This is a genomic window from Clostridium sp. HGF2 (assembly GCF_964240115.1).
Classification (GTDB): domain Bacteria; phylum Bacillota_I; class Bacilli_A; order Erysipelotrichales; family Erysipelotrichaceae; genus Clostridium_AQ; species Clostridium_AQ innocuum.
In genome coordinates, this window is sequence record NZ_CAXSSO010000017.1 from 1 (window position 1) to 57370 (window position 57370).

The window sequence follows — 57370 nt, forward strand, 5'->3', positions numbered from 1 at the left end:
AGCGTCCGACATGGATATTACGCTCTTTTGCATAATCCAGATCGATATTATCCGTTCCGACACCGAACTTGCAGACCGCCTTCAGATTCGGGCAGCCCTCCATCATTTCTCTGTCCATTTTATCCACACCGACGATAATGGCATCGGCATCCTTCGCCAGTGCTTTAAACTCCTCATGTGTATATGCCTTACCCGTGGCATTGTAATGTACCTCCAGACCCTTGGACTTCATTCGCTCCACCTGATCCAGACCGTAATTCGCAAACCCTCTCGGGGTTATCAGTACCTTCATATAAGCTCCTTCCTTTTCTTATCCTCCATATGTCTGTAAAGAAAACAAATCCATGTTCTTCCATGGATTTGTTCACATCTTATATAATATGGAAGAAGGTCAATACGATTGCAATAATCATTGTATAAATCATCAGACGGATATACTTCGGTCCGCGTTTCGTGATATACAGATACATTCCCATAACAACGATGAACGGCAGCATATTCGGCAGGATTCCGTCAATGATTTCCTGCAGCTTCACCGTTGATGTATCACTGGCGAATTCCACAATGGTCTGCACCTTTATATAAGAGGCTGACAGACATCCGATCATGAACAGACCAACGATGCTTGCGATGTCAATAACCTTTTTGATTGCTCCGGAGTGCAGGATTTCCAATACGGAATTTTTACCCAGAGAATATCCCTTGTTGAATAGGAACCAGGACCAGCCAAAGCTCCATGCGATATAGATTAAGCCAGGAATAAAGGCGGCGATTACAGAGCCCTCTAGTGCCATCGGAACAAAGATTGCCAATGGAATTGTCGCAACAATTCCCTGATCCACACTGTCACCGATACCGGCAAGTGGTCCCATCAGACCGAGCTTTAAGGATTGAATAACCTCCGGAGAAATATCATCATGACCTAGCGCACGCTGTTCCTCCAGTGAAATCGTAATACCGTGAATGATACTTCCCCAGTCACAGTTTGTATTGAACATGGATGTATGACGGCGCATTGCTGCCTGCAGCTCTTCCGGGTCATCCTTGTACAGCTTACGCAATACCTTGTTCATGGAATATCCGAAGGCAAGTGCCTGCATACGGTCAAAGCTTACCGGAACCTCGACTGCAAGTGTCCATTTCCACCATGCCTTTAACAGGTCTTTTTTTGTTACGATTGTTTTCTTTTCTTCAGCGGCTACACTGTTTACTGCTTCACTCATGCAACTTCCTCCTCATCGTTCTGTTTGAATAGGGATACGATCAGTGCAAGACATAATGCAATGACTGCTCCTGTCAGCATGGAGAAGCCCATGACAGAATACAGGAAGAATCCCAGTACGAAGAATGGCAGATATTTCTTTTTTCCCATGACAACCAGTGTCAGTGCGAAACCTAACCCCGGAAGCATATTGCCTGCGTTGGTGAGTCCGTTCATCGCCCATTCCGGAATTACATTGATGAATGCCTGTACAACGCTGGAGCCGAATAATGTCGCAATGAATACCGGTGTGAAATATAGCACACCATTGGTAAGCCATGGAAGTACAAAGGAGAAGATGGACAGCTTGTCATACTGCTTGTCCTCTACGAATTTATCAGCCTTCGTGTTATAGAAAGAGTTGATGGTACGACGCACATTATTGATTAAAACGCCAAGTACCCCGAATGGAACAGCCAGAGCCACGGCAGCAGCCGGATCCAGATTATTTGCGATAGCGGCAGGGATTGCGATACATGTTGCCAGTCCCTGATCACTTGGAATATTTCCGCCGGCTTCGATACCTCCCATATACATCAGCTGAATGGTTGCGCCATACAGCAGACCGGTCTGTACATCCCCATATACAAGACCGATAAATACGCCAAGTACGACCGGCTTACGGAATGCAAACGAGATAAAATAGCTCGCGCGTCCCATGGATAGCCAGTACAGTATACCGACTAAGATTGCTTGAATTACCATATACATGTCCTCCTGTTATAATTTAGCGACAGCTTTTTGAAGTGTTTCGGAAGGATAATCCGGAGTTGTCTGGAAATAAATTTCGATCCCCATCTTTTCCAGTTCAAGCAGAGTATCCGCATCTGATCTGTCCAGTGTGATTGCGTTGTTGACAGCCTTACGACCCGGCCCTCCGCCAAGACCGCCGATCTGTACCTTTTCCAGCTTCAAGCCTGCCTGTACTGCGGCATTCAGTTCTGCCACACCCTTGAACAGAACCATAACGCGGTTCTTATCGAAGGCACCCTCCTGCTGGCGCTTTACCGCATCCTCTACATTTACAATTGTGATTTTTACACCCTTTGGAGCTGCCATTTTAAATACTTCCTGCATGAAAGCATCCTTGCTCAGGGCAGTGTCGATTGTTACGATTTCATTGATCTGGCACTGTGTCAGCCATCTGGTGATAACCTGACCGTGAATCAGTCTGAAATCTACTCTAGTCAATTCAATACTCATCTTGAATTCCTCCTTACACCTACATTATATTGAAATCGCTTTCAAGTCGCTATGTTCAAACAAACTAAAAAGCCTGTGCCGTTTTTGGTCAAACGCACAAAGTTGAAAAAAAGCATCCGAAAGCCGGAGCATACATGTTTTCTATATATTATATGTGTGTTAGCTGACCTTCAAAAAATCCTTTATTCATAGGCTTTTTAAGCATAAGCCAACCGGATGTCCAATATTTTTTCAGCTGCTATCTCATTTGTTTAAGCGCACATATTTAACCTCTAATTTTGTTCATTCATCCAATTGTAAGCGTTTCTAAAACAACGTAAGATATAGGCAAGGAGGATGTCATTATGAATATGAAAAAAATGAACGTCACAAACCGTATGTATGAGGCAGGTGCACTTGCAATCGTTCGTGCGGAAACACTGGATCGCGCATGTGAAATAGCCGAGGGCTGCATGAAGGGCGGCGTACCTGTCATGGAAATGAGCTATACGTTAAATAACGCCGGAGATATCATACAGGGTCTTTCTGAAAAATATGGAGATGCACTCTGCGTAGGTGCCGGAACAGTTCTGGACGCAGAAACAGCACGACACGCAATCCTGCATGGTGCTGCTTTTATCATTGCCCCGAACTATAATGAAGAGGTCGCAAAAATGTGCAATCGCTATCAGATTCCCTATGCACCGGGATGTACCACCATTACCGAATGTGTTGATGCGCTAAGCAGCGGAGCGGCATTCGTCAAGGCATTTCCTATTTCCGATTTCTATGGTCCAAAGCTTGTAAAGGTTTTTAAAACACCGATTCCGGATATGCCGATTCTGGCAAGCGGGGGAATCAATCTTGACAATCTGACAACATGGCTGGAAAACGGTGTGGATGTCTGCGGGTTCGGAGGACTTCTGACAAAAGGAAGCAGTGAAGATATTGCAGCCAATGCCGCTAAAATTCATGAAATCATTACCAGCTTTCGTTGCGGCAAATAAAGGCTGTTAAATAGTTTATCTGATGTTTCTGTATTCTTACAAAAAAGCATGGCGTATAAGTACACCATGCTTTTTCGTTCTTTACTCAAACGCTTCTACATTTGATAAATAATTCAAATATCCATTACTACCTAGTTTCTTTTCCCAAAAATCCATACTTTCGTGTATTCTGATGAGCAGTTGAAATGCCATTGTTACAGATCTTTCACATATCTTATTTTTATCCAAAGCTGCGATATCTTCAGCTTTAAGAGTATCATACAGCTTTGGATTTATGATTGGATTACTATACCATTCTAAACTTTTTGCTATTTCAATCAAATCCAGGTCAGCAACTGCGCAGAAGTCATAGGTCTTCTGATGCAGAGAGCCGTAAAGCAGAAGCATCCATATCTCAACAATCGTCCGAAGCTGCCTGGAATTCAGTTGATAGCGCTCCACCATAACCTGAAGATTATTCTCATAAGCTGCCAATCCTTCCAAATAAGGCTCTTCATCACCATGTTTTATACTTCCGAATTCTTTTTTTAATTTTGCGGTTATTTTCTTCATATCATAAGCAGTGACCTTACCCGCTTCTTCAAGATTATAAATTCGAATCCCGTTTAGCATATGATTCCATTTTTGCTCATCATAATCTTCTTCATGCTTCAGCATGTCCACAACCATGTTTTCCATATAGAATGCCAATACATCAACAGCAGAATCTTCCTCATATTCATTTTCCAATAGCTTATGATATATGGAAACCGTACCTTCCGGGTTCTGCATTTTAAGTTGATTTCTGATTATCTCTGCATAGTGTTCCTTTAAATTTTCGCGACTCATATAATCCCATCCTTTACCGCTTTCGTATATATCCTATTATACCTGAAATGGGAAATCATGAACAGCATAATTCTGATTATCCATATTTATCAATCTATCCACGTTATACACTTTACAAATTCTGCCCGTTTGTTTTTATCACCTCAGCATACCAGTGAAAAGAGTCCTTTGGATACCTGTTCAAGGCTGCACTGGCATCATCCTCTTCACGCTCCACATAAATAAATCCGTAGCGCTTCTGATATCCGTTCAGCCAGCTTAACAAATCTGTGCAGGACCATGTACAGTATGCCAGTACCTCGCAGCCATCAGCAACCGCCTTTTTCAATTCCTCGATATGTGCACGAAGATATTCTATACGATAAGGATCGTGTATCGTTTTATCTTCTTCCAGCTTATCAAACGCTCCAAGACCGTTCTCAGATATAATGATAGGTAAATCATAACGTGAGGTTATTGTCCTGCAGCACATACGGATACCCATTGGATCGATTGTCCAATCCCAATCCGTTGTCTTCAAATACGGATTGGCTGGATTTTTATACAATCCGGGTACTCCGCTGATTTTTGCTGTTCCCTTTTCTCCTGTTGTATTCACCTCGTGATTAGCGCCAACACCATGAATATCATTATACTCGGCAACCGCTGTCTGATAGTAATTGACACCCATAAAATCAATCAAAGACGCAGCCTGACGGATATCCCGCATTTCATCCTCTGTAATATCCGGTGCGCAGTCAATAGACCTCAGATATTTCATAGCACTCTTTGGATATCGGCCATAACCATAGATATCCAACCACCAGTAATTTCGTAAATCATCAAAGTCTTCTTTTGCCATCGCATTTTCCGGACGGCAATCAATCGCATAGCATGGAGAAAACGCAAAGCTTGCGCCCACCATCGCATGAGGAAAACGTTTCTTCAATTCCAAAACACTCCGTGCATGTGCAACATTCGCATGATGATTTACCTGATAGAACAGCTTCAGCTGATCTGTTTTTCCCGGTGGATGAAGTCCTTCCATCCAGCCCATAGAGGTGAAAATATTCTGTTCGTTCATGGTTATCCAGTATTTTACACGATCTCCATACCGTTCAAACAAAGTAACGGCATACGTTACAAAGTCCTCTATAATCTGTGGATTCTCCCAACCATGATATGCATCTTCCAGCGCCTGCGGCATGTCCCAGTGATAGATGGTAACCATAGGCTCGATTCCATATTTTAAGCATTCATTGATAACATTATCGTAAAAAGCTAAACCTGTTTCATTTACTTTTCCATTTCCCTGTGGATATATTCTTGTCCAAGCAATAGAAAACCGATAGGTCTTTAATCCCATTTCAGCCATTCGTGCAATATCTTCTTTATAATGATGATAAAAATCGACAGCGACTGCACCGGTAGTGCCTTTAAAGGTTTTCCCAGGTATCTTTACAAACTCATCCCAGTTTGAAATGCCCTTGCCATCTTCGCGATCCGCACCTTCAATCTGGTAGGCAGCGGATGCACTGCCCCATAGGAAATCATCTGGAAATCCTGCTGTTTTTTCAAAATACATTGTATCCTCCATTCTCCCGCTGTATGCGGGTATTCAACATTGGTTCAGTTATCATATAGTTCCTTTATTACATTGGTTTCAAAGTGAAAATACTGTGGAAGATGCCGTGCTATGGAATACTCAAATATCTCAGATGTATCCAGATATGCGAGCTCTTCCACCTGACATACAAAATCATTGTCATTCATGTGAAAATATTTCTTTTCCAGTGCCTGCGGACGAACAGCCTGAAATGACAGATGTGCACCCTGTATATGCCTGTGAAGCTGTTTTTCAATATACGCATAAATAGAGGTTTCCACATCCCTTCGCTGAAGTCCCGGTATGATCTGCAGCGGCATCCATGTATATTCTACAACTCTTGGCTCCTGCTTATACAAGCGAATACGCTCTATTTCATACACAAACTCTCCGGCTTGTATATTCATTTTATCCGCCAGCTCTGCAGTGCATGTCACTACCTCAAACCTCTCAACAACAGAGGTAACCTCCTCACGAATCAGATCCCGTCCGATAACAGGTACCCCCTGCATTCTATCCAGATCTGTTCTGCATCTCTTTACGAAGCTTCCCAGACCTCTTTTTCTTACAATCACGCCCTCACTGACAAGACGGTCCAGCGCCTTTTTAACCGTTAACACACTGCATGCATACTGCTTTGCGAATTCCTCTCCGCTTGGCAGCATTTCGTTTGCGCTATAGCTTCCCTTCTGAATCGTATCCTTTATCTCTGTATATACCTGCATATATTTCGGTATCATAGCACACCTCCGATGCTTATATTATAACTCAAAATTCTCAATGCGCAACATAAATATATATTTTTATATAAAAACATATATACTTTTAAAACACCTCAAAAAAACCTCTGTGACAGGACAGAGGCTTTGCGGCAATGACGATGGATAACATATGGATGAGTAGGAAATTGTCATTACCCTTCTTTCAGACAAAACTGTCTGTATGTACAGCATACACCCTGCGTGTGAACAGCAGGTGAAGTATGTTTGAATATTTATACAATATCTGTATAATGATGTTATAGAATGGCAAAGAAGGTCCCTGTGTATATCCTTTATAATCCGGATTCCATTCACAGTATGCTGTCAAAAAAGATAAGCATATATTTTATAGAAAAGGACAGGTGAGACAATGATGAATATACGCTACAAAAGAATGGAGAGTCAACATTTAGATGCAGTGGTAAAGCTGTACATAGACTATTATAATACCTATGAAGGAGGCTGCTGGACTTATGATAAAGCATATAAAAGACTCCATCAGCTCATGACGATAGAGGATGCGCTGTGTTTTATACAGATGGCTGATCATGCTATCAGCGGATTCGTCATGGGATATTTCAAAGAATTTGATGATTTGACCGGCTATTATCTGGAAGAAATCGTGATTGCCAGACAATTTCAAGGAGCACATCTTGGCACGCATTTTCTAAATGAAATGGAGAAAACCGTAAAAGAGAACGGTGCTTCCTTCATCGAGCTGCTCAGCGTAAATGATGAGATGCACTCGCATTTTTATACGAAAAACGGATACAGAAATGCAGAGAATATGATTTTCAAATGCAAACACTTCACACAGTAGCTGCACATCGTATTATCGCATGTAATTTAAGTGAGTCATTAACAGCAGCTCCCGCGTTAGCTGTTGTTTTATTGCCGGTAAAGCTTAAGAAAAAGCTTTCATGTAAATCAAACGAATAAAAGAACCTCTGCGAGGGACAGAGGTTCAGCATGAAGGCAGGTAATGGAAATGAAAAAATATTGTAAACATGATAGCTGTTTGTTTTTTTATAGGGATGGGGAAACATTCCATTACCTTTATTAAGATTTCACAAGCATTGCTTTGCTTGTGTCTATATCATACATCCCCTTTGTGAACACTACGTGAACGTTATATGAAAAGGAAAAGAAATAAGCAATACATCCATTCGTAAAGCGGGAAGCTTCATAAACTAGGGAAAAGAATTGTCTGAACAATTCCTATCGTGGTAAAATAGACTGGAATGTGAAAGGAGTGCAGATTATGAATAAGCTGTGGGGACATTTTAAAACAATAACTGCACACAAGCTTGCGGTCACAAAGCTGTGTTTTCGCTGTGGTTTATATAAACAGGGACTTCTGCATGATCTATCCAAATACACTCCTGTTGAATTTTGTGCAGGTGTCAAGTATTTCCAGGGAAATCGCAGTCCCATTGATTATGAAAAGGAAGTAAAAGGCTATTCCCTAGGCTGGCTGCATCATAAAGGCCGCAACAAGCATCACTGGGAATACTGGCTGGATAATGCCGTAGGCGGTATCCGTCCGGTGAAAATGCCACTTCATTATCTTGTGGAAATGTACTGCGACCGTACTGCCGCTTCCCGCATCTATATGAAGGAAAATTATCATGACGGAAGTGCGTACGAATACTTCATGAACGGCTATGACAATGTTATCATGCATGAAGAGACAAAGGCAATGCTGAAGATGATTCTGGAATATCAGCGTGATCATGGAACGGACGCTACTGTTGATTTTATACGAAAAGAGATACTGAAGAACTGAAATAAGTTTCAAATAGTCTCTTCCTATAGAGAAAACAAAGGCCAGAATGCAGCCTTTGTTTATTTTATATCCGGTATGCTTTCCTCCTCCAGCTCATAAGGCAGAAATTCCGCAAGCAGATGCTTCTGACGGAGATGCTCTTCAATTTCATCCAGTATTTCCTGTGAATCCGCTGTTACATGATGAAAGTGATAACCTGCGGTCACATTCATCAGTGGAGTTGATTTACCTGTCTTTAGATTTTCCAGTAAAACTGCCACATCCCGGCGGTTTCGGATGCGCAGAGGCGCCGACATTTTTCCATAGGCTCTGTGATTCACCATCACATCCTCCACACTTCCTCCAAGATCAACAATCGTTTCCAGCTCTTCACTGATCTGCTCTGTTGTGTGACAGACCTTAAACAGGCGAACTGCTTTTTTTGTTTCATTCAATATATAGCCCCGTGCAGTGGCGATGATCGGATATCCCTCCGTACGCAGCAGAGCAATATCCTGTACCACAACCTGACGGCTGACACCGGTATCTCTTCCCAGTGCACCGCCGGAGAGTGGACGGGAAGACTGCCTCATCATGGTCAGAATACGTTTTCTGCGCTGAGAGCCTGTCAAAGCTGTAGCCATAGGGCTGTCTGCTACTTTCTTATCCATATGATTTTCTCTTTACTCACCAAGGACGCTCAAATGCTTCAGGCTGATATCCAGAATCGGAGCGGAATGTGTCAATGCTCCACTGGATACATAATTCACACCGAGATCCTTCATCAGCTCAATGTTTTCTTTTGTGATATTACCGGAGCATTCCGTTTCTGCACGTCCGTCAATCAGCTGTACAGCCTCCTTCATCTTGGCAGGGGTCATATTGTCCAGCATGATAATATCTGCACCGGCCTCCACTGCTTCCTTCACCATGTCAAGATTCTCTGTTTCGACTTCGATTTTACGGACAAACGGCGCATGCCTTCTTGCGGCCTCAATTGCCTGCTTTACACCGCCTGCCGCATCGATATGATTATCCTTCAACAGCACCCCGTCGGATAAATTATAGCGATGATTTTTTCCGCCTCCGACAAGAACAGCATATTTCTCAAACACCCGCATGCACGGCGTTGTTTTTCTAGTGTCTACCAGACAGGTTTTAGAGCCTTCCAGCATATCCGCCACGTTCCTGGTATATGTGGCAATCCCACTCATTCTCTGTAAGTAATTCAACGCAGTCCGCTCACCGGATAACAGAACACGAATATCCCCGTGTACCTTCCCCATCAGCTGACCGTTTGTGACCTTGTCTCCATCCTTAACAAGGAAATCAACCTGTGTTTGCGGATCCAGCAGCGTAAATACACGCTCGAAAATCTGAAGACCGGCAATGATGCCGTCTTCCTTGCAAATAAGCTGAACCTCTCCTTCCTTATAATCAGGCATAACGGAGCAGGTTGTTACATCCTCACCGTTAATGTCCTCCTCTAAAGCGAGACGGATATATTTATCAGCAACAAGCTGCATCGTAATTGGATTCATATGCTTTTTTTCCTTTCCGGCAGACTGTTATGTTATCAGCTGCTCTTTTCGCAAAAACAAGACTCTCCAGCAAGCTGTTGCTGGCAAGGCGATTCTTCCCGTGCACACCGTTACAGCTGGTTTCTCCAACAGCATACAGATGCTGCATTGTTGTCTGTGAATGACTTTCCACATGGATTCCTCCCATAAAATAATGCTGCGCAGGAACTACCGGGATACTTTCCTTTGTAATATCATAGCCTTCCTTACGGCAGGCCTCCTGAATATTTGGAAAATGACTTTGTATGGTCTCTTTGGGGACATTTTGAAAGGACAGCCAGACATGCTCGGTGCCATCCTTCTTCATTTCCTCAAAAATAGCCTGAGATACAACATCTCTTGGCAGCAGCTCATTTACGAAGCGTTCCCCTTTTTTATTCAGTAAAATCGCCCCATCTCCTCTGGCAGACTCGGAAATCAAAAAGCTTCTTCCCTTTTTACGGCTGTACAGACTGGTCGGATGAATCTGCACGTAATCCAGATGATCCAGTTGAATCCCATGCTTTTTACAAATGCGCAAGGCATCTCCTGTAAGGCTTGGATAATTGGTGGAATGCTCATACAAACCACCGATACCTCCTGTCGCAAGCACCGTATCCTCTGCATGGACATGGACAACCTGCTGATCTTTGGTTTCCAGTGCGATTCCCTTGCAGACACCATGCTCGACAAGCAGATCACACATCCGGGCATGCTCCATAACAGTAATATTCGAACAGCTTCGAACATGCATCTGCAGGGCAGTCGTAATTTCTTTTCCTGTTATATCCTTATGGAAGCATATCCTTGCACGGGAATGTCCTCCCTCACGGGTATATCGCAGACTTCCATCCTCATTTTGTTCAAAGCGGACACCCAGCCGAAGCAGTTCTTCTATAATTGGTCTGCTCTGCCGAATCATGATGTCAACACTCTCTCTGTTATTTTCATAATGGCCTGCACGCATGGTATCTTCAAAATAGGCAGTATAATCTTCTTCATCAGGAAGCACACAGATCCCCCCCTGTGCCAGCATGGAATCACATTCCGCCATATCCCCCTTACAGATCATCAGTATTCGCATGGTTTCCGGCAGATTTAAAGCCGTATAAAGACCTGCAACTCCACACCCTGCAATGACGGCATCATAATACATATCTGATTGCATAATTCGCCTCCTTAAGGCGGTTTACGCCGCAAGCTCCAGCATTCTGTTCAGGGTTGCCTTTGATGGCTCGGCGATATTCGAAGCTACAGCTGCACCGTTTTCTCCAGTGCGCAGAACGTGCAGAATACCATCCAGTGTAATCTTCTTCATATCCATGCATACCGGCTCTGTTTTCGGAAAGTAAAATGTCTTCTTAGGATTCTGCTTTTCAAGCTCATAGCGGACACCAATCTCCGTAGCAATGATAAACTCCTTTGCATTGCTTGCAGCAGCCTGCTTCAGAATCCCGGTTGTTGAACCGATATAATCTGCAATCGAAAGCACAGAGGCATTACACTCCGGATGAGCAAGCACTTCCGCAAGCGGATGCAGCTGCTTCAGCTCCTGGATTTCCTTTACCTTCATTTCCTCATGAACCGGACAGTATCCCTTTACCAGCATGACATTCTTTTCCGGAACCTGCTCTGCCACATAACGTCCCAGATTTTTATCCGGGATAAATAAAATATTCTGATTGGGCAGCTTCTTCACAATCTGCACTGCATTCGCTGAGGTGACGCATACATCCGACCATGATTTGATCTCAGCAGTCGAGTTGATATAGCATACAACTGCAAGGTCCTCATAACGTGCCCTTACATCATCAATCTCTTCTTTTGTTACCATATGTGCCATCGGACAGTCAGCGGACGCATCCGGCATCAGCACTGCTTTGTCCGGATTTAATAGCTTTCCACTCTCTCCCATAAAGGAAACTCCGCAAAAAACCAACACCTTATTCGTCAGTTTGGACGCCACCTTACTCAGATAGAAGGAATCTCCTACATAATCTGCAATCTCCTGCACCTGTGCAGGTACGTAGTAATGTGCCAGCAATACGGCATCCTTTTCAAGCTTCAGCTGTTTAATTTCTTCCTGTTTTGTCATATCCTTTGATGATACTGCTGATTTATGCAGTATCTTCATCTCCCTTTCTCTAAACCGTTGTATCTGCCTCAGTATAGCATATATAATGACAGGTGACAAGACACATGTCTGACGATTTGTATAAATAAAGGTTATGACTGTTTATATTACACATAATTCATACTCAAATAAAAAATGCAGAAAAGGACTTCAACTGCATAAGAGGTTTCTCATAAACAAAAAAAGATCAAGTAATCTAAAAGGTTCTTTCTTTAAGGTGTATGCAAAAGGGAGAATACAACTTCTATTGATAAATACAATAGTGTTGTATTCTCCCTGTTTTATTTACCCACAATTGAGAAAGAACCATCTGAAAGAGCCTGATCTTTATACGTTTTTTCGTTTTTAATATCGCCTGAAAATGAAATCGAATCATCTGACTTTTGTTTTTTCTTTATTCTTCCTCAATGCCGCCCAGCATTTCCAGCAGGCGGTTTAAATCTTCATTGCCATCATAGCGTATAGTAATCTGCTTCTCATCAATGCGTACCTTTGTTTGGAAACGGCTCTGCAGGCGATCCTGTACCTTATCCAGATTGATATCCCGCTGCTTCTTCTCCGGTGCACTTTTCGGTTCATTCATATTTTTAACCAGTGTTTCCACAGCACGCACACTCAGATGAAGCTGAATGGCTTTTTTTGCCACATCCTCTATTTGTGATGCATCCTTTAAACCAAGCAGAGCACGCACATGTCCCATACTCAGCTGCTTATCGATAACATACTGCTGTACCGGTTTTGGAAGCTTTAACAGCCGCAGCATATTCGCCACATGCTCTCTTGACTTCCCAATCCGCTTCGCCAGCTCTTCCTGTGTATAGCCAAGCTTCTTGATCAGCTTTTCATAGCCCTGTGCTTCCTCAATGGCATTCAGATCCTCGCGCTGAATATTTTCCAGCAGTGCGATTTCCATCATCTGCTGATCATCAAATTCCATTAGAATAGCAGGGATGGTTTTTAATCCGGCAACCTTACTGGCCCGCAAACGGCGTTCTCCGGCAATCAGTTCATAGCCCTTAACCGCTTTCTTGACCAGTATAGGCGTAAATACACCATGCAGCTTAATAGAATCAGCCAGCTCCTGAATCTTGTCATCATCAAAGTTTTTTCGCGGCTGATACGGATTCGGTTTTACATCCTTTACCTCAACCTCAAATTTGGAGTCCTCATGAACCTCAGTCTTTCCCTGCTGAATATCCTCCAGCACATTACCGACATCTTCACCAAAGATGGCAGACAATCCTTTTCCAAGTCTTGCGCTATTCTCTTTTTTCGGCATTCATCCACCTCCCTATCTGGCTTTTGCTTTCTTATTCATCTTCACAACTTCATTCGACAGCCCTGCATATGCCTTTGCGCCTTCACAGCGGACATCGTATTCAAAAATGGACATTCCTCTGGACGGTGCTTCACTCAGCTTGACATTTCTAGGTATGTAATTCTTATAAACGCGATCCTTAAAGTGCTGACGTACCTCCTGCTGTACCTCAACGCTCAGCTTTGTTCGTGCATCATACATTGTAAGCACAACACCCTCAATCATCAGATTGCGGTTGAAGAGCTGCTGTACCAGACGAATGGTCAAAAGCAGCTGTGTAACTCCCTCCAATGCATAATACTCACACTGTACCGGTATAATTACAGAATCCGCTGCAGTTAAAGCATTTGTATTCAACAATCCCAAAGAAGGCGGACAGTCAATGATGATAAAGTCATATTCATCCTTGATCAGCTCCAGCTTATTCTTTAGCAGCTCTTCTTTTCCTACTTCAAATTTTACCATTTGCAAATCGGCTCCCGCCAGTGCAATACTTGCAGGAACAATATCGATTGGTGGAGATGTCAGCTTCTTCCGGATATCCTCCACCTTGTAATCCTCCATAATCAGATTATAAACAGAAAGCTTATCCTCACCGACCTCTGCACCGACACCCTGAGTGGCATTTCCCTGGGGGTCAAAATCGACCAGAAGCACTTTATTGCCAAGGTATCCCAAGCCTGCAGCAAGGTTAATTGATGTCGTCGTCTTACCTACGCCGCCCTTCTGGTTGGATACCGCTATGATTTTACCCATAAGATCATTTCCTTTCTATTTTGGAATGCGAATGGTAATGATTACTTCATCCTCATGTTCCTCTTCGTTTATTTCTGCCGCTGTACCGGCGCGATTCACCATACTGACCGCCTGATGGATCGTATTGATCGCGATTTTAATATTCTTGCTGATACCCTTCAGCATCACTTTTTTCTTTTCTTTTTTCGGTTGTGCCTGTTCCTTCAACATTTTTTCCGTCTGTGCAACCGTCATGCCCTTTTTCACAATTTTTTCGAGGGCATCGTGCTGTTTTTCTTCATCCAGCCCAATCAGTGCCCGTGCATGCCGTTCGCTGATTTTTTTAGTACTGACAGCCTCCTGCACATCCTCATCCAGATTCAACAGACGGATTTTATTCGCAATAGACGACTGACTCTTGCCGACACGCAATGCCAGCTGACTCTGATTCAGTCCGGAATATTTCATGATCTCCACATAGGATTTCGCTTCTTCAATCGCACTCAAATTCTCTCTCTGGATATTTTCAACCAGTGCCATTTCCGCCATTTGCACTTCATTGGCATCCATGATCAGAACCGGTACATCAACAGCACCGTTCAGCTTCAGTGCACGGAATCTTCGCTCACCTGCAATAATCTGATATCTTCCATCCATCTCGCGAACCGTGATTGGCTGAATCAGCCCGTTTTCACGAATGGATTGTGCCAGATCCATCAGCGCTTCATCATCGAATTCCAGACGCGGCTGATAAGGATTCGGCTCGACCAGATCAATATCCACAATTCTTGTATCTTTCATTCTATTCCTCCTCAAAGGGGATTTTTCTTCATCTGTGCAAACGGTCTCGGATATTTCTTCGGTGTCGGTCTCGTTTTTACAAAAACGAAATTGATCCGCTGTGATCCATCTGACAATGTATGCACATCCCTCTGCTTCATTTCACAACCCAGAAGTCGAATTGCTTTTTCAGCCAATGCGTATTCTTCATCCCCATTGGCACCCTTTAGTGCGAGGAAGCTGCCCTGCTTCTTCACCAGCGGTATGCAAAGCTCACTTAGTAGCGGCAGATTCGCCACGGCTCTTGCACTGACGATATCAAAGCTTTCCCTATGGTCCTTTGCATAGACCTCAGCGCGTTCATGTACACAGGTAACGCCCTTGAGCTGCAGCTTATCGCATAATGCATTTAAAAAAGTAATTCTTTTTCCCAGAGTCTCCACAATTGTCAGCTCCAGCTCGGGATATATGATTTTTAAAGGTATTCCCGGAAAACCTGCCCCCGCCCCGACATCACAGAAGCTGCCCTGTATCGACATATCAAAGGAAGGCAATATGGAATCCAGAAAATGCTTTTCATAAATCTCATCCGGATCGGTTATGGCGGTTAGATTTATCTTCTGATTCCATTCGATCAACATGGATGCGTACTCTTCAAACTGCCGAAGCTGATGCTCCTGCAATATCATACCGTGCTTTGCAAGCACCTTGGAAAAGTCTTCTTTATGAAATATATTGGACATAGTATCCCTCCAGCACCTACTATTATATCAAAGAACACTCTCTAACTAAACATTTTGTTTGTGAATTTTCCACATAGAGCAGCTCGTAATATGTAATCGCTTTATAACAGGGAGAAAAACAGATATATTGAACCTGTAGGCTATTGTCTTACTGCAACATGTAGGTAATAAAAGTTCTTTCTTTGAAATAGCTACGGGTTATCCATAGCATATGATATGAATGAAGTTCATACAGCAGCAGTTCATATCTTGTGAGAACTCCAACAGCACTGTGATTCAAGTGGATAAGTGAAGCGTCAAAAAAACCTCTGACAGCATTTCACATGTGCCAGAGGCTTTATCATTTACTTGTATTTTATCACATCCATTTCTTCTTATCTATGTCTTTGTATAAGATACAAATCTTAGGATTCAAATCAAATTACAATACATCATGACAAGCTTTCAATGAACGCTTCGTATTTGAACTATTAATGGAATCTGCAGTATTTTCTTTCAACCATATCTGTTGCAGGTTGCTGATTTGCTTTATCCCTGCTTCTTACGTAATCTGCATTCCTCCTGATGCTTTCTATATTTTTTCCTGACTTTGCCGGAAGTGATGGTTCTTATGATATCCTTCCAATCTCATCAGTTTAGATAGTTTCAGGTTCCTTATGACATCTTTTTGTTAACCGGATACACATCCTGATCTTTGTAACGGACAACAATTCTCATGTTTCGTTTCTCATCAGTTTCTCCTTAAACGCTTGCTTTCCCATCAAATCATAGTCCAGCCGGTCATAAGATATAGATCTATTTACTTAACCATCGATATTCAACAGCCGTTCGATTTGTCTACTTGTATTAACATTCAAATTACCTTGGAGTTTTCTGTTTTACCAGTTGATACGATCACTCATATCATTTCCTGATACCTTGTCTGCTGTCACCAGTTCTTCTTCAGGCTTAAACTTCCGATGATCCACACCGTATTTCCGTTTTACGTTAGATTATTATGATATTCGAATAACTTTCTTTCCACTGACAAGCTCCTATACAAGAAACCCTTTCACGCATCAGCTTCTAATGACAAGTTCCAGAATAATCTAACTAGCTAACTGTCCCATTTTCTCACCGCTCTCTTTTCTTTGTTATTTCTTTTACACCTTTATTATATTCGCTGAACAGCTGCTGTAAAGGGTTGTGGAATAATTTGCAGAAATTTGGAATAATTGGTAATTTACCTACGTTATACTTCCCATAATCTCATTTCTGCTAGAATCCCCAAGCAAAATTAGAGTCCAAATTTTCAATGATAGGCAGGGGATGTAACGATAATCTTTATTGTTTTATATGCCTGATTCCCATGCCCGTCATACGCAGATATATGAACAGTATGAACGCCAACAGCATCCTGATCAAAGCTACAGGTCTGGTTATTTTCATCACAGGTATATTCATAATAGCGGTATGCTTTATCCCCATCTTTTTCCTGCAAATCAAACTCCACCTTATCATAGGGTCGAACATCATAAACCTTCAGGTAATCACTTAATCTAACGTTGGGATCACTTTCTATTTTCACTGGTCCCGTATATTTTATAATTGGAGGATCCTCGTCGACAATTGTCAAATTGAAAGCCCGGCTTGTCTTATACCCTTTGCAGCTAACTGTTACCGTAAGCAACTGTTCTTTATTGATAATGGAATCATCATAATGAAACAGGACAGTCGCATCCTTGGCAGAAGAATCTAATTCTACAAAATCTTTCTCGGCCAGTGACTCTCCCCAAAGTATTTCTCTTGGGCTATCTTCCTTAATGAAATGAATGGCTTCTTCTATACCTCTCATCCACGTTACATAGCAAACAACACCAAAAGCCATACAAAGTAATAAGATGAAAAGAATAATTGATTTCTTTCTCATAGTACCATTTGAATTGAACCACTACCAGGCCAATAGGTCGATTTTACATCAATAGAAACAAATTGCGCGGAAGATACTCCATTATAGTTAACTGCTAACTTTCCCATCTTTTCACCGCTCTCTTTCTTTTGTAATGCCGTTTACACGTTTATTATATACAACATCGCATATATGTAAATTTTTTTGGAATAATTTACAGGTAAATGGAATTTTGTGATCTTACTCTATTAAGCTATGGAAGGCGCTTAATACCTCTGCTTTCTTCGATCTGGAAATGGGCAGATGCAACGATGGCAGCATGACCATATCATTCTCGATTTTCATAATATACATAATATTTACCAGATAGCTGACATGAATCCAGAGAAAGTTATACGGTTTAAAGATTTCATAGGCATCCTTCATATTCTTACGCTCACGGAATTCCCCGCGCCGTGTATGATATACAAGCAGCTTTCCTTCTTTCTCAATATAATAAATATCGCTGATTTTCAATGGCACCTTTACATTGTTATAAGAGAACAAATACTCATCCTGATTGCGGAGAAGCTTTTGCATATGAGGAAGAATTCTCTCCATCTCTGATTGGAGATGTTTGCGTTCCACATAAAATATACGTGAAAACGGAAGAATCTGCTGTTCAGATGCACTGATTTTCGTCTTTGTATAGATGATGATACGCTGAGGCTTACGTAAAACAAAGGATTGTGTTATTCTGGGAACTTCCATTTTTTCATGAAAAATTACGACATGAAATTCCTTCTCCGCCTCCGCTTTTGCGAACTGGGATATCTTTTTAAAGCAGTAGAAGCAGCAGTCCTCCTCCTGCAGGTACTGTGCAAGAGAAAACATGATGTTTTTCGCAGCCTCTTCATTTTCCAATATCGCTATTCTCAGCATAAGCATCACCCCCGTGTCGTTATGTTTTATACTTCCTTATAGGTACACAATTGTATCTGATATCGCTGAAGCAGAGCAGCCGCTTCTTCACTGCACAGGATTTCCAGCTCCTTCATGCGCTTCCATGAATATGAGGTTGTTTCATACAGAAACTGATCAATATAGGCGGGATGGCACATCAAATCCGTCACCTCGTGATCTGATATGTTAGCGCAAACAGCCTCCAAAGCTGATAGGGATACTCCGGAATCATAGAAATCCATGCAAAGCTGCGCATGCGGAAAGGATACGGGATATGCAAAGCCGCCGCGAAATGGCAATGCATATTCCTTATTCAGTCTTTCCATCACCTTCTGCAGCTTTTGAGTTGTATGAATGTGGTGATGAGAATCCAGATGATCAATCCGAATACCATGCGCAAGAACACAGTCTATCTGTGCCTTTAATTCTTCATACATTTCCGATTCACTATAACCTGCAACATCATCCTGTTTGTGGAAATAGCCGGTTTCCGTAACCAGGGTTTGATGTGTGGATAGCAGCGGACGATAACAGGTAAGATTCAGATGAACACCAACAGCCATATCCGGATGCTCGTGATACAGCTGAACTGCATGGGCAAAGCCGGGCATATTCGCCATAATTGAAGTCGATGTGACAATTCCCTCCTGCATAGCCTTTAATATGCCATGATTTACCGCCTCACTGAAGCCGAAATCATCCGCATTCACAATCATTCTTTTCATTTGTTTCTCCTCCTTTTATACAGCTTTATTATACGCCGTTTATGGGAAAGAGTATATGGTACCTAGCGGTTGTTCAGCATTGCGTATTTATATGCCAGCATAATTATCTGATCTGCATGGCTGCCGATCACCGGTATACCGTGTCCGCCGGCTACCATATCCGGATGCAGCTGAAGCCGCCAGAGCTTTTGAAAGCTTTCCAGCAAACGTAAGCCGTCATATGCCATATCGCCTTTCCATCCGGTATAGGCTGCTTCACCAGTTTCTCCATCCGCAAAAAACATGTCACCGCTGAAAAGCACTGCCTCCTTATCCAGCATTACATGATAAAGCATGGAGCCGCTGGTATGTCCCGGCATGCGCAGTGCATGGATACACAGACCTCCTGCGGAAATATCCCTATCCTCGTGAATACATACATCCGGATGACACGGTGGCATCACATGATTGGTAAATGGGCTTTCCGGGCCGAAATTTCCGGTGATCATATTCTTTTCATCGCCCGCTCCTACATAAATTTGTGCCCCCATGCTTTGAAACCAGGAAGAACTGCCCGCATGATCATCATGACCGTGCGTCAAAAGAACATGCGTGATTTTGTGTTCGGATATATTCCAGTAAGCCATATTCTGCCGTATGATATCCAGTGCATCATATCGTCCGCAGTCAATCAGAATATAACCACTGTCATGCTGAAGGGCATAGACATTTCCCAGCTTGCCATATACACCTCCGGAAAGTAGATACAGATGTTCTCTTAATTTCATATACATTCTCCTATCTGCCATATTTCACAGGAAACAAGACCCTGTATTAAGGACAGTATATCATATTCAAAGGTCTGCCTGCGATTTTTTTCTATGCGCAGTGAAGTCCGGTTGCCTAACCCTTCAACATTTCTCTGTCTCATTTTCGCAGAATAGAATCTTCCATATCCGGCAGAATGAATAAACGGAAGCACCACTGCCTGCGGTAATTCCGGGATCGAAAAAAGAACCGCCGTTGCCAGCCGTTCTTCTCTTTGCTTATTCTACTGTTTCTCTCCATATTTTTGCGCCGAGAGCTGTGAGCTTTTCATCGATATGCTCATATCCGCGTTCAATATGATAGATGTTGTGTATGGTTGTAACACCATCTGCGATCAGTCCTGCAATCACAAGACAGGCACCGCATCTTAAATCTGTCGCATAGACCTCGGCACCGGATAACGGTGTTGGCCCATTGATAAAGGAGCTCGGTATCATTACATTGATGTTTGCCCCCATCTTGTTTAATTCCTGACAATGCTTGAACCGTTCTGTATAAATCGTTTCCGTTACAATCGACTGTCCCTGTGCCTGCGTCAGCAGTGCTGTCAGCGGCTGCTGAATGTCTGTCGCAAAGCCCGGATATGGCAGCGTCTTGATATCCGCAGCCTTTAAGTCCCTGGAAGCGCGAATCACCACATTATCCACACCGATTTCCAAATCTGTACCGATTTCCTTCAGCTTGGAAAGCAGTGCCTCCAGATGATGCGGAATAATATTGTCGATACGTACCTCCTTTGCGGCTGCAGCGGCAAGCACGATATACGTGGCAGCCTCAATTCTGTCCGGGATGATTTCATGAAAGCATCCGGCCAGCTGATCCACACCGTCAATCGTAATAACATTTGTACCGGCACCACGGATATTGGCACCCATTTTATTCAGCAGTGTTGCCACATCAATAATCTCCGGTTCCTTGGCGGCATTCTCAATCGTTGTTCTTCCCTTTGCATGAACGGCAGCCATCATAATATTGATGGTCGCTCCCACACTGGCGATATCCAGAAATATCTTGGTTCCTGTCAGCTGTGGTGCATCCAGAATATAGGAGCCGTGGTCATAGCGTATTTCAGCTCCTAATGCTTCAAAGCCCTTTAAATGCAAATCAATCGGTCTGGGTCCCAGATAGCAGCCTCCCGGCATTTTAATTTCCACATGGCCGTATTTGCCCAGCAGTGCTCCCATGAAATAATAGGAAGCGCGAAGTTTATTTACAGCGTCCTGTACCAGAGGACGATTTTCCATTGAAGTTGGATCTATAACAATGGTATCAGAAGAACGGATGTCCACCAGAACACCCAGATCTCTCAGCAGTACAGACAGGGATTGTACATCAGATATTTCAGGAACTCCACAAATAGTAACTGGTCCATTTGCCAGAATGGCGGCCGGGATCAGTGCAACCGTGGCATTTTTCGAACCACTGATTCTAACTGTCCCCTCTAATGCATGCTTTCCTTCAATCTTTATAACTTCTTCCATGACAATTCTCCTTCCAGTATTACTATTTTATTGTGATTTACTGTTCGCGTGATTCTTTACAGGCGCAAAAGTGCATTATTATTATAAAGCATTTCAGGACAGATATCTATATAAAAAGAAAAATCTTAAGAACTTGTCATTTCCTGCATACGAATCCGCTGTACATCATAAAATATTCCCGATTTTTTCCCATTTAATTAGTAAATGCATGTCTTTTTTGGTATAATACGAAATAGTGGGTTGAAAAGGAGTGGAACGATGAAAGAAATGGCATTTGATAATGACAAGTATTTAAAACTGCAATCCAAGCACATCTTGGAACGGATCAGCAATTTTGACAATAAATTATATCTGGAGTTTGGCGGAAAGCTGTTTGATGATCACCATGCTGCCAGAGTTCTGCCGGGATTTCAGCCGGATAGTAAACTGGAAATGCTCCTTGAGCTGAAAGAGGAAGTGGAAATCGTCATTGCGGTATCCGCAAATGATATAGAGAAAAACAAGATACGAAGCGATATGGGCATCACCTATGATGTTGAGGTGCTGCGTCTGATTGATGCATTCCGTGATACCGGGCTGTACGTCGGCAGTGTTGTCATCACACAATATGCGAATCAGGCTTCTGCAGATACCTTTAAAGCACATCTGGAGCATCTGGGTGTCCATGTTTATCTGCATTATCCAATCGCAGGGTATCCGAACAATATACCTTTGATCGTATCCGATGAAGGCTACGGCAAGAATGAATACATAGAAACAACAAAGCCGTTGATCGTTGTAACGGCACCGGGACCCGGCTCCGGTAAAATGGCAACCTGCCTGTCTCAGCTCTATCATGAGCACAAACGCGGGATCAAGGCGGGATATGCGAAATTTGAAACCTTCCCGATCTGGAACCTTCCGCTGAAGCATCCGGTGAATCTGGCTTATGAGGCTGCAACCGCGGATTTAAACGATATCAATATGATCGACCCGTTCCACCTGGAGGCATATGGGGAAACGACTGTCAACTATAACCGTGATGTAGAAATTTTCCCGGTTCTGAATGCCATGTTTGAGAAAATCCTTGGAACAAGCCCTTATAAATCTCCAACGGATATGGGTGTGAATATGGCAGGCTACTGCATTATGAATGATGAGGCCGCAAAGCGTGCCAGCAGCGATGAGATCATACGCCGCTATTATAAAGCCAGAGTAGATTATAAAAAAGGACATACGAGTGAAGATACCATCGGTAAGATAGAAATCATCATGTCACAGGCGAACATTCAGCCTGAGGAGCGAAATGTTGTGAAACCCGCACTGGATAAATCTGAAGAAACAGAGGCACCGGCTGTGGCAATCGAATTGCCGGACGGGCGGATCGTAACAGGAAAAACAACCTCATTGCTGGGGGCAAGCTCTGCCGCTTTGCTGAATGCATTGAAGGCACTGGGTAATATTAACGATGAAATTCCACTGATTTCACCAAACATCATCGAGCCGATTCAGAAGCTGAAGGTGAACTCTCTGGGAAATCATAACCCGAGACTGCATACGGATGAAATTCTGATTGCGCTATCTATCAGTGCAACCACCAATCCGGTATCACATCTAGCCTTGCAGCAGCTGGATAAGCTGAAGGACTGCGAAGCACACAGCACAGTAATTCTGTCCCAGGTGGATGCGAATACCTTCCGCAAGCTGAATGTCAATCTGACATGCGAAGACAGATATCAGACGAAAAAGCTATACCACAGATAATATGGACAGTCCCTTCGGACTGTCTTTTTAACTGCAGCAGGATTCACATGGTATTGCCCTTATTTTTGAAAAGCGTTCACAGCTGCTTCAGAAAAACTTCACAGAGCATTGATACAATAGCTGTGGTGATAAAAATGAACAAAAAGAAAAGAAGTGCTATGATTTTAACGATTGTGACGGTATCTCTATGTCTGGTGGCCTGGCTGTCCAAGCCAAATACGACAAATACGATTGGCAGTATTGTTTCCGGAAAAACAGCAGTAAAGGAAATTTATAATGTGGAAAAGCAGAATACCATTCGTAAAACTCTGGATGAACAGATTGCACAGGGGAGCCACAGCGAAAACAATGCTTTGATGGTCTATAATCCGTTTGGTACAAACACACTTTCCATGTATACTTATTTCACAACTGCACAGGGGGCGAAAATCAGCTACACGATCCATGTGGAGGATGATAAGATTGCGGATTTCACACGCACATTGAACAGTGATTATACACGAACACACGAATATCAGCTGATTGGTATGATACCGGATCACGAGAATACGATTACCTTGCATATGGAATATGAAGACGGTACGAATAAGGATGTCACATATACCTATACCTGCGGCTCCCTAAGAGGAAACGAATCCATTCAGCTGGAAGCAAAGGAAGGTAGCAGCAGGGAAGAGCTCAGCGATGGTCTGTACGTTATTCTCGGTAATGACAGTGATGAGGATGACTTCATGTATTATTATGATAACAACGGTATCCTGCGCGGTGAGGTTCCAATTGAAGGCTATCGCTCACACCGTCTGCTGTTTGCGAATGAACGCATGTATTACAGTATCAGTACAAATAAGATGGCTGAGATGGATGCACTGGGACAGATTACCAATGTATTTGATCTGGGAAACTATGATCTGCACCATGATTACGTCTTTGATGATAATGGAGATATGCTGATTCTTGCGACCGATACGACAAAGGATACGGTTGAGGATATGATTATCCGCCTTGATGTTTCCAGCGGTGCCGTGTCTCAGGTCGTAGATATGGGCGATTTGTTTCCTACCTATAAGGCCTCTGTATATGACAAAGACAGCGACGAGCTGGATTGGACGCACCTGAATACCATTCAGTGGATGGGAGATAACGAAATTCTTGTGAGCAGCCGGGAAACTAGCACCATCGTCAAAATTACGGATATCTATGGTACACCGGAAATAGATTATATGATGGGAGAAAAGACCTATTGGGAAGACAGCGACTATGCATACCTGCTGCTGGATAAGGCGAACAGCTTCACCTCACAGACCGGACAGCATTCCATAACCTATGTGGAAGACGATTCTCTGGCTGATGGTCAGTATTATCTGTATATGTTCAATAATAATTTCGGATACTCTTCCACGAATACAGCCTATGACTGGAGTCAGCTGAATATCCCTACCGAGGTGAAGGCAGAGGATGCTGTTAGCAAATATTACAAATATCTGGTAGATGAAAGCAAGGGCACCTATGAGCTTGTGGATACATTTGATGTTCCGTATTCCCCCTATGTATCCAGCGTGCAGAATATCGGTGGCAATACTATTGTGGACAGTGGTATGGCATTTAATTTCCAGGAATATGACAGTGATCATACGCTGATTCGTTCCTTTACCATGGAGGGTGAAAAATATATTTACCGGGTTTATAAATACACCTTCAACGGCTTTTACTTCAATCAGTAACCTTATTGGGTACACCACGGTACCCTTTTTTTGTTACAGGCTTTTAACAGGAACCGGGATATCACCTTATGAATGTTTATACGATGGCTGGAAACGGATGTAGGCATGCTTTACCAAAAACATGCCGCAATTCATGATGTATGAAATCCTTTGCATGTTTATCGAAAGCAGATTGCATTTCTACCTGATATATAAATAGGAATTATTCATTACATTTGCTTATTGTACCCTTCCTACAGGCAATGTATTTGCAATTTCATGTATTCTTGGTTATGATTATAAAAAAGATGGGAGACTGAAATTATGCGTATGCTGTTTATTGAATATCCAACCTGCTCAACATGCAGAAAAGCAAAGAAATATCTGCAGGATGCCGGAATGGAGCTGGAAATTCGCCATATCGTTGAAGAAACACCTACTGTGGAGGAGCTTCGTGCGTGGGTAAAACAGAGTGGACTGGAATTAAAAAAATTTTTTAATACCTCCGGAAATGTTTACAAGGAGCTGAAGCTGAAGGATCGTTTGAAGGAGCTTAGCGAGGAGGAGCAGCTGAATTTACTTGCCGGAAACGGTATGCTGATCAAGCGTCCGCTGCTGATCTGTGAAAAAGGAATTGCGGTCGGATTCAAGGAAGAGAAATATAAAAATTTATGTTCAGAATAACAAATATGTGGTATATTGATGAAAAGGCATTGAGGTGATAAAGGTGATATTAGGTGAATCGTTGGAGGATTATCTGGAAACTCTGCTGATCCTGGATAATGAAAACGGCAAGATCCGTTGTGTGGATGTGGCAAAAAAAATGGATGTTTCCAAGCCAAGTGTGAATAAGGCTATGAATGTATTAAAGGAAAAAGGACTTGTTCAGCAGGAAACCTATGGGGATATTCATTTTACTCCGGAGGGAAGAAAGCTGGCTGTCAAGGTGTATCAGCGTCATACGACTATTCGTTCCTTTCTGGAGGATGTACTTGGTGTTGCACCGGATACAGCAGAGGAAGAAGCCTGTCATATTGAGCATGTGATCAGCGAAGATACCTTCCAGAAAATCAAAAATTTCAAAAGATAGCGCTTTTTTATGAAAATGCGCTTTTTTTTGTTGCATATTTTCATAAAACGGAATAAAATAGTATAGGACATCGGGATGTAGCACAGCTTGGTAGTGCGCTTGCTTCGGGAGCAAGAGGTCGCAGGTTCAAATCCTGTCATTCCGACCATTTCTGCTGATAAGCCTTTGAAAAAAGGCTTTTTTTATTCATAACATATGCTTATCCATGGATAAGTCCCTTATCAGAAGACTTACATAGCGTTTTTTCCTAATCATGCAGCTGTGTAATTCTGTGCTTGGAAATAGCGCTGCAGCAGGAATCAAATCCGCATTTTCAAATTCAAGCAGTGTGTCTCATACATATCAATACCTGGTACAGAGGCAAGGCAATCCTGATGTAATACATGCTGTACCCTGCTTACCAGTACCTGATGACTGCTGAAAAGGTAGACGACTTTTAAAAATCGTCTACCTTTTTAGAATACTTCTATCAAAAGCAACAGCAGGCAGGATGACTCATGCGCGAAAGGTTTTCTCTTATGCACATGACAGCATTTTCTCTATCAGCCGCTCTTTCCATCTGTTGGATAGGTGACTTTCTTTTTTACAATTTAAGATGTCCATCAGCTGCCTGTATACTTATTTTGAAAATAATTCCTCATAATTTTTCCGCAGCTGCTCTGCCGCCGGATTTTTCTCCACCGCTTTGATTTCACACAGCTTGTCAAATGTATATCTGACATACATCGGCTCATTCTGCTTGCCCCTGAACGGATGCGGCGTCAGATAGGGACTGTCAGTTTCCACAAACAGCCGGTTCAAAGGAAGCGCTTCTGCCGTTGCCGGAGCCCCTCTTGAGTTTTTAAATGTAAGCGGTCCGCCAAAGGATATATAAAAACCGATTTTTATCAGCTCCATAGCCACTTCCTTACTTCCGCTGTAGCAATGCATGATCCCCTTCAGCGGACCCATATCCTTCAGAATGTCCAGCGTATCCTTCGTTGCCTCTCTCATATGAATAAGAATCGGTTTGTTGTATTTTTGCGCAAGCCTGATCTGCCGGATAAAGCCGGTCTTCTGATCCTGCGGCTGTACATCCTCCCAATGATAATCCAGTCCGATTTCACCGACGGCGATAAGGCGCTCCTGTTTCAGCAGCTCCTCCAGCCGCTCATAATCGGCTTCCTGAAACGCGTACAAATCGTTCGGATGAAAGCCCAGTGCGATATCAAAGCGCTCCGGTTCGCGCTCCTTTAGCTGCTGTGCACGCTCATATTCTGTAAAGTCCGTACAGATGATGAGCATTTTTTCTATACCTGCCTGCCTTGCATTCTCCAATACCTCGTCAATGCGCTCATACAGGGCATCACAGGTGATATGACAATGTGTATCGATCAATGTATTCATAACATTTTTCCCTCCTGCTTATTTTCCCAGACAGAAATTGGAGAATAAGGTGTCGAGTAGATCCTCACGATGGACTTCCCCGAGTATCTCCTTTAAGGCTGTATAGGCTTCCTGTATATCGATAGCAACGATATCCAGCTCCATTTTCGACTTCATGGCAGCAAGCGCCTGCCGCATACAGCTCTCTGCCTTCATCATTAAAGAGATCTGGCGCTCATTTTGCAGCAGCGGCTCCTGCAGTACCAGCTGATGACCGTCGAACAGTTCATGTATCTTTGCCATCAAAGGCTCAATCTCACCACTGGCTGCGGATATGCATATGCCCTCACAGCGATGGGAGATATCGGTTTTATTGTATACGATGATACGCGTCTTATCCTTCGTCAGCTCCAGCAGATCCTCATCCTGCGCATCCAGTGCATGGCTGCTGTCCAGTACGACGATTACAAGCTGTGCCTCGGAAATTGCCTGTAAGCTTCGCCGGATACCGATTTGTTCCACAACATCCTCTGTATCCCGTATTCCTGCCGTATCAATCAGATTCAGAGTCAGTCCCTGCAAATGGATATGTCCTTCCACTATATCGCGTGTAGTTCCTGCGATATCTGTCACAATCGCCTTCTCTTCCTCAAGCAGCGCATTCAAAAGGCTGCTTTTCCCGACATTCGGCTTACCGACAATTGCTGTTTTGATGCCCTCCTTCAACAGCTGACCGCTCTGTGCACGGTCCAGAATTTGCCGGATACGCATCATCCACTCCTCAGCCTTTGGCTGAATGATTTCGCTGCTCAGCTGCTCCACATCATCATACTCCGGATAATCGATGTTTACCTCAATGTTTGCGATAATATCCAGCAGATCCTGAATCAGGGGCTCCAGCAGCTTTCTGACGCTTCCGCGAATACCCTGCACAGCCATGCGTGCATTTTCATCGGTATCTGCCTGTATCATGTCATTCACAGCTTCTGCCTGCGTCAGATCAATCCGGCCGTTTAAGAAGGCACGCTGTGTAAATTCACCGGGATTCGCAAGACGTGCGCCATGCGCAAGACACAGCCGCAGAATTTTCTTTGTGATAAACCGTCCGCCATGACAGTTTATTTCTACGATATCCTCACAGGTAAAGGTCTTCGGTGCACGAAAAACACTGACAAGCACCTCATCAATCAGTTCATCGTGCTCCTGATCATAAACATAGCCATAGCTGATCGTATGGCTTTTTTTCTCTCCTACATTAAAATTCAGAATGCTGTCCGCAATCGACAACGCATCCGCTCCACTCATTCGGATGATGGAGATTGCCCCATCCACCGCCGCTGTGGAGATTGCGGCTATTGTATCATTCAACATAAAAACACCTGCCATTTACTACGTAATTGTATCACAAAAAGACGAGAAAAAAAGGTTATTTACTCAATAACCCTTTCGTCCTACTGATCACTGTTCATGCAGTCTGCCGAGGTTTCCCCATCCCGGCTGCGCGCGGAATTGTGAATACGGCATTTCAGCCGATACACCAGGAACAGGAATATTGCGTAGCCGGTGGCAGCCAGCGCCAGTATTGTATAATAATATGCAGATGGCAAATGAAGGTATCGGGCACTGAGATAGGCGAGCAGGTACACACCGGGTACGATTGCCATGAGCCAGCATGCAAGGCTGGTAAGACTTGTCGCAAACTTCATGAAACCAGCTCCTTTTACAATGCATACTTCCACCGAATGGGACAAACAGCAGAAGCTCTTCCATACCTATGATGATAGTATCCACCATCTAACACCTATATGATAATTTTATCCGTCTGCTGAAACAATTACAATGTATCGAACGGCGGTCAGAAGCTCCGTGAATGGTGAGATAAAAAGACAGAGAATGCATGCATTCCCTATCTGCTTTTTAACAGCTCTTTTCTCCATTCCGGGACTGCTTCCACAGCAGTCCAATACTCACGCAGGGCAGTGATTTTCCCTCCCTGTATTGTGAAGAAACCAATGGCAAGATAGGATACTTCCTGTCCCTTCACCATTGTTTCACTTATAATCATATCCCCTGTTTCATAGCATTTCAGAACCTCTTCCTCCCATTCTCCGGGATAGGCTTCATTTACAGCTATAAATTCATCAAGGGTAAAGACTTCCTCCGTATTGGGCCATGTAATTTCTGCAGTATCACAGAACAACTCTCTTACATCTTGAAAACGCAGCTCATGTATTGCATTCCAGTAAGCATGTACGATGCTTTGCATACTATGCTCCTCCTTTCATCGTAATCTTAGAAAGGATACATTCGCATACAGCGCGAGACATGCTTTACCTGATCCTCATTTTCATACCAGTGCAGGCTTTCATTCATGGTCTTCCACCTCCCGGATTCTTCCTAGATCCATTGAATAGAACTGACAATCCTTTGTCCGATGCAAAAAGCCGTACTCAATCAGATAGCGGCGCAGTGATACAAAATCCTCAAATATCTGCTTTAAAAAGGCATTGATTTCCTCTTCGCTGTATACCTGATGCGGCTCCAGAAATTCACAAATTTTTCGTAGTATAATAATTTTCTTTTTTTCCTTAGCCGGAATCTGCTTTAATTTCAGCGGATCGATAGAGAGCGTCATCGTCTTCAGCACCTGCTCCTCATCCTCACTGGTTGCGACATAGCGTTCATCCACCTGTGCGGCATGGTCATGCACCTCCAGCAGATTATCCATCATACCCTCCACCGATAGCTCATATAGAGCCAGATACATTTTCGCCTGTCTTGCTTTTTCTCGGAATACAAAGCGCTGATGGCGGACGGTTGACGCACTTGTACTTGTCAGCGAGGCTATTTCCTTATCGGTTTTCCCTTCATGAATATACTGCAGGAGCTTTTTCTGCACATCGGTCAGACTGCAGGATTTCTTATCCAGCTGCAGCAGCTGTTCAAACACAGAACCATGCTCCTTTTGTATATGCATCTGCACCGCCTTTTCGGCACGGTAAAAATGCCCGTTTATCGGAAAAATTTCACCATCCTCAAACACTGCATCGCAAAAATTACAATGGTAAAAATTACGTTTGTCCTTTGTATATCCGTTTTTTATTTCATCCAGATTTTTTTCTCTTGTTATTTTCATATTTCATCACCTGTCAAGCAACTGCATATGAATTATTATACCATACTTTCTCAGTTTGCGATATGATGATGAAATACCGGTGTGGAAGAGTCAATGACACGAAACTCATAACCCTGTGACAGCATACTTTTCAGAATCGTAGGAAGCGCCTCTACCGTTGCCTTGTTTCCGGTTCCATCATGCATCAGAATCATTACCTCTTTTTTATCCCTGATTTCCTTTAATGCCGTATTGATCAGTGAATCACTTCCTACATAACAGTTTCCATCCCCGTTTGAAGCATTCCAGTCATAGTATTCATACCCTTTTTGCGTTACAGAAGCTGCCAGCGTACTCATAATGCCGCTGCTGTACTTTCTGGATACCGTATTGCTGGTGCCTCCGGGAAAGCGCAGGATATTCACCTTATGTCCCGTCTGTTTTTCAATCAGCGCATTCGTTTTATTGACATCCTCAAAATACGCCTCCTCACTGGAATAGATTTTACCATAATCATGGGAGAAGGTATGAATACCGATCGCATGCCCCTTAGCATCCGCTTTCTTAATCAGGTCGTAATACTCCGGATTGCTTCCCGTCACAAAAAACGTAGCCTTGACATGGTAGGTATCCAGAATATCCAGTACCTCCTGCGTGTGCTTGCTGGGACCGTCATCAAAGGTTAAATACGCAACCTTTTTTTCTTCCACCTTGGCGACTGCAGCACTATCCTGTTCCATCGGGAAATATTTCTGGGCCCAGAAAAAAGCAACCCACATCAGTGCAAGAAATGCCACACTGCTTAAAATCACATCACGCCATACTTCTTTTCTCATATAATCACATCCTCTCTGTTAGCTTTCCCCGGGAATGTGCATCTTATAAGGGATATGGCAAAACATTCACGCAGGTGATGGAAACGTGATATAATGAATTACAAAAGGAGGGGTCTTTTATGCTGTATGACAATCGCATAGCTGCCGCATTTCTGGAAGGAAGACCTGTAACAGAGGAAAAGCATTTTTACCTGCTGCAGGAGTACAAGGAGGCTGATTCGAAACGAAGGGATATCGTACAGGAGCTGGACTCGCAGCTGGAAAGCATCGTAGAAGAATTTCCGACCTTTAACAAGGAGCTTTTTGAGGCTGTTTTTCCCAATTACAGGGAGCAGCTGGAGACTGTCTGTATCATGGCGGTTGTCGGCACAAAGGAAAACCGCATTGTGAAATCAGAGGAAGGGCTTTGTATCCTGATTGATCTGATTCATATTGCTGATTATACCCGTATAGTTTCACAGATGACCTATATTTTGCAGAATTATCTGACCTTCGAGCTATCAAAGTATCTGATTCAGAAGCAGTTCCCTGTACGTTCCCGTAAATATCTCAGCCTGTTAAACCATCTGGCATTCACAAACGGTCTTGCGAATTATCTGGCATGGAATGCTTCCTGCAGCAGCTATAAGTTTTATATACAGAAATATGAAGCGCATAAGGAGCGTGCCTTCGGTCTTCTTTCACAGGCGCTGCAGGTGGAAACAAAAGCCTTACAGCATAAGATCCTGGTCAGTGCCGTGACACAGGAATTCTGGAATTCCCCTCTGTTGCAGGCATGTTTTATTTTGATGATATTTATCGTGACCTTGGCAAAGAAGGCATTGTTCTGCTGTATAGACACGGACCGAAAAATTTCATTCAGACGATATTTCATGAGTGAGGGAATGATATGATGATAAAGATTTTATCAGGCGACATTACAACCCTACAGGTGGATGCCATCGTGAATGCAGCCAATGTTTCCCTGCTTGGGGGAGGCGGTGTCGACGGAGCAATTCATCGTGCTGCCGGACCTGAGCTTTTAGAAGAGTGCCGTACCCTTCACGGGTGCAAGACAGGAGAAGCAAAAATCACAAAGGGATACCGGCTGCCTTGTTCCTATGTAATTCATACACCGGGTCCGAGATGGCAGGGTGGAAATCATGGGGAATGCGAGTTGCTGGAAAGCTGCTATCGAAGCTGTATGAAGCTGGCGAAGGAGTATCATATAACCTCCATCGCTTTTCCTGCCATTAGTACCGGCGTATATCACTTCCCCTTGGAACAGGCTGCCCACATTGCCATCCGGACAATACTGGAAGAAAAGGAAACCTGTATAAAGATTGTTTATCTGGTATGCTTCGACGAGATTACACGTCAGATATATGATGCTGTACGAAGCGAATACGATATTTGATTTTATGAAAACAGAATTCCCTTTGACGAATTTGTACGTACATGATAAAATCAAGTAGGTGATGACAATGTCAAAATACGAAGCGATTTACAGGGATATATTAGGAAGAATTGAACAGAATCTCTATGCAGCCGGAGATACGCTTCCCGGTGAATATGAGCTTATGAAAATCTATGAAGCATCCAGAGATACCATTCGAAAAGCCTTGCTGCTGCTTGCACAAAACGGATATATACAGAAATCCAAGGGAAGAGGAAGTATTGTTCTGGACCGACAGCGCTATGACTTTCCGGTTTCCGGTGTTGTCAGCTTTAAAGAGCTTGCCGATAAAATGGAACAGGATGTGCAGACAAAGGTGATTTGTCTTGAAAAAACTCATCCGGATGCCCGTATCCGGCAATTGTTTCATATGAGCCCGGAGGATGAAATCTGGCTTGTTCAAAGGGTTCGGATCATTGACCATGAAGCCGTTATTCTGGATACGGATATACTGGATGCTTCTATTATTCCGGAGCTGAACGAAGAGATTCTGGAACAGTCATTGTACTCCTATATCGAAGAAACCCTGCATCTGAAAATCGCCTATGCGGAAAAGGAAATCACATGCCAGAACGTGAGCGGTCTGGATACGAAGGTTCTGGATATGAAACAGTATGATATGGTTGTGAATGTGGAGTCCTGCTCATATCTTGATGATGCACGAATCTTTCAATATACCAATGCAAGACACCGCCCGGATAAATTCCGATTTAAAGATTTCGCAAGACGCGTAAAATTAGCATAATAGCATGAGCCGGCAAATTGCCGGCTTTTTTATTTGAAATACCATTAACGAATAGACGGCTACCTGCTACATTTGTTCTTTTACAAAACAAATGATTATTTAAAAAAGATATTGACATACATGTACGTACAAGTTATACTGTTGTTGTATTGAGATGTACGTACATGTTTAAGGAGGAGCTTATGGAAAAGTTTCAGGAAGATGTAAAAAAACTATTGCTATACGTCGGTGGTAAAGAGAACATACAGGCCGTTTCTCACTGTGTTACCAGAATGCGATTTGTACTGGAAAAGCCGGAGCTGGCAGATGTTGCGGCAATCGAATCCCTTCCCAGTGCAAAGGGGACATTCACACAATCCGGTCAGTTTCAGGTCATAATCGGAAATGAGGTCAGTGAATTTTACAATGCATTTACGGCTTATGCAGGCATTGAAGGAGTTTCCAAGGATTCACTGAAAAGCTCTGCAAAATCAAATCAGACAGTATTACAGCAAATGATGGGTGCTCTTGGAGAAATCTTCGCACCTCTGATCCCGGCATTGATCTGCGGCGGTCTGATTCTCGGGTTTCGCAATATCATAGGCGAGATTGCGATGTTTGACGGACAGACACTCGCCCAAGCCTCACAGTTCTGGAATGGCGTATACAGCTTTCTATGGCTGATTGGTGAAGCCGTCTTCCACATGCTGCCGGTGGGTATCGTATGGTCCATTACTAAAAAAATGGGAACAACACAGATTCTTGGAATCATCCTTGGGCTAACCCTTGTTTCTCCGCAGCTGTTAAATGGCTTCCAGGTAGCCGGAACCGAGGCTTCCGCTATTCCTGTATGGGATTTTGGTTTCACACTGATTCAAATGATTGGCTATCAGGGGCAGGTAATCGCAGCCATGATGGCAGGCTTTGTCCTCGTATATCTTGAAAAATTCTTCCGTAAGCACTGTCCTGCTGTCATTTCTATGATTGTTGTGCCGTTCTGTTCACTGATCCCGGCAGTTGTTATTGCTCATACTCTGGTTGGACCTGTAGGCTGGACAATAGGAAATGCAATTGCGGATATTGTCTATACCGGACTAACCTCCAGCTTTGGCGTTTTGTTTGCCGCGGTATTTGGGCTGATCTATGCGCCAATCGTTATGACCGGCTTACATCATATGACGAATGCAATTGATACAACGCTGACGAATATGTTTGGCGGTACAATTCTCTGGCCAATGATTGCATTATCCAATATTGCGCAGGGCTCCAGTGTTCTTGCAATGGCAGTTCTTCAGAAAAAGGATGAAAAAGCACAGCAGATCAATATCCCGGCCCTGATATCCTGCTATCTCGGTGTTACAGAACCGGCTTTATTTGGTGTCAATCTGAAATATGGCTTTCCTTTGATTTGCGGCATGATCGGTTCTGCAGTTGCAGCAGTGATATCTGTAGGATGCGGGGTGCAGGCCTTCAGCATCGGTGTTGGCGGTTTACCGGGCATCATTTCCATAAAATCACAATTTTGGCTGGCATTCCTTACAGCTATGGCAGCGGCGATTATCATTCCGTTTGTTTTGACTCTGCTTGTTGGAAAAAAGAAACTGCAGCAAAAGGAAGCTGCTGTCATCGTCTCGGCCGAAGAGAAAAGCTTCCATTCACCAATGAGCGGTATATGTATGCCGATGGAAGAAGTAGAGGATCAGGCATTTGCATCCAAAGCTATGGGTGACGGCTTTGCAGTAGAATTACAGGATACCCGTGTTCTGGCTCCGTTCAGCGGAACCATCATGGTCGCATTTCCGACCGGCCACGCCTACGGTATCAAGGCAGATAACGGAAAAGAGGTTCTGATTCACATTGGTATGGATACTGTGGAATTAAATGGAGAAGGCTTCCACCCGCACGTAAAGGCTGGAGATGTCGTAAAACAGGGTGACGTACTGGTTGATGTAGAGTTGGATGTTATCAAAAGGAAAGGAAAATCTCTTGTTTCTCCAGTGGTATTTACGGACGGGACAGCGATCACACTTGAAAAACAGCACGAAAAGATAGCAGCTGGTGATGCTCATATCATCACATACAAATAGGAGGGCAGTATGAATTTTAAAGAGAAAACAGTATATCAGATTTATCCAAAATCCTTTCAGGATTCCAATGGCGATGGATGGGGCGATTTACAGGGTGTCATTTCCAGACTCGATTATCTGCAGAAGCTTGGTATTGATTATATCTGGTTTAATGCAATGTTTGTATCTCCGCAACGGGATAATGGCTATGATGTAGAAGATTATCGAGCAATCGATCTACGCTATGGAACTATGGAGGATTTTACTGAATTATGCAGGGAAGCAAAAAAGCGTGGCATTGATATCATGATGGATATGGTGTTCAATCATGCTTCAACGCGGCATGTCTGGTTTCAGAAGGCTTTAAAGGGCGAAGAGAAATATAAAGATTACTTCTTTTTCCGCAAAGGAAAAGCAGATGGCAGTGCTCCGAATAACTGGAATTCAAAGTTTGGCGGTCCTGCATGGGAATATGTCAAGGAGCTGGATGAGTACTATCTGCATCTGTATGATGTCACACAGGCTGATCTAAACTGGGACAATCCGGAAGTCAGAAAAGAACTGGCTGATATCGTCAACTTCTGGCGCAGTAAAGGGGTTCATGGATTCCGCTTCGATGTAGTTAATCTTGTATCAAAAGGCTCCTTCGAGGATGATCCAAACCTCTTTGACGGCCGGCAGTTTTACACGGATGGTCCACACATACACGAATATTTGAAAGAACTGAATCTGAACAGCTTTGGCAAGGATGAAGACAGTATGACGGTTGGTGAGATGAGTTCAACAACCTTAGAGAATTGCACACGTTACTCAGGAAGTGACGCCCATGAGCTGACGAGTGTATTTACCTTCCATCATCTGAAGGTAGACTATAGAAACAAAAAGAAATGGGAGCTGATGCCGTTTGATTTCATCGAGCTAAAGCAGCTCTTGAATGACTGGCAGACAGGTATGCAGGAAGCAGATGCATGGAATGCCTTATTCTGGTGTAATCACGATCAGCCCCGTGCGCTTTCAAGATTTTGCGATGATAAAAACTATCGTATAGAAGCCGCTAAAATGCTGGCTACTGTGCTTCACTGCATGCGGGGGACACCGTATGTATATCAGGGTGAGGAAATCGGTATGACCAATGCATATTTCCATGATATATCACAATATCGCGATGTAGAAAGTACAAATTTCTATGATATTCTTAAGAAGGAAGGGCGCAGTAAGGAAGAAATCCTGCATATATTACAGGAACGCAGCCGGGATAATGCAAGAACACCAATGCAATGGAACAGCAAGCAAAATGCAGGCTTTACAGATGGTACTCCATGGCTGTCAGTAATCGATAACTATAAAACTGTCAATATTGAAAATGCACTACAGGATGAAAATTCCGTATTTTATCATTATCAGAAATTGATACGCATGCGGAAAGAGTATAAGGTGATTCAGGATGGCCTGTATATTCCATTACTGCAGGATCATAAGACAATCTTTGCATACAAACGCAAAGGAGAGGAAGGAGAACTGATTGTACTCAGCAATTTCTATGCAGAAGCTGTACGTGTGGAAATAAAAGAAAATCTGACAGATTATGTGCTGTTGCTAAGCAATTATAAGGACAGTAAAGCTGACAAGTGTATCACACTTCGTCCTTATGAATCTGTCATATATTATAAAGCAAGCTAATGCAGATAAGCCATGTGAGTGATCGCATGGCTTTTTAATGTGCTTTTTATTCATACAGCTGTCATCGTTCGTTAACACATTCTTCATATGAAAGCTACATCCTATGTATCCACGGACAAATCAAAAATATGTGTGGAAACTGCCCTTTTCGACCAAAATACACAAAAGTAAAGAATGGAAGGACTTAAAAAGAAGCCGCGATGTAGAAAGATATCATGAAGATGTACAGGAAAATTTAGAAAGTGAAGAAACAAACAAAAAGAATCAATAAAATCCAATTAGATTTGTATGATTCTCCATACTACATTATGGCTGGATGCTTGTAGATTTGAATGACATTTTAACTCTTACTCCCATCCATATCAATCTGGAACATGGAGCTGCACACTATACCGATATCGATCCCCTCTATAATAAAATTCAGCATACTCTACAATTCTATCACGCTGATCCTTCGTGACTCGCTGTACAAACAGCAATGGGCTCCCCTCTTTTACATGCAGATAATCTGCAATCTTTTTATCAGCAATCACTGATTCTATTGTTTCATTGGCATTCTTCACACTGTAGCCCTTTTCTTTAAATAGCTGATATAAAGATACATTAGGTCTTATTAGTTCATTCCTTGTCAATGCTAAATGAAGCGGACAGTATACACGCTGGAAGCCAATTGGACTGTTATCACTCCAACGCAAGCGTTCATGACAGCTTACCTCTGATCCCTTAGACAGATTCAATTTAGAACACACTAGGGATGAAGCAGATATTCTTTCTTCAAATGAAATAATATCTGAATGAACACCGGCTCCTTTATATTCTTCAGAAAAGCTAAGCAGATTCTGCAGCTGCAATGATTCCTTCTGACTAACGACCACAGTTCCTACACCATGAATTCGCTGCAGGTACCCTTCATCAACAAGGAGCTGAACAGCATGTCGAACAGTTATCCTACTTACGCCAAAAAGGGTCTGCAGCTCTGGTTCTGCTGGAAACAGTCCACCTATCGGATATGTACCATTTATGATTTCTTCTTTCAGATATTCATAAATTGAAAGATATTTTATACTATTTGTTCGCATTTTTCTTCACCTCATATAGCCGTAACATACTTCCTTTTAAATTTCATTATAAATGAATGCCTATTTAATGTAAATACTTTTCAAGGAATTCATTGTAATCCTACCGGCACGATTATGAATAGAAAAAGGAATGGCATACATACCATTCCTGCGTATTATAAATATTATCCTACTTTTGCAGCTGTAGCAAGTTCATCAGCCAATATAATAAGATTTATTTCATTTGCTTTTTGCACCTTGTCATATAAATCTAGGAAGTTCTTATCCTCAAAGTCTACAAAAGCACCTACCATCGTCCCGACAATCGTAGCAATCGTATCTGTATCATACCCGATGTTTACAGCATCAATGACAGCCTGCAAGGCACTGTCTTTATTTAAGGCTGCAATTCCAAAAGCGCAAGGTACTGCTTCTGAAATATGGAGACCACTACCGATTATCTGTGATAATTTCAGCAGCTTCTCTTCTTTACTACCGGCTCCCTCAGCTATCTGCAGTGCTAACTTTATGCGTTCTACAACGCTTGCTCCCGCGACTACTCTGGAAACACTTTTTGCTTTTGTTTCTCCACGTATTGCACCATAAACACCTGCACTTATCGCCTCTTCAATAGTAGCCTTTTCTGCAAGTGATGCGCTCGTTGCTGCAGCAATAGCACAAGCCCCGGAAATGGCAAGAGAATTATCGTGCGTTACCTGTGCTATGACAATAGCATCATCAATAGCAGCTTCCAGATTTCCCGGATGTAGAATTCCTGCCGGCGCAATTTTCATTGCTGCTCCATTTGTTGCCTTAGATGCATAGTCTACAGCTACAGCACCAGGAAGCGGCTTCATTTCCATACCGGGGTTTTTATACATTTCAATTGCACTTCTGGTTGTAGGCCCTGCAAAGCGATTGAAATATTTAGGAATATCTGACCATTCCAGTATTGCTTTTATCACGATATCCCTTGTTATTCTCCCTTTATTGCTCAAAATTGCTTTTGATAACATATAAATTTGTGAGAAATCATCTGTAATCTCACCTGCCTCATTTCCTAAAGCAAAGGCAGTTTTTCCCGGCTTTTGAAATGTTGTCACAGGAGCAGTGAACATCTCACGAATCTGCCCGAAGGTTAAATTCTCGGTGGTAGCTCCCATTGCATCACCAATCGCCGACAATCCTAAAATACCTTCTATTTTCTTATTCAATTCCATTGATTTTTCCTCTTTTCTTTACTTTTTCGAAGTCATCTGTGCCTCTGGATCTTTAACGCCAAATATGAACGTCAGTACCATACCACCAATAAAGGATATGGCCAAACCGACTATATATGCCCATAGAGTTGTTCCTGCAAATGCCGGTATTGTGGTAAGCCCTCCAAATACGAATGCATTACCCACAACATGAAACAGTCCCATGAACGCACCACCAAGTGCCGCCCCCATGCAGCCTGCGATTAGCGGTGTTTTGAATTTTACTCCAAGCCCGTAAATAGCCGGCTCAACAATACCGGATAGCATAACGGATGTAATCGCTGTCAGTGAAAAATTTTTCAGCTTTTTATTTTTTGAACGAAGAAATATGGCAAATGCAGCACCAGCCATACCAAAGTTAGCATTCGCACCATATGCGATGAATGGAGAGCATCCGTTCTTTGCGATATCAGGGATAATAACCATGGTATTCGGTGCCCAGTGCACTCCAAACATGATAAGGATATTCCAAATTCCGCCAATAACAGCTCCTGTGATAACCTGATTGATGTTCGCCAGCCAGGTAACTGCCTGTGCAACTCCGATACTGATATAATTTCCAATAGGTCCTATCACGCCAGCAGTTATCGGTACCAGAACCAACAGCAGTACGGTTGGAATGATAATCATATGCAGACTATTAGGAATTTTCTTAATCATAAAATGTTCCATTTGTGACTGTAGCCAAGTCATGATAATTGCAGGAATAATCTGACTGGTATAATTAAATACTGGAATCGAGATACCAAGAAATTCAACACCATTGCCTCCATCTCCCTGTACCAATGCCAGAAAATCAGGCATAATAAGTGCACCCATGACAGCCACAGCGATATACGGGCTCGTTTGAAACCGCTTTGCTGCAGTCATCGCCGTCAATAGCGGAAGAAAGTAGAAAACAGAGGTTGCCGTTAATGTCAGTATTAAATTTGTTGTACTGCTTGTTGACAGCCATCCTAGCTCGTTCGCCAATATGGTAAACCCTCTTAATAAACCTGATCCGGCTAGCAAAGGAAGCAATGGCGAAAATATACTGACCACTAAAGCGATAAATTCATTAAACCATTCATGCCTTTTCGGACCTGCTTCTTCCTTTTCTATCAAACCCTCCCGCTCTAAGCGTTCTGAATCCCATACCTTCATAAAAGCTTTATAAATATCCCCTACATTCATACCGATAATAATCTGCAACCCGGAATCCTTATTAACCAAGCCTGTGACACCATCAAGTTTTTCTATAGCATCAGCGTCAACCAGACTTCTATCCTTTAATTGTGGACGTAATCTTGTTGCACAATGCGTAACAGAGATAATATTCTCTTTTCCCCCCATAAACTCCAGCAGTTTTGCTGCCAATACTTCAGATGATTCCATAAATTCACTCCTTCCATTCAACTGAATCACCATTACTCAGTAAGACGTTATAACGTCTTGTCCTCATATTCATAATAGCAGATGAACGAAAAGTTGTAAAGCATGAATTTAAAAAATGTAAGCGGTATAAAAAAGCAGTACAATATCCGGCTATAGATATTGTACTGCTCATTTAATAATTATTCGGTGATGCCTCACTTGCGGATCCATGTTCCTTCTCAGTCTTGATTTCAAAATGTATCATCAAGGACAGAAGTGCACGCAGCAGAATGATGGCTCCCAGAATATAGATTTCCGAAAAGCTTCTGACGAGTACCGTCTTCAGTATTTCGGCACCCATTTTAAATTCCAAACCTAATGCCAGAGCATTTGCCAGTTCGATACGGATCGGATAATGTTTATGGGTAAACAGCGCTTTGATATAGTGATAAAACGCCTTCAGTGATCCGATGGTTATCACAACGATACCGATGATTTCCAAAATGGATACAATCTCCGGCAGCATGAATTCTATGAAATGTTCCAGCATACAGTTTCCTTTCTATGTAGGCTTACTCTGCGTATTTCGCAACGATTTCGCTGACTGGTCTGCTTTCTTCCACAGCCTTGATAACCTGTCCTAAAACAGGTCCTACAGACAATACCTTCATCTGTGGGTACAATGCAGCCTTGTCATCCTGAGGAATCGTATTGGTACATACGAATTCTTCCAGATTCGCAGCCTTCAAGCGATCGATGGCCGGCCCGGAAAGAACGCCGTGCACACAGGATGCATATACAGCAGTAGCGCCTTTGTCATACAGCATCTGGATACCTGCAGTCAGCGTCCCTGCAGTATCCACAATATCGTCTACCACGATAGCGATTTTGCCATTTACATCCCCAATGATGTTCATAGCCTCTGCCACGTTTGGTTTCGGACGACGTTTATCAATGATTGCTAATGGAGCGTGAAGAATTTCCGCAAGTCTTCTCGCACGAGTAGTTCCGCCATGGTCCGGTGATACGACCACAACATCTTTCAGATTCAGGCTCTTGAAATACTGACCGATAATACAGATGGCGGAGATGTCATCTGCAGGAATATCGAAGAATCCCTGAATCTGCGTTGCATGCAGTTCCATGGTAATGACACGGTTTGCCCCTGCCCGTTCCAGCAGATCCGCAACCAGTTTGGATGTGATCGGCTGTCTCGGTTTTGCCTTGCGGTCCTGACGTGCATATCCGAAATATGGCATAACGACAGAAATATGACCGGCACTGGCACGTTTGCAGGCATCAATGGCAATCAGTACCTCCATGATATTGCTGGAGACAGGTGCACATGTGGATTGAACGATGTAGACGTTTTTCCCGCGCACGGACTCCCCTAATTCTACCATGATTTCCCCGTCGGAGAAGTGCTTTACATCACACTGACCCAAAGGTATCCCTAATTCTCCCACGATTTCATTTGCTAGCTCAACGCTTGAAGTTAACGCAAAAACTACTGTTTTGTTTTCCATTGTTCTACAATCCTGTTCCTTTCCTATTTGTTCTTGTAAGTTGTTCCGAATCCCTTTTTAATGGACTGTCGTGCTCTGGCAATCCCCATATCACCGTCATCTACAGAATCCGTGATCGTAGAGCCTGCCGCAAGCAGAGCATTCTCACCGATGGTCACAGGCGCAATCAGGTTACAATTGCTTCCGATAAACGCACCGTCATGTACCGTTGTGCGGAATTTGTGCTTGCCGTCATAATTGACTGTAACCACACCGCAGCCGACATTGATTTTCTTACCAAAGTCGGAATCTCCGATATATGTCAGGTGGGCGCATTTGGAGCTATCACCAAAGTGAGAGTTTTTAAATTCCACAAAGTTCCCAATACGGCAGTCTTCGCAGATTTCTGTATTGTTTCTTAAATGAGACATCGGCCCCACCGTGGAATGGTTTCCAACACTGCTTTCAACGATCTTGCTGCTGTCAATCGTTACATCATCACCGATTACAGCATTGCGCAGGAACGAGTTCGGTAAAATCACAGTATTCTTACCAATGACAGTTTTCCCCTGAATGTGTACGTTGGGATAAATGACCGTATCCTCACCAATCACAGCATCCACATCAATGTATGTGTTATCCGGATCGATAATCGTTACCCCTGCACGCATGTGTGCTTCATTTACATGACGCTTCATCCATGCATTTGCTTTCGCTAAATCCACACGGTCATTGACACCCATGGCTTCCTTTGGATCATCCACAATCATAGCATTGACACACAGATCTTTTTTATTAAAAATTTCCACAAGATCTGTCAGGTAGTATTCCTGCTGTGCATTGCTGTTGGTGATTTCCTTCAGACCTTCAAACAGTGCCTTGTTATTGAAACAGAAAATTCCGGTGTTGATCTCTTTTACTTCCAATTCTTCTTCACTGCAATCCTTTGCTTCAACAATCTTCTCGACCATGCCCTGTGCATTTCGAATAATTCTGCCGTAGCGTTCTCCATCCGGCAGCACACTCGTCAGTACGGTACAAGCGGCATCACGGTTGCTTTCAAATACTTTTTGAATCGTTTCCTTCTGAATGCAGGGTCCATCACCGTTAACAACAATGGTATCTCCATCCAGACCTTCCAGAACACTTGCCTGCATGACAGCGTGTCCGGTTCCTAACTGAGGCTGTTGAATAGCATACTCTACAGAATCCTGCAGATATTCCTTTACACTTTCAGCACCATGTCCAACCACAACAACAATGCGTTCCACTCCGCTTGCTTTCAGGGTATCAACAATGTGTCCGATCATCGGTTTGTTTAAGACGGGATGCATCACTTTGTTCAAAGCTGACTTCATTCTTGTGCCTTTTCCGGCAGCTAAAACAATAGCAGATTTCATAAAAACATACCTCCGTTACTATTTTATCAAAAAGTGACAGTAAAAAAAAGGCTAAGTGCCTATTTCCTATACGTTTTATGGACGAATTGTAAGGTTTCACCGTGAATTAAGGAAAAAGCATACAATCACAGCAAAGAATGGAGGAAACAGCATGCTCCCGTATACTTTACCATCATGCAAATTGGATTTCGGACACTGGAATAATGAAATATGCCGGAAATGATTACAATATGTGAATAGTTGTGCTATCATAACCGTGTTGATGGGAGGTTACCTTATGAACAGACAGATTCTGTTTTTCGATATAGACGGTACTTTGGTGGATAGTACCACGCATATTGTTCCTGCATCCACCAGAGCCGCATTGCAGAAGCTGAAGAAGGCCGGCCATATTCTATGCATTTCTACCGGACGATCTCTGCAATCTGTAACAGACGGTCACTTTGATGAGCTGATTGACTGGGACATCTTTCTCTGCAATAACGGACAGGCTATTTACAATCACGACAAAAGCCTTCTGCATATGACACCGATTCCAAGAGAAAGCGTCGAGGCCTGCATTCAGGCTGCGGAAACGCAGGAGGCTCCGCTGCTGATTATGGGAAAGAAGCAGATTCTTACCCGCAAGCCGAATGCATACGTGATTACCTCTGCAGAATTCTTTAAGGAATCCATACCGGATGTGGAAGCATATGACGGCAGTGATGTCATTATGATGATTGCCTATGGTCCTATGGGATATGCCTATGAGGAATATATGGCGATACCCAGCGTTGATGTTATGATCGGGCAGTCGACCTATGCAGATGTTGTGCTGAAGGGCTTTAGCAAGGCGATCGGTATCCGCTTTATTCTTGATCATTTTCAGATGCAGGACTATCTAGCCTTTGGAGATAGTTTGAACGATGTGGAAATGCTGCAGCATGCACGAATCGGAGTCGCAATGGGAAATGCCCATGAGGAAGCGAAGCGCGCTGCCGACATCATCACAAGGGATGTATCCGAGGATGGCATATATCATGCATTGCGGCAGATGAGGCTGCTGGATTTATAATCCCCTGCATTATGACAGCTTGGTTATCCAGGCTGTTTTTTTACTCCCTTCCGCATTTCATCCTTTTTCCGTTAGAAGGTCAATTTACCGTTTAATGCAGAACTAATCATAAAAAAGCAGCTGTGTTTGTGCAGGACAGACAACAGATGCCTTGTTACATATATGCTGCAGAAATGCAGAACTATTCTTTTTACATGTCTAACACGAATATAGCAGTGCTATTCCTGACGGCAAGGAAAGAACAGCTCTACAACAAATTCCGTATCATCATTTTCATATAGAAAGCTGCCATTCATCCCTTTCATGATCTTATTAACGCTTTTCAGACCAATCTGGGTGCTTTCCTCCCGGGATGCGTCCTTTTTCTTACGATTTTTTAACCGAATCAGCACATTCCCCTTCTCCACCTGTAAAGAAACAGTCACAATGTGTTTATCCCCATATTTTCGGATATTGGAAAATACATTATCAAACACACGCATCAGCATGGCTTCCTCCCCCATGATTTTCCAGCTGCCCCTTTCAAATTTTGTCAATATCTCGAATTTCTGTTCACGCAGCTCCTCGCAATAGAACTCCAGCATATTCAGTACCGCCTGCTCCTCTATGGGATGCAGCTGCAGCTCCTCATCACGGGAATACACAAGGAAATGATTAAACAGCTTATCTGACATATCCTTGATCTGTTCGGCCTTCTGCCGGCTTTTTCGAATATAGTCATCCCTCGCTGCATCACTCTTATAAATTTTCATTTGAAGAATATCCAGATATCCAAGCAGAGAGGTGAGCGGTGTACGAAGATCATGTGACATGGCTGTAACAAGCTCCTGATTGGCATTGCGGGCTTCTTCTTCCTTCAGCATATTATCATACAATGCATTGCGCAGATGATTCAGCTGCCGGGCAAGATCCGTCAATTCATCATTTCCCTTGTAAATGATCGTATGGTGAAAATCACCGGCTTCAATCAGCTGCATTTCCTCCTCGATACTGAGGACATATTTCATTTTGCGGTGTACAAACTGCATAATCACTACAATGAACAGCAGGATAGAAGCAACTGCCGCCACAACGAGAAAACGAATCATGAAGGAAAGACCGATAAAGGAATAGACAACAAGATAGGCTTCACCATCATGAAACTTCAGCGTATATTCCTGATCGTCCGGCTCATACAGATTCAGCCAGAAGGACATGGTACCCACATATGCCTGATCCTCCATCGTACTGAATGATGTTTCACTCAGCGTATCCTCATCATCATACAGATACAGCGTGAGATCCTTGTACTTTCTCATTTCCCGTTTGATGGCTTTTTTGTTCTTTTTCGAAATATCCTTTTTCGTTATCGTATCCTGCAGGGTCTGAATCTGTTCACTCGTTTCCTTCTTTACTGCCTCTTCACCGACAGCCAGATGAAACATACGATACCGGTTAAAAAATAAAACCCCGAACAGTAATGCGGAAACAACTGCCGCCAGTATAACAATACCGATAAACTTCAGGCTTAGCTTAGAGATATGCTTTTTTCTTGTTCCGACAGGGTTTTTTTTCTTAATCAAAACGGTACCCCTTTCCCCAGACGGTTTTTATATACACCGGATTCTGCGGATCCACTCCCAGCTTTTTGCGCAGATTACGGATATGCACCATGATGGTATTATTTGCGGAATACATATACGGCCCCTTCCAGATAGCTTCATACAGCTCCTGATTGGAGAAAATCTTTTTTGGATGCTCTGCCAGCAGTAACAAAATCTGATACTCCATTTCTGTCAGATTTACAGCTTCCTCCTTCTTTTTCACCTGATTGCTGTTTCTGCTGATGACCAGATCGTGCATGATAATCCAATCGCCCTCCTGCGGCTCCTCCTTCCCCTTGTAAATGCAATATCTGCGCAGAAGTGCTTTAACACGGGCAATGAGTTCATTATAGGAAAACGGCTTCGCCAAATAATCATCTCCGCCGCTGGAAAACCCAAGCGCTTTGTCCTGGTCCATGGTCTTTGCAGTCAAAAACAGAATCGGCGCATTCGTGACCTCACGAATCTGACGGCATGCCTTAAAGCCATCCATTTTCGGCATCATAACATCCAGAATGATTAAGTCCATATCCTCTGCTTTTGCTATTGCTGCTTCTCCATCACCTGCTTCCTCCACCTCATAGCCCTCGTTCTCCAGAAGAACAGTTACTACCTCACGAATTTCCTGATTATCATCCACAATGAGTATTCTGCTGCCCATCGTCCACACCTCATTTCTTTTCTCTTTCATTATATATCAAAATACAGGCTCCTACTACCTAATGTTCATTAAATCAGCGTTAAGACTTTTTAAGATTTCAAAACTGGATTTATCGCAATAGTATGCCATAATGTTTATAGAAGGAGTGATGGTGTGGATAAGATCAGTGTCATTATACCCTGTCATAATAATGCGGGAGCATTACGCAGAGTGTATACGGATGTGCTGCGGGAAGTAAAGAAGCTGCCGCTCAGCTATGAGCTTCTTTTTATTGACAATGCGTCCAAAGATGGAAGCTCTGTTATTCTGCGCTTGCTGTCACAGCAGGATTATGCATGCCATTACGTATCACTGAATCACCGTGTTACGCCGGTTTCTGCTATATTTCTGGGAGCACAGCTGTCAAACGGTGACTTTCTTATGCTCACCGACACCCGTCATCCCGCCTATCTCATACCGGAGCTGTACCGAACCCTCTGTGGGAGGACGCAATGCTGCGGAGGGAATCTCATTACCGGTAGCAGACATATGCGAAAGCAGCCCTTTTTCAAGCTTCTGCGCAGGGAATATGTCGGTGAGGCTTTACTGATTGAGGATATCTCTGCATTTCGCAAAATACTGCTGCAGGATGATACCGGGACTGTATGGCTTCCTTATACGGAGCTGGAGCGCAGTCTGATCACCTGGCAGGATCGGTTGTATTCTCTTATGATAACATATGGAAACCGTGTTCTCACCTATATCGGAATGGGCGTCTTTATATTACTTACCGGTGTTCCCTGTTTCCTATTGTTTATGATGTTTCTGGATTTGTTGTATGCTGTCCTGCTTTATACAGGACTTTTCATAAGCCTGCTCTTCCTGTTCACCCGTTTTCGGCATCACCCATATTTCTTTCGGCATGAACAGCTTCTGCTTACGGATATCAGAGAAAGCACGCTGCCGAATCCACCCATTCAAAAGCCGGATATATCCAAGCTGTAGCATTTTGAATCCTGTGGGGATCTATGAAGGCTTTCATACGGATAATATGAAAATGGCACAGACAAACCGAAACCGGTAATCCTATGCCGTTTTTTCTTTATGAAGCCAGCACTAAGGCAGACATCAAAGAAGAGATATCCCCTGTTTGTCTATAGCCTTAACCTCCATTTTCTGCTTGATCGCTGTGCAGCATACAAAATACGTTTTGTTATGGAACCGCTTCTCTGCTTGCCGCAGAAGTTCTTTCTTCCTTGTAATTGCAAATACCGTACTTCCGCTGCCACTCATCAGCACCGCTTCAAACCCCATACTCTGCAGCTGGTGTTTGATGTCCGCAATTTCCGGAACCAGCTGAAAGGCACTGTATTCCAGGGAATTGGATATGACACTTGAAAGCTGCGCAAGGTCGCCCTGCTGTAATGCATGGATAACCTCATTGCAGTCCGGATGGTCGCATTTCTCAAAATCAAGCATAGAAAAAGCTTTCCCGGTAGGTACGCCCATCGCTGGCTTCACCAGAAGAATATGAAAATCGCAAGGCATGGCGAACGGTGTTATCCTTTCGCCAATCCCCTTTACCAAAGCACAGGTTTCCATGATGCAGAACGGTACATCTGCGCCAACCTGCTTTCCCAGCTGTGCCAGCTCCTCCAGTGAGATATCCAGCTTCAGCAAATCACGGATTCCGCGCATCACTGCAGCGGCATCTGCACTTCCTCCGGCAAGTCCTGCCTGTGCGGGGATATGCTTCTCCACATGCACATGGAAGCATTCCGATAGAGAAAAGGTCCTTCGCATCAGCTCCACCGCCTGAACGATTGTATTCGTTTCATCCATCCGCAGCTGTGCATCATTACACGTATAGCAGTTCTCACTGGACAGTGTTATGGTAAGCTCATCATGGAGCATCAGAGGAACCATAATCATTTCCAGCTCATGATACCCATCATCCCGCCTGCATACGACATTCAGGCAGATGTTAATTTTCGCATGTGCTTTTACTTTCATTTCTATGTACCTCATATAAGTTGATAAATTCCGCAAGTGTGACGCTTTCTGCCCGTCTTGTGCAGTCTATACCGCTTTTCTCAAGCTCTGCACGCGCCTGCTGCTTATCCTGACAATATTCCCCGTAATTGTTCAGTATGGTCTTTCTTCTCTGGCGAAAGCAAGCCTTAACCAATGGAAAAAAACTTTCTTCCTCGATATTCTGCGGTGTATCCCTGAAACGGAACTGCAAGACTGCACTGTCCACATTCGGCTTTGGCAGGAAAACGTTTTTCGGCACCTTCATCACCGGGGTTACCTCACAGCGATACTGTGTGATAATACTTAACGCATTGTAATCCTTGGTATTTACTTCAGCAGCGAAGCGGTCTGCGACCTCCTTCTGCATCATGACGGTGATTGCCGCAACGTCCGCTTTGGATTCAAAGATTTTAAACAGAATCGGAGTCGTGATATAGTATGGCAGATTGGCAGCAATGACGACATCATAGCCCTCTTCCCTGTACGTTCTGCACCATTCTTTCAAATCGATTTCTAAAAAATCAGACATGACCAGCTCAAAATTGTCATATTCCTGCAGCGTGTCTGCCAGAACATCAGGAAGCCGCTCATCAATTTCAAAGGATACAACCTTTTTTGCATACTCACACAGATACTGTGTCAATGCACCGATACCGGGTCCTATTTCAAATACCACGCAGTGATCCGACAGGACTGCATGTCGTGCAATTTTATCTACAATTCCGGATTCAATCAGAAAATTCTGTCCGTAATTTTTTTTCGCAAACATTCCATGTGTTTCCAGAATTTCCTTTGTTCTGGAAGGTGTCGCAATGGGTTTCTTCATAAGCTTATCCTTTCTAAAACAGCAGATAGAAGGTGGATACCAGCAATTCTATCAGCAGATATACAATACCTGTTAAAAGCACTGCGTACAACAGGTTTTTTATAATTCGAATCAGATTACTGTATTTTGTCGTGCTTTTGACATCAAACAGCAGCGGCAGCGCAAACAATAGAAGGGTAAAGACGAAAAGAAGCGGCTTCCGCAATGCCTCCTCCTCCACACGCACACAATACAGCAATGAAAACAGATACAGCAAATTGCATGTCATTTTGAAGATTCTTCGCTTCGTATACAGCTTCATATCCAGAAGCGGCAGCGGCTGATCAAGATTTTCATGATAGAAAATAACGCTCAGACCGTTTCGGCAAAGCACGTTCCATCCCTCAGCCAGAAAGATGCTTTCGTCTGCATCGTATTTCACATCGTAGAAGCAAACCCGCACATGCCGTCGTTTTCCCTCTACAAAACGAAAATTCATTAAAGAGCCAAGCATGACATAGCGAAAGGAGGACAATTCCCATCCCTCCTGCAGGATTTCAGATACCCAGCTTTCCAGTTGTTCCTTGGGACGCAGGGCAAACGTTACCTTAACAAGCTCATTCATATGGCTGACCAAGCAGCTTTTCCACATCTGTTTTATGCAGCTGCAGCATATTCAGACGCTTGAAAAGTGTTTTGGCATTCGGCTTTCCCAGATACAGGGAGCGGGCAATCTGCGCTCTCTTTTCGGCACTGTCCTCTCTGCCGTTTAGTCCCAGATCCAGATATTCCTCATAGCTCAGTGTATCCTGCAGATGTTCATCAAAGGTCATCAGATGCGTTAATGCCTCCAGAATATCTTCCTTGCAGGCATGCTCCACACCAACCTTTTTGTTTGTTTTGGCCTTTGCCTTATCAATGAAGGCATTTTTACAGCCGGGTACTGCCGCATTGATGCAGGAACGTATTTTTTCTCCGGGAAAATCCGGATCCGTAAATATAATCACACCGCGCGTTTTCTGAGCAAGTCTGATCTGTCGCAGGATTTCTTTCCCCAAATGCGTACCGTTTGTTTCTATGGTATCACAGTCCAGAAAGCTTTTCAGTACATTTGTGTCGTTTTTTCCCTCAACCACAAGGATTTCTTTCATCTTCACAAGCATCAGCCTTTCCTTAATTACTATAGTACCATAATTATATCATGTTAAATACAGAGAATACCAGCTTAGCTTTTTGTAAAAGCAAAAGGACACAGAAAACCAGCTTCCATGTCCTGATGATTATAATGCACAGCTTCTGGCTCCGTTTTTACCACCCTCACGGATGATCTGCGCCTTTGCCTGTGTGTTTTTCACCGGTACGATAGCACCGGAGTTCTCACTGCCGATATACAGGTCGATATGATTTCCCTGAATAGCCCCGCCTCGGTCCAGTACAATGGCATAGTAGGGCTGATCCGGTGTAATACCACTTCCACTCAGACCGTGATCACTGATTTTCAGTATCGAGCAAAGCGGAATGCTTGGGTCTGCGGCAACGATATAGTAATTACCATACCGGATACCCGGCTGCCATGAGCCATCCGGCATCTGTACACCAAGGGTTAAATCCAGTGCCACACCTAGGGAAGTACCGCCGCGGCCGCTTTCGCCGCCACATCCATAGCAGTCAACGCCGTAGGTTGTGATTTTCGGACTGAATGCCTGTGAGGACTCCTTTTCCATCCTTTTCAGGCGTTCCTGTTCTTTTCTTTTTTTCTCCAGCTGCACTTGACGCTTCCGTTCCTTTACAACCTTTTCTTTCATTTTTTTCGCATAGCCTTCGACATCGGATTTCATCAGCAGCACACCATGCTCATCCCTCATGCTGCGAAACATGGAGCCACTTTTTTGCATAGGACCATAGGCATGAAAAGCCATGGCGGCCATGCTGGTATCCTTTGTCTGAATCAGACTGTTTGTATGAAGGGTATCCTGAGATACCGTATGTTTGTTATTCACGGTGTTCAGTGACTTCTGCGGTACAGAGGCACTGGAAGCACATCCATATAAAGCGAAAACACAGATGAATAAAGCGAATTTTATTCGTTTTGAGTTCATTGATGTTCCTCCTTTTACGAAACAGACACTAGTCTAGCATACTTTTTTTGACTTGTCCAATATTTTTATTTTTTAACATGTATTTATGTTTATTTTCCCCTCTACATTGTATTTTATACATATGAATTTGCAGAGGCATTTATGCCAGACCCTTTAAATAAAGGTATCTATGAACTATATTATGTCAGATATCTGATTTTTATGTGAAAATTTATTTGTGATAATTTGATATCTATTCACAAATGATATTTGTTTTTTCATTTGTTTCAGTTTTCTGAAACCGCTGTCGCTCCCCTGTTTATCGCTTTATCGCACCGTTTTCTCCACTTGTGAAGAAAATACGAAAAAAAGCCCGATTTTCGGGCAATTTCATTTCTATTCTTCGATTCCGTATTCCTTTTCCAGATAGTCATCATAGGTTGTTCGGCGGTCAATGATACCGTCATCTCTGATTTCTATGATACGATTTGCGATTGTCTGAATGAACTGATGGTCATGACTTACAAAAATCAGTTCTCCCGGATATTTTATCAGAGCATTATTCAATGTCTGAATGGATTCCAGATCCAGATGGTTGATCGGATCATCCATCAACAGCAGATTTCCCGCCTCCAGCATCGTCTTGGACAGCATACAGCGCGCCTTCTCTCCACCGGATAACACATTGACAGGCTTCAGCGGTTCTTCTCCGCTAAACAGCATTCTTCCAAGGAAACCGCGGATAAAGGACATATCGTCGATATCCGTATACTGGCTCAGCCACTCACAGATACTCTGCGTACCTTCAAAATACGCACTGTTATCATCCGGTATGTAGGAAACCCTGATGGTCTGTCCAAGCTGAATGCTTCCGGCATCCGGTGTCAGCTCCTGTGCAATCAGCTTTAACAGCAGAGTGGTTTTCAGTGGATTGCCAATCAGCGCCACCTTATCTCCCTTCATCATGTTAAAGGAGATATTAGTCAGTCTGCAATCTTCGACCTGTTTCTCTACATCCTCAATATACAATATAGAACGACCACTCTCCCTCTCCGGTTTAAATTCAATAAACGGATATTTTCGAGTTGATGGCTGTAAATCATCCAGTGTTATCTTATCCAGAATTTTCTTACGTGATGTCGCCTGTCTGGATTTGGAAGCATTGGCAGAGAAGCGGGCAATAAAGTCTTCCAGCTCTTTGATTTTCTCTTCCTTTTTGCTGTTGGCATCCTTCAGCTGACGGCTGATCAGCTGGCTGGATTCATACCAGAAATCATAATTTCCCGCAAACAGCTTAATCTTACCATAATCCACATCGGCAATATGTGTACATACCTTGTTTAAAAAGTGACGGTCATGACTGACTACGATTACCGTGTTCTCATAATTCATCAGGAAATGCTCGAGCCAGGAGCATGCCTTGATATCCAGATGGTTGGTAGGCTCATCCAGCAGCAGCGTATTCGGCTTTCCAAACAACGCCTGTGCCAGCAGCACCTTTACCTTATCACTACCGGACAGCTCCTTCATCAATACATCATGCAGATCCACTGAAATTCCCAGGCCGTTTAACAGCGTTGCCGCGTTACTTTCCGCATTCCAGCCATCCATATCCGCAAAGGCCGCTTCCAGCTCACCGGCACGGATACCGTCTGCTTCACTGAAATCCTCCTTGCAGTAAATTTCATCCTTTTCCCGTTTTACTTCATACAGCTTTGTATTTCCCATCAGTACCGTTTCCAGGACCGTGTACTCATCAAAAGCAAAGTGATCCTGCTTCAGAGTAAATACTGTTTCATTCGGCTTGATGATGACAGAGCCGGTATCCGGCTTCAGCTCACCGCTGAGTACTCTCAGGAATGTGGATTTTCCGGCACCGTTTGCCCCGATCAGGCCATAACAGTTACCATCTGTGAATTTTAAGTTTACATTATCATACAGTGTCCGTGATCCAAAACGTACACTGACATTTTGCGTTTCTATCATTTTTCTACCTCCGGTGTTAACAATTATGCATTATATCATACAAACCGTCAAATGTGCAGAAAACATATGGGAATCTACGCTTCCTTATATATAAGAGGGTCTTTCCCCTCCCAATACCATACATTTTCTATACCAAAGGGTTAGATTTTCATTCACCATCTGCATTAGAGGGCTCACAGTATTTGATAATAGACTGTATTTTTTAGTATACAATTTCTACTATACAATAGGTATGAAAATGAAATATGGCAGGCACCTGACCGATTTCAGAGCCGCTTTCTTTGATATCGGCAACACCTGCTTTAATCAGGTGCATGGACAGATTCCACCTGCAAATATAGATGCAGTACACAGACTGCAGGAAAAAGACTTTCACTATGAGCCCTATTTTGAGAAGCTGTTGGATGTCGCAATTACCTATTCCGGCAATCGCAATACGATTTATTTCCGGCAGGCGTGACAAAAGCCACAGGCATTCACCAGCTGATGAAGCTGTGGAGGTTTCCCGGACACGATTATCTATGCTTTGGCGATACCAGAACAGATATTCCCATGCTAAAGGACGTGTGTCTGGGTATTACCATGGAACATGCGGACAAGGAAGTAATGCTCCATGCAGATGCGGTATGCGGCCGCAGTGACTGTAACGGTATTTCGAGTTTTCTAAGAGCATCCTCTCTTATAAAAAAGGAATCGTATGCCGCATTCCTAAGAAAATATAAAATGTTTCCATATGCAGATGAACTGCGTATAGAAACATTTTTTATATGATATTTTCAGTTGACTGATGAGAGCTTTACGAAAACAGCAACTCCATAGATTCCTTACTGTTGATTTGAACAATTTTATAAAAGTATTCTTTCTGATCCATATCCGCACGCTCCAGATCCTCTTCGATACAGCCATCCCGCAGATACAGCAGCCGCCTGGAATAGCTCGCAATCATGGCATCATGAGTCACCATAAGGATTGTGACCTTCTCACGCTCATTCAGCTCCTTTAGGATTGTGAGCAGTGTATGTGAATTTTTGGAATCCAGACTGCCGGTTGGTTCATCTGCCACAATCAGCTTAGGCTTGTTAATCAGGGCTCTTGCGACCGCACATCGCTGACACTGTCCTCCGGAGCATTCCACCGGATATTTATCCAGTACATCCACTAGCTCCAGCCTCTCTGCGGTTTGCTGCACACGTTTTCCGATTTCCTCCTTCGACATGTTTGACAGGGTAAGAGGCAATGCGATATTTTCCTTCAGCGTCAGAGTATCCATCAAATTAAAGGACTGAAAGATAAATCCTAGATTTTCATACCGGAATTTTCCCGTTTGAGATTCCAGCATACTGTAGACATCAACACCATTGATCTTGACCTTTCCCTTTGTCGGCATATCAATTGTGGAAAGGTTGTTGATCAGCGTGGACTTCCCGGAACCGCTGGGTCCCATAATACATATAAAATCTCCTTCGTGCACTTCCAGTGAAATGCCGCGCAATGCTTCAAATTCATTTTTTGTATGACGATTATAAATCTTCGTTATATTCTTAGCTTCCAATATAGTATTCATATTCTGCTCTCCTATTCCTCCATATATGCTTCCATCAGATCCTGACGGAAAATCAGTTTCATATAAATGCGATACATCACCACAGCCGCCACCAGCAAAAAGCCGATATACAAGCCGTGCAGCTGTAATACAAAGCTCCACGCCACATCCCCTCCTGCCGCAAACAATGAAGTTATGACCAGTAAAGGCGGCAGAGATAACAACAGAATGATGCCGTAAAAGCCGACGATTTCCTGCTTGATAATTTTTCGGATATCCGTTTTCAAATACCCGATCGCCGTCATATTGCGAAAGACCTGACACTTACTCAATCCGTCGGCAGACAGCTTATAAACAAGACAGATACTGATTTGAAGCATCGATACGAGAAAGGCGATCATAACAACCATAAAGGTTGCCGTGTCGTTATAAAATTTACACAGATATAGAAATAATACCGCTGTTGACAATAAAATAATCGTAACCAGAAGATTTCCGTTGACCATGCTGTAACGCAGATTTCCCAAAGATATCAGATAATGGCGATTTTCTGCAAACATCCGTTTTTTCATCAGGTTCAATACATCCGGAAGTATATAACGAAATACATTCCCTGCACCGAATACGATGGCTACACTAAGATATATCAGAAAAATGGCATTCATATAATGATAGTCAATCGAGAACAGCAGATATATGGTCAACGCATACACACATACATATACGATTTTCATAAATACCTGCTTCTGCTTTCCAATCGGATTCATCGACCGTCTGGCACGCAGCAGCTCATTCATGGAATCCATGCGATAAACAAAGCCTGCATCGACAATAACCAACCATACGGAAACAATCACAAGGGTAGCGATGCAATATCCAAGGGCTGCAGAAGAAAAGGTGAACACAGGTGCCTGTATATTCATAGACAGATAGATGACATGATTCACCAGCGGAAACACACAGCAGCCGGCAAGAGCTCCCAGCGGTGCTGCAATTCCCATGATCATAAAATTTTGCACAATCAGGAACTTGGCTATTCGAATAATACTGCTACCGCTGATCATCATTACACCAATATCATGTGTTTTTGACATCAGAAAAAATTTGTTTGAAAAAAAGACTGTCAGTATGCAGATGAAAATCATAAACAAAGACAGCATCATCGTAAAGATTCCGGATCCGATGCCTCCATCAAAGGAAGCAACAAGCGACATTCCACCCTGTGACATTGCAGAGGCATCACGCAATGACTCACTTCCGTAATAGGGATTTGCGATGATTGCGAAAAACATCGTAATCACAAGGGAAGCGGAGAACATCGAGAATGCGAAAAAGAACGCATCTGCAGGCTTTCGCCTCAGATTCGTATAAGAAAAACGAAGTAATTCCATATACTCTCCTCCATAGTTTTAAACATCTAGCCATTGTAAACGTTAACACAGAAAAGTTTGCTTTGCAAGACTCAAAGAGGATGATGTCCTACCTTTCCTTTAATTTTGTTCATGCAGCAGCAACTGGATTCAGAATTTTCCACAGACATGGCATTTATATGACAAGCTATGACAACGACAGCAGATTATCGGTGAAAGAAAATGAGATATCCATCTTTCAAAAGTAAATGCATACCATACACCCTGCCTGAAAAACAAGGGCTCTCACTCCCGTCTTTGATGCAGCTGTGCAAACGAAGATACCTCCACCCAATACAGACAAGTTTTCTCGCTGCGTGTATTGCCTGTTATAAAAAGCGGTGCAGCGGTTTTTAGTTCTAACACAGTAACATATAAATGATTAAGCTGTTTAAAAGAAAAAGGTGT

The 57370-nt window shown here is 43.2% G+C and carries 58 protein-coding genes, 1 tRNA gene and 1 pseudogene (1 of these 60 cut by a window edge); 17 read left to right on the forward strand and 43 right to left on the reverse strand.

Annotation, left to right across the window (positions count from 1 at the left end):
- The 4 genes and pseudogenes from ACESPQ_RS19690 to ACESPQ_RS19705 form a co-directional block, all read right to left on the reverse strand.
- A pseudogene (locus ACESPQ_RS19690) lies at positions 1 to 292 on the reverse strand (3-phosphoglycerate dehydrogenase); the annotation flags it as partial.
- A gap of 79 nt (positions 293 to 371) precedes the next feature.
- Positions 372 to 1223: a PTS system mannose/fructose/sorbose family transporter subunit IID gene (locus ACESPQ_RS19695; RefSeq protein ID WP_002606850.1), complete on the reverse strand. Its 852-nt coding sequence runs from the start codon at positions 1221 to 1223 to the stop codon at positions 372 to 374.
- The gene (locus ACESPQ_RS19700; RefSeq protein WP_002606849.1) at positions 1220 to 1966 is read right to left on the reverse strand and encodes a PTS mannose/fructose/sorbose/N-acetylgalactosamine transporter subunit IIC; all 747 of its coding nucleotides are present in this window, start codon (positions 1964 to 1966) and stop codon (positions 1220 to 1222) included. The genes ACESPQ_RS19695 and ACESPQ_RS19700 overlap by 4 nt, the downstream gene beginning before the upstream one ends.
- Before the next feature lie 15 nt (positions 1967 to 1981).
- Positions 1982 to 2464 (reverse strand): PTS system mannose/fructose/N-acetylgalactosamine-transporter subunit IIB, encoded by a 483-nt coding sequence (locus ACESPQ_RS19705; protein WP_257335658.1) that lies wholly within the window; start codon positions 2462 to 2464, stop codon positions 1982 to 1984.
- A gap of 344 nt (positions 2465 to 2808) precedes the next feature.
- On the opposite strand from ACESPQ_RS19705, the gene ACESPQ_RS19710 reads away from it, so the two are divergent.
- Positions 2809 to 3450, forward strand: coding sequence for a ketohydroxyglutarate aldolase (locus ACESPQ_RS19710; protein WP_002606847.1), 642 nt, complete (start codon positions 2809 to 2811; stop codon positions 3448 to 3450).
- 81 nt (positions 3451 to 3531) lie between these two features.
- Here ACESPQ_RS19710 and ACESPQ_RS19715 read toward each other — a convergent pair whose 3' ends face one another.
- The 3 genes from ACESPQ_RS19715 to ACESPQ_RS19725 form a co-directional block, all read right to left on the reverse strand.
- Complete coding sequence (locus tag ACESPQ_RS19715) at positions 3532 to 4278, reverse strand: hypothetical protein (protein WP_373144798.1); 747 nt, start codon at positions 4276 to 4278, stop codon at positions 3532 to 3534.
- A gap of 112 nt (positions 4279 to 4390) precedes the next feature.
- Positions 4391 to 5842, reverse strand: coding sequence for a glycoside hydrolase family 1 protein (locus ACESPQ_RS19720; protein ID WP_257328462.1), 1452 nt, complete (start codon positions 5840 to 5842; stop codon positions 4391 to 4393).
- A gap of 44 nt (positions 5843 to 5886) precedes the next feature.
- Complete coding sequence (locus ACESPQ_RS19725) at positions 5887 to 6603, reverse strand: GntR family transcriptional regulator (RefSeq protein ID WP_257379641.1); 717 nt, start codon at positions 6601 to 6603, stop codon at positions 5887 to 5889.
- Positions 6604 to 6997: 394 nt separating this feature from the next.
- On the opposite strand from ACESPQ_RS19725, the gene ACESPQ_RS19730 reads away from it, so the two are divergent.
- Complete coding sequence (locus ACESPQ_RS19730) at positions 6998 to 7444, forward strand: GNAT family N-acetyltransferase (protein ID WP_233105564.1); 447 nt, start codon at positions 6998 to 7000, stop codon at positions 7442 to 7444.
- Between the two features lie 441 nt (positions 7445 to 7885).
- Positions 7886 to 8410: a DUF5662 family protein gene (locus tag ACESPQ_RS19735; protein WP_002606842.1), complete on the forward strand. Its 525-nt coding sequence runs from the start codon at positions 7886 to 7888 to the stop codon at positions 8408 to 8410.
- A gap of 59 nt (positions 8411 to 8469) precedes the next feature.
- Here ACESPQ_RS19735 and ACESPQ_RS19740 read toward each other — a convergent pair whose 3' ends face one another.
- The 13 genes from ACESPQ_RS19740 to ACESPQ_RS19800 all read right to left on the reverse strand — a co-directional run bounded on the left by ACESPQ_RS19740 (position 8470) and on the right by ACESPQ_RS19800 (position 21501).
- Positions 8470 to 9060 carry a transcription repressor NadR gene (locus ACESPQ_RS19740; protein WP_002606841.1) on the reverse strand — a complete coding sequence of 197 codons (591 nt, stop codon included), beginning with the start codon at positions 9058 to 9060 and terminating at the stop codon, positions 8470 to 8472.
- Positions 9061 to 9072: 12 nt separating this feature from the next.
- Positions 9073 to 9930, reverse strand: coding sequence for a carboxylating nicotinate-nucleotide diphosphorylase (nadC, locus tag ACESPQ_RS19745; protein WP_373144799.1), 858 nt, complete (start codon positions 9928 to 9930; stop codon positions 9073 to 9075).
- Complete coding sequence (locus ACESPQ_RS19750; protein WP_109771473.1) at positions 9899 to 11116, reverse strand: L-aspartate oxidase; 1218 nt, start codon at positions 11114 to 11116, stop codon at positions 9899 to 9901. Before ACESPQ_RS19750 ends, nadC begins: the two co-directional genes overlap by 32 nt.
- 21 nt (positions 11117 to 11137) lie before the next feature.
- On the reverse strand, positions 11138 to 12082 hold the full coding sequence (gene nadA, locus ACESPQ_RS19755) for a quinolinate synthase NadA (protein ID WP_002606838.1): 945 nt from the start codon (positions 12080 to 12082) through the stop codon (positions 11138 to 11140).
- Between the two features lie 394 nt (positions 12083 to 12476).
- On the reverse strand, positions 12477 to 13361 hold the full coding sequence (locus ACESPQ_RS19760; RefSeq protein WP_002606837.1) for a ParB/RepB/Spo0J family partition protein: 885 nt from the start codon (positions 13359 to 13361) through the stop codon (positions 12477 to 12479).
- Positions 13362 to 13373: 12 nt separating this feature from the next.
- On the reverse strand, positions 13374 to 14156 hold the full coding sequence (locus ACESPQ_RS19765; RefSeq protein ID WP_002606836.1) for a ParA family protein: 783 nt from the start codon (positions 14154 to 14156) through the stop codon (positions 13374 to 13376).
- A gap of 15 nt (positions 14157 to 14171) precedes the next feature.
- Positions 14172 to 14936, reverse strand: a complete 765-nt coding sequence (locus ACESPQ_RS19770; RefSeq protein WP_002606835.1) for a ParB/RepB/Spo0J family partition protein — start codon at positions 14934 to 14936, stop codon at positions 14172 to 14174.
- Positions 14937 to 14947: 11 nt separating this feature from the next.
- Positions 14948 to 15658, reverse strand: coding sequence for a 16S rRNA (guanine(527)-N(7))-methyltransferase RsmG (gene rsmG / locus ACESPQ_RS19775; protein WP_008818140.1), 711 nt, complete (start codon positions 15656 to 15658; stop codon positions 14948 to 14950).
- Between the two features lie 1291 nt (positions 15659 to 16949).
- Positions 16950 to 17492, reverse strand: coding sequence for a DNA-binding protein (locus ACESPQ_RS19780; protein WP_257335661.1), 543 nt, complete (start codon positions 17490 to 17492; stop codon positions 16950 to 16952).
- Positions 17493 to 17786: 294 nt separating this feature from the next.
- Positions 17787 to 18467, reverse strand: coding sequence for a LytR/AlgR family response regulator transcription factor (locus tag ACESPQ_RS19785; RefSeq protein WP_002606832.1), 681 nt, complete (start codon positions 18465 to 18467; stop codon positions 17787 to 17789).
- 26 nt (positions 18468 to 18493) lie between these two features.
- Positions 18494 to 19213, reverse strand: coding sequence for a carbohydrate deacetylase (locus ACESPQ_RS19790; RefSeq protein ID WP_054344555.1), 720 nt, complete (start codon positions 19211 to 19213; stop codon positions 18494 to 18496).
- Between the two features lie 62 nt (positions 19214 to 19275).
- Positions 19276 to 19980, reverse strand: a complete 705-nt coding sequence (locus ACESPQ_RS19795; protein WP_054344556.1) for an MBL fold metallo-hydrolase — start codon at positions 19978 to 19980, stop codon at positions 19276 to 19278.
- 258 nt (positions 19981 to 20238) lie between these two features.
- Positions 20239 to 21501, reverse strand: coding sequence for a UDP-N-acetylglucosamine 1-carboxyvinyltransferase (locus tag ACESPQ_RS19800; RefSeq protein ID WP_002606828.1), 1263 nt, complete (start codon positions 21499 to 21501; stop codon positions 20239 to 20241).
- Positions 21502 to 21759: 258 nt separating this feature from the next.
- On the opposite strand from ACESPQ_RS19800, the gene ACESPQ_RS19805 reads away from it, so the two are divergent.
- From ACESPQ_RS19805 to ACESPQ_RS19825, 5 genes are all read left to right on the forward strand, one after another.
- The gene (locus ACESPQ_RS19805) at positions 21760 to 23244 is read left to right on the forward strand and encodes a DUF1846 domain-containing protein (protein WP_002606827.1); all 1485 of its coding nucleotides are present in this window, start codon (positions 21760 to 21762) and stop codon (positions 23242 to 23244) included.
- A gap of 134 nt (positions 23245 to 23378) precedes the next feature.
- On the forward strand, positions 23379 to 24965 hold the full coding sequence (locus tag ACESPQ_RS19810) for an aryl-sulfate sulfotransferase (RefSeq protein WP_373144802.1): 1587 nt from the start codon (positions 23379 to 23381) through the stop codon (positions 24963 to 24965).
- A gap of 303 nt (positions 24966 to 25268) precedes the next feature.
- Positions 25269 to 25628 (forward strand): arsenate reductase family protein, encoded by a 360-nt coding sequence (locus ACESPQ_RS19815; protein WP_175627729.1) that lies wholly within the window; start codon positions 25269 to 25271, stop codon positions 25626 to 25628.
- Between the two features lie 43 nt (positions 25629 to 25671).
- Complete coding sequence (locus ACESPQ_RS19820; RefSeq protein WP_002606824.1) at positions 25672 to 26034, forward strand: metal-dependent transcriptional regulator; 363 nt, start codon at positions 25672 to 25674, stop codon at positions 26032 to 26034.
- A gap of 71 nt (positions 26035 to 26105) precedes the next feature.
- Positions 26106 to 26182, forward strand: a tRNA-Pro gene (locus tag ACESPQ_RS19825).
- 470 nt (positions 26183 to 26652) lie between these two features.
- Here ACESPQ_RS19825 and ACESPQ_RS19830 read toward each other — a convergent pair.
- The 6 genes from ACESPQ_RS19830 to ACESPQ_RS19855 form a co-directional block, all read right to left on the reverse strand.
- Positions 26653 to 27420, reverse strand: coding sequence for a TatD family hydrolase (locus tag ACESPQ_RS19830; RefSeq protein WP_257335666.1), 768 nt, complete (start codon positions 27418 to 27420; stop codon positions 26653 to 26655).
- 18 nt (positions 27421 to 27438) lie between these two features.
- Positions 27439 to 28770, reverse strand: a complete 1332-nt coding sequence (gene mnmE / locus ACESPQ_RS19835; RefSeq protein WP_175627730.1) for a tRNA uridine-5-carboxymethylaminomethyl(34) synthesis GTPase MnmE — start codon at positions 28768 to 28770, stop codon at positions 27439 to 27441.
- An 80-nt stretch (positions 28771 to 28850) separates the two neighbouring features.
- The gene (locus ACESPQ_RS19840) at positions 28851 to 29105 is read right to left on the reverse strand and encodes a hypothetical protein (RefSeq protein WP_002606821.1); all 255 of its coding nucleotides are present in this window, start codon (positions 29103 to 29105) and stop codon (positions 28851 to 28853) included.
- A 200-nt stretch (positions 29106 to 29305) separates the two neighbouring features.
- Positions 29306 to 29665, reverse strand: a complete 360-nt coding sequence (locus ACESPQ_RS19845) for a nuclear transport factor 2 family protein (protein ID WP_118002914.1) — start codon at positions 29663 to 29665, stop codon at positions 29306 to 29308.
- Positions 29666 to 29764: 99 nt separating this feature from the next.
- On the reverse strand, positions 29765 to 30535 hold the full coding sequence (locus tag ACESPQ_RS19850; protein WP_002606819.1) for a DUF2087 domain-containing protein: 771 nt from the start codon (positions 30533 to 30535) through the stop codon (positions 29765 to 29767).
- Positions 30536 to 30585: 50 nt separating this feature from the next.
- Positions 30586 to 31350, reverse strand: a complete 765-nt coding sequence (locus ACESPQ_RS19855) for a polysaccharide deacetylase family protein (protein WP_002606818.1) — start codon at positions 31348 to 31350, stop codon at positions 30586 to 30588.
- Positions 31351 to 31469: 119 nt separating this feature from the next.
- Here ACESPQ_RS19855 and ACESPQ_RS19860 point away from each other — a divergent pair, with 119 nt between their 5' ends.
- The 5 genes from ACESPQ_RS19860 (at position 31470) to treC (ending at position 37255) form a co-directional block, all read left to right on the forward strand.
- Entirely contained in the window at positions 31470 to 32243 is a 774-nt protein-coding gene (locus ACESPQ_RS19860; protein ID WP_373144805.1) for a hypothetical protein, read from the forward strand.
- On the forward strand, positions 32240 to 32746 hold the full coding sequence (locus ACESPQ_RS19865; RefSeq protein WP_373144807.1) for an O-acetyl-ADP-ribose deacetylase: 507 nt from the start codon (positions 32240 to 32242) through the stop codon (positions 32744 to 32746). Before ACESPQ_RS19860 ends, ACESPQ_RS19865 begins: the two co-directional genes overlap by 4 nt.
- A gap of 67 nt (positions 32747 to 32813) precedes the next feature.
- Entirely contained in the window at positions 32814 to 33530 is a 717-nt protein-coding gene (gene treR, locus ACESPQ_RS19870) for a trehalose operon repressor (protein WP_118002911.1), read from the forward strand.
- 182 nt (positions 33531 to 33712) lie between these two features.
- Positions 33713 to 35596, forward strand: a complete 1884-nt coding sequence (treP, locus tag ACESPQ_RS19875) for a PTS system trehalose-specific EIIBC component (protein ID WP_373144808.1) — start codon at positions 33713 to 33715, stop codon at positions 35594 to 35596.
- Positions 35597 to 35605: 9 nt separating this feature from the next.
- Positions 35606 to 37255, forward strand: a complete 1650-nt coding sequence (treC, locus tag ACESPQ_RS19880; RefSeq protein WP_373144809.1) for an alpha,alpha-phosphotrehalase — start codon at positions 35606 to 35608, stop codon at positions 37253 to 37255.
- A gap of 362 nt (positions 37256 to 37617) precedes the next feature.
- On the opposite strand, the gene ACESPQ_RS19885 is transcribed toward treC, so the two are convergent.
- The 6 genes from ACESPQ_RS19885 to glmU form a co-directional block, all read right to left on the reverse strand.
- A complete protein-coding gene (locus ACESPQ_RS19885; RefSeq protein WP_373144811.1) occupies positions 37618 to 38334 on the reverse strand; it encodes a GntR family transcriptional regulator in 717 nt (238 codons plus the stop codon).
- A 164-nt stretch (positions 38335 to 38498) separates the two neighbouring features.
- Positions 38499 to 39533, reverse strand: coding sequence for an ADP-ribosylglycohydrolase family protein (locus ACESPQ_RS19890; RefSeq protein WP_002606811.1), 1035 nt, complete (start codon positions 39531 to 39533; stop codon positions 38499 to 38501).
- 18 nt (positions 39534 to 39551) lie between these two features.
- Positions 39552 to 40946 carry a PTS transporter subunit EIIC gene (locus ACESPQ_RS19895; protein WP_002606810.1) on the reverse strand — a complete coding sequence of 465 codons (1395 nt, stop codon included), beginning with the start codon at positions 40944 to 40946 and terminating at the stop codon, positions 39552 to 39554.
- Between the two features lie 172 nt (positions 40947 to 41118).
- Positions 41119 to 41475, reverse strand: a complete 357-nt coding sequence (locus ACESPQ_RS19900) for a DUF1622 domain-containing protein (RefSeq protein WP_002606809.1) — start codon at positions 41473 to 41475, stop codon at positions 41119 to 41121.
- Positions 41476 to 41497: 22 nt separating this feature from the next.
- A complete protein-coding gene (locus ACESPQ_RS19905; protein ID WP_002606808.1) occupies positions 41498 to 42451 on the reverse strand; it encodes a ribose-phosphate diphosphokinase in 954 nt (317 codons plus the stop codon).
- A 23-nt stretch (positions 42452 to 42474) separates the two neighbouring features.
- Positions 42475 to 43830, reverse strand: coding sequence for a bifunctional UDP-N-acetylglucosamine diphosphorylase/glucosamine-1-phosphate N-acetyltransferase GlmU (gene glmU / locus ACESPQ_RS19910; RefSeq protein WP_002606807.1), 1356 nt, complete (start codon positions 43828 to 43830; stop codon positions 42475 to 42477).
- Between the two features lie 277 nt (positions 43831 to 44107).
- Here glmU and ACESPQ_RS19915 point away from each other — a divergent pair, with 277 nt between their 5' ends.
- Positions 44108 to 44884 carry a Cof-type HAD-IIB family hydrolase gene (locus tag ACESPQ_RS19915; RefSeq protein ID WP_002606806.1) on the forward strand — a complete coding sequence of 259 codons (777 nt, stop codon included), beginning with the start codon at positions 44108 to 44110 and terminating at the stop codon, positions 44882 to 44884.
- A gap of 218 nt (positions 44885 to 45102) precedes the next feature.
- Here ACESPQ_RS19915 and ACESPQ_RS19920 read toward each other — a convergent pair whose 3' ends face one another.
- Entirely contained in the window at positions 45103 to 46446 is a 1344-nt protein-coding gene (locus ACESPQ_RS19920; protein ID WP_257328474.1) for a sensor histidine kinase, read from the reverse strand.
- Positions 46439 to 47128, reverse strand: a complete 690-nt coding sequence (locus ACESPQ_RS19925) for a response regulator transcription factor (RefSeq protein WP_109771484.1) — start codon at positions 47126 to 47128, stop codon at positions 46439 to 46441. Before ACESPQ_RS19925 ends, ACESPQ_RS19920 begins: the two co-directional genes overlap by 8 nt.
- A gap of 153 nt (positions 47129 to 47281) precedes the next feature.
- Here ACESPQ_RS19925 and ACESPQ_RS19930 point away from each other — a divergent pair, with 153 nt between their 5' ends.
- The gene (locus tag ACESPQ_RS19930) at positions 47282 to 48112 is read left to right on the forward strand and encodes a glycosyltransferase family 2 protein (protein WP_373144814.1); all 831 of its coding nucleotides are present in this window, start codon (positions 47282 to 47284) and stop codon (positions 48110 to 48112) included.
- Between the two features lie 123 nt (positions 48113 to 48235).
- On the opposite strand, the gene ispE is transcribed toward ACESPQ_RS19930, so the two are convergent.
- The 6 genes from ispE to ACESPQ_RS19960 all read right to left on the reverse strand — a co-directional run bounded on the left by ispE (position 48236) and on the right by ACESPQ_RS19960 (position 54010).
- Positions 48236 to 49120, reverse strand: a complete 885-nt coding sequence (ispE, locus tag ACESPQ_RS19935; protein WP_373144815.1) for a 4-(cytidine 5'-diphospho)-2-C-methyl-D-erythritol kinase — start codon at positions 49118 to 49120, stop codon at positions 48236 to 48238.
- Positions 49092 to 49967 carry a 16S rRNA (adenine(1518)-N(6)/adenine(1519)-N(6))-dimethyltransferase RsmA gene (rsmA, locus tag ACESPQ_RS19940; protein ID WP_008818099.1) on the reverse strand — a complete coding sequence of 292 codons (876 nt, stop codon included), beginning with the start codon at positions 49965 to 49967 and terminating at the stop codon, positions 49092 to 49094. Before rsmA ends, ispE begins: the two co-directional genes overlap by 29 nt.
- A 13-nt stretch (positions 49968 to 49980) precedes the next feature.
- The gene (locus ACESPQ_RS19945) at positions 49981 to 50571 is read right to left on the reverse strand and encodes a DUF2812 domain-containing protein (protein ID WP_044907522.1); all 591 of its coding nucleotides are present in this window, start codon (positions 50569 to 50571) and stop codon (positions 49981 to 49983) included.
- On the reverse strand, positions 50564 to 51109 hold the full coding sequence (gene rnmV / locus ACESPQ_RS19950; RefSeq protein WP_002606797.1) for a ribonuclease M5: 546 nt from the start codon (positions 51107 to 51109) through the stop codon (positions 50564 to 50566). Before rnmV ends, ACESPQ_RS19945 begins: the two co-directional genes overlap by 8 nt.
- A 117-nt stretch (positions 51110 to 51226) precedes the next feature.
- On the reverse strand, positions 51227 to 52045 hold the full coding sequence (locus tag ACESPQ_RS19955) for a 3D domain-containing protein (RefSeq protein ID WP_002606796.1): 819 nt from the start codon (positions 52043 to 52045) through the stop codon (positions 51227 to 51229).
- Positions 52046 to 52420: 375 nt separating this feature from the next.
- Positions 52421 to 54010, reverse strand: coding sequence for an ABC-F family ATP-binding cassette domain-containing protein (locus ACESPQ_RS19960; RefSeq protein WP_002606790.1), 1590 nt, complete (start codon positions 54008 to 54010; stop codon positions 52421 to 52423).
- Positions 54011 to 54248: 238 nt separating this feature from the next.
- Between ACESPQ_RS19960 and ACESPQ_RS19965 the strand changes: the two genes are divergently transcribed.
- A complete protein-coding gene (locus ACESPQ_RS19965) occupies positions 54249 to 54470 on the forward strand; it encodes a hypothetical protein (protein WP_118002903.1) in 222 nt (73 codons plus the stop codon).
- Complete coding sequence (locus tag ACESPQ_RS19970) at positions 54467 to 54781, forward strand: HAD family hydrolase (protein ID WP_002606788.1); 315 nt, start codon at positions 54467 to 54469, stop codon at positions 54779 to 54781. The genes ACESPQ_RS19965 and ACESPQ_RS19970 overlap by 4 nt, the downstream gene beginning before the upstream one ends.
- Before the next feature lie 25 nt (positions 54782 to 54806).
- Here ACESPQ_RS19970 and ACESPQ_RS19975 read toward each other — a convergent pair whose 3' ends face one another.
- From ACESPQ_RS19975 to ACESPQ_RS19985, 3 genes are all read right to left on the reverse strand, one after another.
- Positions 54807 to 55574: an ABC transporter ATP-binding protein gene (locus ACESPQ_RS19975; RefSeq protein ID WP_002606787.1), complete on the reverse strand. Its 768-nt coding sequence runs from the start codon at positions 55572 to 55574 to the stop codon at positions 54807 to 54809.
- A gap of 11 nt (positions 55575 to 55585) precedes the next feature.
- Complete coding sequence (locus tag ACESPQ_RS19980) at positions 55586 to 56944, reverse strand: ABC transporter permease (RefSeq protein WP_257379651.1); 1359 nt, start codon at positions 56942 to 56944, stop codon at positions 55586 to 55588.
- A 264-nt stretch (positions 56945 to 57208) separates the two neighbouring features.
- A protein-coding gene (locus ACESPQ_RS19985) for a hypothetical protein (protein WP_002606785.1) crosses the window boundary here: on the reverse strand, positions 57209 to 57370 show its 3' portion. It continues 129 nt past the right edge of the window; the window shows 162 of its 291 coding nt (coding positions 130-291); the start codon falls outside the window, past its right edge; the stop codon is at positions 57209 to 57211.

What these genes read in the sequence shown, in the direction of transcription:
- mnmE (WP_175627730.1), bottom strand. Translation starts at nt 28,770, where the DNA reads ATGTTGAATGATACAATAGCCGCAATCTCCACAGCGGCGGTGGATGGG.
- ACESPQ_RS19780 (WP_257335661.1), bottom strand. Translation starts at nt 17,492, where the DNA reads ATGAGAGGTATAGAAGAAGCCATTCATTTCATTAAGGAAGATAGCCCA.
- ACESPQ_RS19860 (WP_373144805.1), top strand. Translation starts at nt 31,470, where the DNA reads ATGCTGTATGACAATCGCATAGCTGCCGCATTTCTGGAAGGAAGACCT.
- rnmV (WP_002606797.1), bottom strand. Translation starts at nt 51,109, where the DNA reads ATGCTTGTGAAGATGAAAGAAATCCTTGTGGTTGAGGGAAAAAACGAC.
- ACESPQ_RS19885 (WP_373144811.1), bottom strand. Translation starts at nt 38,334, where the DNA reads ATGCGAACAAATAGTATAAAATATCTTTCAATTTATGAATATCTGAAA.
- nadC (WP_373144799.1), bottom strand. Translation starts at nt 9,930, where the DNA reads ATGAATCCAATTACGATGCAGCTTGTTGCTGATAAATATATCCGTCTC.
- ACESPQ_RS19855 (WP_002606818.1), bottom strand. Translation starts at nt 31,350, where the DNA reads ATGAGAAAAGAAGTATGGCGTGATGTGATTTTAAGCAGTGTGGCATTT.
- glmU (WP_002606807.1), bottom strand. Translation starts at nt 43,830, where the DNA reads ATGAAATCTGCTATTGTTTTAGCTGCCGGAAAAGGCACAAGAATGAAG.
- ACESPQ_RS19975 (WP_002606787.1), bottom strand. Translation starts at nt 55,574, where the DNA reads ATGAATACTATATTGGAAGCTAAGAATATAACGAAGATTTATAATCGT.
- ACESPQ_RS19700 (WP_002606849.1), bottom strand. Translation starts at nt 1,966, where the DNA reads ATGGTAATTCAAGCAATCTTAGTCGGTATACTGTACTGGCTATCCATG.
- ACESPQ_RS19750 (WP_109771473.1), bottom strand. Translation starts at nt 11,116, where the DNA reads ATGCAATCAGATATGTATTATGATGCCGTCATTGCAGGGTGTGGAGTT.
- ACESPQ_RS19715 (WP_373144798.1), bottom strand. Translation starts at nt 4,278, where the DNA reads ATGAGTCGCGAAAATTTAAAGGAACACTATGCAGAGATAATCAGAAAT.
- ACESPQ_RS19810 (WP_373144802.1), top strand. Translation starts at nt 23,379, where the DNA reads ATGAACAAAAAGAAAAGAAGTGCTATGATTTTAACGATTGTGACGGTA.
- ACESPQ_RS19965 (WP_118002903.1), top strand. Translation starts at nt 54,249, where the DNA reads ATGAAATATGGCAGGCACCTGACCGATTTCAGAGCCGCTTTCTTTGAT.
- ACESPQ_RS19900 (WP_002606809.1), bottom strand. Translation starts at nt 41,475, where the DNA reads ATGCTGGAACATTTCATAGAATTCATGCTGCCGGAGATTGTATCCATT.
- ACESPQ_RS19830 (WP_257335666.1), bottom strand. Translation starts at nt 27,420, where the DNA reads ATGAATACATTGATCGATACACATTGTCATATCACCTGTGATGCCCTG.
- ACESPQ_RS19720 (WP_257328462.1), bottom strand. Translation starts at nt 5,842, where the DNA reads ATGTATTTTGAAAAAACAGCAGGATTTCCAGATGATTTCCTATGGGGC.
- rsmA (WP_008818099.1), bottom strand. Translation starts at nt 49,967, where the DNA reads ATGAAGAAACCCATTGCGACACCTTCCAGAACAAAGGAAATTCTGGAA.
- ACESPQ_RS19925 (WP_109771484.1), bottom strand. Translation starts at nt 47,128, where the DNA reads ATGGGCAGCAGAATACTCATTGTGGATGATAATCAGGAAATTCGTGAG.
- ACESPQ_RS19725 (WP_257379641.1), bottom strand. Translation starts at nt 6,603, where the DNA reads ATGATACCGAAATATATGCAGGTATATACAGAGATAAAGGATACGATT.
- ACESPQ_RS19955 (WP_002606796.1), bottom strand. Translation starts at nt 52,045, where the DNA reads ATGAACTCAAAACGAATAAAATTCGCTTTATTCATCTGTGTTTTCGCT.
- ACESPQ_RS19815 (WP_175627729.1), top strand. Translation starts at nt 25,269, where the DNA reads ATGCGTATGCTGTTTATTGAATATCCAACCTGCTCAACATGCAGAAAA.
- ACESPQ_RS19770 (WP_002606835.1), bottom strand. Translation starts at nt 14,936, where the DNA reads ATGAAAGATACAAGAATTGTGGATATTGATCTGGTCGAGCCGAATCCT.
- nadA (WP_002606838.1), bottom strand. Translation starts at nt 12,082, where the DNA reads ATGAAGATACTGCATAAATCAGCAGTATCATCAAAGGATATGACAAAA.
- treR (WP_118002911.1), top strand. Translation starts at nt 32,814, where the DNA reads ATGTCAAAATACGAAGCGATTTACAGGGATATATTAGGAAGAATTGAA.
- ACESPQ_RS19865 (WP_373144807.1), top strand. Translation starts at nt 32,240, where the DNA reads ATGATGATAAAGATTTTATCAGGCGACATTACAACCCTACAGGTGGAT.
- treP (WP_373144808.1), top strand. Translation starts at nt 33,713, where the DNA reads ATGGAAAAGTTTCAGGAAGATGTAAAAAAACTATTGCTATACGTCGGT.
- ACESPQ_RS19905 (WP_002606808.1), bottom strand. Translation starts at nt 42,451, where the DNA reads ATGGAAAACAAAACAGTAGTTTTTGCGTTAACTTCAAGCGTTGAGCTA.
- ACESPQ_RS19735 (WP_002606842.1), top strand. Translation starts at nt 7,886, where the DNA reads ATGAATAAGCTGTGGGGACATTTTAAAACAATAACTGCACACAAGCTT.
- rsmG (WP_008818140.1), bottom strand. Translation starts at nt 15,658, where the DNA reads ATGTCCAATATATTTCATAAAGAAGACTTTTCCAAGGTGCTTGCAAAG.
- ACESPQ_RS19800 (WP_002606828.1), bottom strand. Translation starts at nt 21,501, where the DNA reads ATGGAAGAAGTTATAAAGATTGAAGGAAAGCATGCATTAGAGGGGACA.
- ACESPQ_RS19730 (WP_233105564.1), top strand. Translation starts at nt 6,998, where the DNA reads ATGAATATACGCTACAAAAGAATGGAGAGTCAACATTTAGATGCAGTG.
- ACESPQ_RS19840 (WP_002606821.1), bottom strand. Translation starts at nt 29,105, where the DNA reads ATGAAGTTTGCGACAAGTCTTACCAGCCTTGCATGCTGGCTCATGGCA.
- ACESPQ_RS19695 (WP_002606850.1), bottom strand. Translation starts at nt 1,223, where the DNA reads ATGAGTGAAGCAGTAAACAGTGTAGCCGCTGAAGAAAAGAAAACAATC.
- ACESPQ_RS19760 (WP_002606837.1), bottom strand. Translation starts at nt 13,361, where the DNA reads ATGCCGAAAAAAGAGAATAGCGCAAGACTTGGAAAAGGATTGTCTGCC.
- ACESPQ_RS19945 (WP_044907522.1), bottom strand. Translation starts at nt 50,571, where the DNA reads ATGAATGAGCTTGTTAAGGTAACGTTTGCCCTGCGTCCCAAGGAACAA.
- ACESPQ_RS19845 (WP_118002914.1), bottom strand. Translation starts at nt 29,665, where the DNA reads ATGCAAAGCATCGTACATGCTTACTGGAATGCAATACATGAGCTGCGT.
- treC (WP_373144809.1), top strand. Translation starts at nt 35,606, where the DNA reads ATGAATTTTAAAGAGAAAACAGTATATCAGATTTATCCAAAATCCTTT.
- ACESPQ_RS19765 (WP_002606836.1), bottom strand. Translation starts at nt 14,156, where the DNA reads ATGGGTAAAATCATAGCGGTATCCAACCAGAAGGGCGGCGTAGGTAAG.
- ACESPQ_RS19890 (WP_002606811.1), bottom strand. Translation starts at nt 39,533, where the DNA reads ATGGAATTGAATAAGAAAATAGAAGGTATTTTAGGATTGTCGGCGATT.
- ACESPQ_RS19960 (WP_002606790.1), bottom strand. Translation starts at nt 54,010, where the DNA reads ATGATAGAAACGCAAAATGTCAGTGTACGTTTTGGATCACGGACACTG.
- ACESPQ_RS19850 (WP_002606819.1), bottom strand. Translation starts at nt 30,535, where the DNA reads ATGAAAATAACAAGAGAAAAAAATCTGGATGAAATAAAAAACGGATAT.
- ACESPQ_RS19980 (WP_257379651.1), bottom strand. Translation starts at nt 56,944, where the DNA reads ATGGAATTACTTCGTTTTTCTTATACGAATCTGAGGCGAAAGCCTGCA.
- ACESPQ_RS19740 (WP_002606841.1), bottom strand. Translation starts at nt 9,060, where the DNA reads ATGGATAAGAAAGTAGCAGACAGCCCTATGGCTACAGCTTTGACAGGC.
- ispE (WP_373144815.1), bottom strand. Translation starts at nt 49,120, where the DNA reads ATGAAAGTAAAAGCACATGCGAAAATTAACATCTGCCTGAATGTCGTA.
- ACESPQ_RS19790 (WP_054344555.1), bottom strand. Translation starts at nt 19,213, where the DNA reads ATGAAAAGAATGATTGTGAATGCGGATGATTTCGGCTTCAGTGAGGCG.
- ACESPQ_RS19805 (WP_002606827.1), top strand. Translation starts at nt 21,760, where the DNA reads ATGAAAGAAATGGCATTTGATAATGACAAGTATTTAAAACTGCAATCC.
- ACESPQ_RS19895 (WP_002606810.1), bottom strand. Translation starts at nt 40,946, where the DNA reads ATGGAATCATCTGAAGTATTGGCAGCAAAACTGCTGGAGTTTATGGGG.
- ACESPQ_RS19915 (WP_002606806.1), top strand. Translation starts at nt 44,108, where the DNA reads ATGAACAGACAGATTCTGTTTTTCGATATAGACGGTACTTTGGTGGAT.
- ACESPQ_RS19785 (WP_002606832.1), bottom strand. Translation starts at nt 18,467, where the DNA reads ATGCTGAGAATAGCGATATTGGAAAATGAAGAGGCTGCGAAAAACATC.
- ACESPQ_RS19795 (WP_054344556.1), bottom strand. Translation starts at nt 19,980, where the DNA reads ATGAAATTAAGAGAACATCTGTATCTACTTTCCGGAGGTGTATATGGC.
- ACESPQ_RS19710 (WP_002606847.1), top strand. Translation starts at nt 2,809, where the DNA reads ATGAATATGAAAAAAATGAACGTCACAAACCGTATGTATGAGGCAGGT.
- ACESPQ_RS19705 (WP_257335658.1), bottom strand. Translation starts at nt 2,464, where the DNA reads ATGAGTATTGAATTGACTAGAGTAGATTTCAGACTGATTCACGGTCAG.